At 66.7% G+C, this 57,671-nt stretch carries 44 protein-coding genes (2 of these 44 running past the window's edge); 27 read left to right on the forward strand and 17 right to left on the reverse strand.

The features are described from left to right. The 8 genes from ABE463_RS07400 to ABE463_RS07435 form a co-directional block, all read left to right on the forward strand. Positions 1-875, forward strand: partial view of a M20 family metallopeptidase gene (locus ABE463_RS07400; protein ID WP_259258863.1) — the 3' portion only. It extends 454 nt beyond the left edge of the window; 875 of the gene's 1,329 nt are visible here — the last part of the coding sequence; the start codon falls outside the window, past its left edge; its stop codon occupies positions 873-875. 83 nt (positions 876-958) lie between these two features. Beyond that, a complete protein-coding gene (queF, locus tag ABE463_RS07405; RefSeq protein ID WP_121040568.1) occupies positions 959-1,777 on the forward strand; it encodes an NADPH-dependent 7-cyano-7-deazaguanine reductase QueF in 819 nt (272 codons plus the stop codon). A 94-nt stretch (positions 1,778-1,871) separates the two neighbouring features. After that, positions 1,872-2,165 carry a LysM peptidoglycan-binding domain-containing protein gene (locus ABE463_RS07410; RefSeq protein ID WP_121040566.1) on the forward strand — a complete coding sequence of 98 codons (294 nt, stop codon included), beginning with the start codon at positions 1,872-1,874 and terminating at the stop codon, positions 2,163-2,165. Between the two features lie 40 nt (positions 2,166-2,205). Further along, positions 2,206-2,709: a hypothetical protein gene (locus tag ABE463_RS07415; RefSeq protein ID WP_346467701.1), complete on the forward strand. Its 504-nt coding sequence runs from the start codon at positions 2,206-2,208 to the stop codon at positions 2,707-2,709. A gap of 391 nt (positions 2,710-3,100) precedes the next feature. Further along, positions 3,101-5,326 (forward strand): NADP-dependent isocitrate dehydrogenase, encoded by a 2,226-nt coding sequence (locus ABE463_RS07420; RefSeq protein WP_346467702.1) that lies wholly within the window; start codon positions 3,101-3,103, stop codon positions 5,324-5,326. Positions 5,327-5,509: 183 nt separating this feature from the next. After that, a complete protein-coding gene (aceK, locus tag ABE463_RS07425; protein WP_346467703.1) occupies positions 5,510-7,222 on the forward strand; it encodes a bifunctional isocitrate dehydrogenase kinase/phosphatase in 1,713 nt (570 codons plus the stop codon). 84 nt (positions 7,223-7,306) lie between these two features. After that, positions 7,307-8,155 carry an energy transducer TonB gene (locus ABE463_RS07430; protein WP_346467704.1) on the forward strand — a complete coding sequence of 283 codons (849 nt, stop codon included), beginning with the start codon at positions 7,307-7,309 and terminating at the stop codon, positions 8,153-8,155. A gap of 65 nt (positions 8,156-8,220) precedes the next feature. Then, the gene (locus tag ABE463_RS07435; protein WP_346467705.1) at positions 8,221-9,075 is read left to right on the forward strand and encodes a protein tonB; all 855 of its coding nucleotides are present in this window, start codon (positions 8,221-8,223) and stop codon (positions 9,073-9,075) included. Positions 9,076-9,121: 46 nt separating this feature from the next. Here the strand turns inward: ABE463_RS07435 and ABE463_RS07440 are convergent, their stop codons facing one another. Further along, on the reverse strand, positions 9,122-10,708 hold the full coding sequence (locus ABE463_RS07440; protein WP_346467706.1) for a sensor domain-containing diguanylate cyclase: 1,587 nt from the start codon (positions 10,706-10,708) through the stop codon (positions 9,122-9,124). 292 nt (positions 10,709-11,000) lie between these two features. Between ABE463_RS07440 and ABE463_RS07445 the strand changes: the two genes are divergently transcribed. Next, positions 11,001-11,702 carry a DUF4034 domain-containing protein gene (locus tag ABE463_RS07445; protein WP_346467707.1) on the forward strand — a complete coding sequence of 234 codons (702 nt, stop codon included), beginning with the start codon at positions 11,001-11,003 and terminating at the stop codon, positions 11,700-11,702. Continuing rightward, complete coding sequence (locus ABE463_RS07450; protein WP_346467708.1) at positions 11,695-12,093, forward strand: hypothetical protein; 399 nt, start codon at positions 11,695-11,697, stop codon at positions 12,091-12,093. Before ABE463_RS07445 ends, ABE463_RS07450 begins: the two co-directional genes overlap by 8 nt. A 78-nt stretch (positions 12,094-12,171) precedes the next feature. Here ABE463_RS07450 and rho read toward each other — a convergent pair whose 3' ends face one another. Next, entirely contained in the window at positions 12,172-13,962 is a 1,791-nt protein-coding gene (gene rho / locus ABE463_RS07455) for a transcription termination factor Rho (RefSeq protein ID WP_346467709.1), read from the reverse strand. 222 nt (positions 13,963-14,184) lie between these two features. Next, entirely contained in the window at positions 14,185-14,514 is a 330-nt protein-coding gene (gene trxA / locus ABE463_RS07460; protein ID WP_019183509.1) for a thioredoxin TrxA, read from the reverse strand. A 559-nt stretch (positions 14,515-15,073) separates the two neighbouring features. Between trxA and rhlB the strand changes: the two genes are divergently transcribed. The 5 genes from rhlB (at position 15,074) to ung (ending at position 20,075) form a co-directional block, all read left to right on the forward strand. Then, positions 15,074-16,783, forward strand: coding sequence for an ATP-dependent RNA helicase RhlB (rhlB, locus tag ABE463_RS07465; protein WP_346467710.1), 1,710 nt, complete (start codon positions 15,074-15,076; stop codon positions 16,781-16,783). Between the two features lie 92 nt (positions 16,784-16,875). Next, positions 16,876-17,562 carry a cell division ATP-binding protein FtsE gene (ftsE, locus tag ABE463_RS07470; protein ID WP_019183511.1) on the forward strand — a complete coding sequence of 229 codons (687 nt, stop codon included), beginning with the start codon at positions 16,876-16,878 and terminating at the stop codon, positions 17,560-17,562. Then, entirely contained in the window at positions 17,559-18,509 is a 951-nt protein-coding gene (gene ftsX / locus ABE463_RS07475; RefSeq protein ID WP_123729989.1) for a permease-like cell division protein FtsX, read from the forward strand. Before ftsE ends, ftsX begins: the two co-directional genes overlap by 4 nt. Before the next feature lie 7 nt (positions 18,510-18,516). Continuing rightward, positions 18,517-19,359, forward strand: coding sequence for a response regulator (locus ABE463_RS07480; RefSeq protein WP_123729990.1), 843 nt, complete (start codon positions 18,517-18,519; stop codon positions 19,357-19,359). Continuing rightward, on the forward strand, positions 19,356-20,075 hold the full coding sequence (gene ung, locus ABE463_RS07485) for a uracil-DNA glycosylase (RefSeq protein WP_346467711.1): 720 nt from the start codon (positions 19,356-19,358) through the stop codon (positions 20,073-20,075). Before ABE463_RS07480 ends, ung begins: the two co-directional genes overlap by 4 nt. Positions 20,076-20,092: 17 nt before the next feature. Here the strand turns inward: ung and ABE463_RS07490 are convergent, their stop codons facing one another. After that, on the reverse strand, positions 20,093-20,452 hold the full coding sequence (locus tag ABE463_RS07490) for a helix-turn-helix transcriptional regulator (protein ID WP_346467712.1): 360 nt from the start codon (positions 20,450-20,452) through the stop codon (positions 20,093-20,095). 372 nt (positions 20,453-20,824) lie between these two features. On the opposite strand from ABE463_RS07490, the gene ABE463_RS07495 reads away from it, so the two are divergent. From ABE463_RS07495 to ABE463_RS07520, 6 genes are all read left to right on the forward strand, one after another. After that, positions 20,825-22,948, forward strand: coding sequence for a hypothetical protein (locus tag ABE463_RS07495; protein ID WP_346467713.1), 2,124 nt, complete (start codon positions 20,825-20,827; stop codon positions 22,946-22,948). Positions 22,949-23,061: 113 nt separating this feature from the next. Beyond that, positions 23,062-35,385, forward strand: a complete 12,324-nt coding sequence (locus tag ABE463_RS07500) for an Ig-like domain-containing protein (protein WP_346467714.1) — start codon at positions 23,062-23,064, stop codon at positions 35,383-35,385. A 1-nt stretch (position 35,386) separates the two neighbouring features. Further along, positions 35,387-39,067 (forward strand): TonB-dependent receptor, encoded by a 3,681-nt coding sequence (locus ABE463_RS07505; protein WP_346467715.1) that lies wholly within the window; start codon positions 35,387-35,389, stop codon positions 39,065-39,067. A gap of 402 nt (positions 39,068-39,469) precedes the next feature. Beyond that, on the forward strand, positions 39,470-40,345 hold the full coding sequence (gene rpoH / locus ABE463_RS07510) for an RNA polymerase sigma factor RpoH (RefSeq protein WP_346467716.1): 876 nt from the start codon (positions 39,470-39,472) through the stop codon (positions 40,343-40,345). Positions 40,346-40,500: 155 nt separating this feature from the next. Then, on the forward strand, positions 40,501-40,884 hold the full coding sequence (locus ABE463_RS07515; protein ID WP_346467717.1) for a type II toxin-antitoxin system RelE/ParE family toxin: 384 nt from the start codon (positions 40,501-40,503) through the stop codon (positions 40,882-40,884). After that, the gene (locus ABE463_RS07520) at positions 40,868-41,200 is read left to right on the forward strand and encodes a DNA-binding transcriptional regulator (RefSeq protein WP_123729996.1); all 333 of its coding nucleotides are present in this window, start codon (positions 40,868-40,870) and stop codon (positions 41,198-41,200) included. The genes ABE463_RS07515 and ABE463_RS07520 overlap by 17 nt, the downstream gene beginning before the upstream one ends. Before the next feature lie 64 nt (positions 41,201-41,264). On the opposite strand, the gene purD is transcribed toward ABE463_RS07520, so the two are convergent. The 7 genes from purD to prmA form a co-directional block, all read right to left on the reverse strand. After that, positions 41,265-42,551 (reverse strand): phosphoribosylamine--glycine ligase, encoded by a 1,287-nt coding sequence (gene purD, locus ABE463_RS07525; RefSeq protein WP_346467718.1) that lies wholly within the window; start codon positions 42,549-42,551, stop codon positions 41,265-41,267. Positions 42,552-42,643: 92 nt separating this feature from the next. Continuing rightward, positions 42,644-43,555, reverse strand: coding sequence for a hypothetical protein (locus ABE463_RS07530; RefSeq protein ID WP_346467719.1), 912 nt, complete (start codon positions 43,553-43,555; stop codon positions 42,644-42,646). Beyond that, the gene (locus ABE463_RS07535) at positions 43,552-44,412 is read right to left on the reverse strand and encodes a hypothetical protein (RefSeq protein WP_346467720.1); all 861 of its coding nucleotides are present in this window, start codon (positions 44,410-44,412) and stop codon (positions 43,552-43,554) included. Before ABE463_RS07535 ends, ABE463_RS07530 begins: the two co-directional genes overlap by 4 nt. Positions 44,413-44,429: 17 nt before the next feature. Further along, complete coding sequence (gene purH, locus ABE463_RS07540; protein ID WP_259258885.1) at positions 44,430-46,013, reverse strand: bifunctional phosphoribosylaminoimidazolecarboxamide formyltransferase/IMP cyclohydrolase; 1,584 nt, start codon at positions 46,011-46,013, stop codon at positions 44,430-44,432. A 141-nt stretch (positions 46,014-46,154) separates the two neighbouring features. Beyond that, on the reverse strand, positions 46,155-46,430 hold the full coding sequence (gene fis, locus ABE463_RS07545; protein WP_038685853.1) for a DNA-binding transcriptional regulator Fis: 276 nt from the start codon (positions 46,428-46,430) through the stop codon (positions 46,155-46,157). A gap of 114 nt (positions 46,431-46,544) precedes the next feature. Next, positions 46,545-47,444: a DUF3426 domain-containing protein gene (locus tag ABE463_RS07550; protein ID WP_346467721.1), complete on the reverse strand. Its 900-nt coding sequence runs from the start codon at positions 47,442-47,444 to the stop codon at positions 46,545-46,547. Between the two features lie 30 nt (positions 47,445-47,474). Further along, complete coding sequence (gene prmA, locus ABE463_RS07555) at positions 47,475-48,395, reverse strand: 50S ribosomal protein L11 methyltransferase (RefSeq protein WP_259258887.1); 921 nt, start codon at positions 48,393-48,395, stop codon at positions 47,475-47,477. 186 nt (positions 48,396-48,581) lie between these two features. Between prmA and ABE463_RS07560 the strand changes: the two genes are divergently transcribed. From ABE463_RS07560 to ABE463_RS07570, 3 genes are read left to right on the forward strand one after another with little or no spacing between them, the layout of a single operon-like run. Further along, positions 48,582-49,544 carry a hypothetical protein gene (locus tag ABE463_RS07560; RefSeq protein ID WP_346467722.1) on the forward strand — a complete coding sequence of 321 codons (963 nt, stop codon included), beginning with the start codon at positions 48,582-48,584 and terminating at the stop codon, positions 49,542-49,544. Then, a complete protein-coding gene (locus tag ABE463_RS07565; RefSeq protein ID WP_346467723.1) occupies positions 49,541-49,912 on the forward strand; it encodes a hypothetical protein in 372 nt (123 codons plus the stop codon). Before ABE463_RS07560 ends, ABE463_RS07565 begins: the two co-directional genes overlap by 4 nt. A 19-nt stretch (positions 49,913-49,931) precedes the next feature. Next, positions 49,932-50,633: an alpha/beta hydrolase gene (locus tag ABE463_RS07570; RefSeq protein ID WP_346467724.1), complete on the forward strand. Its 702-nt coding sequence runs from the start codon at positions 49,932-49,934 to the stop codon at positions 50,631-50,633. 82 nt (positions 50,634-50,715) lie between these two features. On the opposite strand, the gene accC is transcribed toward ABE463_RS07570, so the two are convergent. Genes accC through aroQ form a run of 4 tightly spaced genes read right to left on the reverse strand, consistent with a single transcriptional unit; the run spans position 50,716 to position 53,508 of the window. Beyond that, entirely contained in the window at positions 50,716-52,083 is a 1,368-nt protein-coding gene (accC, locus tag ABE463_RS07575) for an acetyl-CoA carboxylase biotin carboxylase subunit (protein WP_346467725.1), read from the reverse strand. Between the two features lie 10 nt (positions 52,084-52,093). Continuing rightward, positions 52,094-52,582 (reverse strand): acetyl-CoA carboxylase biotin carboxyl carrier protein, encoded by a 489-nt coding sequence (gene accB / locus ABE463_RS07580; protein WP_019183531.1) that lies wholly within the window; start codon positions 52,580-52,582, stop codon positions 52,094-52,096. Positions 52,583-52,636: 54 nt separating this feature from the next. Then, positions 52,637-53,059 (reverse strand): lysozyme inhibitor LprI family protein, encoded by a 423-nt coding sequence (locus tag ABE463_RS07585; protein ID WP_346467726.1) that lies wholly within the window; start codon positions 53,057-53,059, stop codon positions 52,637-52,639. Continuing rightward, a complete protein-coding gene (gene aroQ / locus ABE463_RS07590) occupies positions 53,059-53,508 on the reverse strand; it encodes a type II 3-dehydroquinate dehydratase (RefSeq protein WP_346467727.1) in 450 nt (149 codons plus the stop codon). The genes ABE463_RS07585 and aroQ overlap by 1 nt, the downstream gene beginning before the upstream one ends. Before the next feature lie 148 nt (positions 53,509-53,656). On the opposite strand from aroQ, the gene ABE463_RS07595 reads away from it, so the two are divergent. Then, the gene (locus tag ABE463_RS07595) at positions 53,657-53,836 is read left to right on the forward strand and encodes a hypothetical protein (protein WP_346467728.1); all 180 of its coding nucleotides are present in this window, start codon (positions 53,657-53,659) and stop codon (positions 53,834-53,836) included. A 176-nt stretch (positions 53,837-54,012) separates the two neighbouring features. Beyond that, on the forward strand, positions 54,013-55,218 hold the full coding sequence (locus tag ABE463_RS07600; RefSeq protein WP_346467729.1) for an MFS transporter: 1,206 nt from the start codon (positions 54,013-54,015) through the stop codon (positions 55,216-55,218). Here ABE463_RS07600 and ABE463_RS07605 read toward each other — a convergent pair. Continuing rightward, complete coding sequence (locus tag ABE463_RS07605; protein WP_123730014.1) at positions 55,213-56,109, reverse strand: LysR family transcriptional regulator; 897 nt, start codon at positions 56,107-56,109, stop codon at positions 55,213-55,215. The two genes, ABE463_RS07600 and ABE463_RS07605, sit on opposite strands and share 6 nt — an antisense overlap. A 165-nt stretch (positions 56,110-56,274) precedes the next feature. Between ABE463_RS07605 and ABE463_RS07610 the strand changes: the two genes are divergently transcribed. Next, complete coding sequence (locus ABE463_RS07610; RefSeq protein ID WP_346467730.1) at positions 56,275-57,309, forward strand: alpha/beta hydrolase; 1,035 nt, start codon at positions 56,275-56,277, stop codon at positions 57,307-57,309. A 76-nt stretch (positions 57,310-57,385) separates the two neighbouring features. On the opposite strand, the gene ABE463_RS07615 is transcribed toward ABE463_RS07610, so the two are convergent. Next, positions 57,386-57,671: the 3' portion of a nuclear transport factor 2 family protein gene (locus ABE463_RS07615; protein ID WP_346467731.1), read on the reverse strand. The gene runs 161 nt beyond the window's last position; only the last 286 of its 447 coding nucleotides appear in the window; its start codon lies beyond the right edge, outside the window; its stop codon occupies positions 57,386-57,388.

Raw genomic sequence — 57,671 nt, forward strand, 5'->3', positions numbered from 1 at the left:
TGAAGATGCGCGCCAACCTGCCCGGCGAAGTCATGCTGATCTTCCAGCCCGCCGAGGAAGGCGCGCCGCCGCCGGAAGAGGGCGGTGCGGCGCTGATGCTCAAGGAGGGGCTGTTCAAGGACTTCAAGCCCGAAGCCGTGTTCGGCCTGCATGTGTTCTCCAGCGTGCCGGCCGGCCAGATCGCGGTGCGTGGCGGCCCGCTGATGGCCGCCTCGGACCGGTTCGGGATCAAGGTGATCGGTCGCCAGACCCACGGCTCGGCGCCGTGGAACGGGGTGGACCCGATCGTGGCCACCGCCGACCTGGTCGGCACCGCGCAGACCATCGTCAGCCGCCGTGCCAACCTGTCCAAGCAGCCGGCGGTGGTGACTTTCGGCGCGATCAAGGGCGGCATCCGTTACAACATCATTCCCGATGAAGTGGAGATGGTCGGCACCATCCGCACTTTCGATGAGGGCATGCGCCAGCAGATCTTCGCCGACCTGCGCAACGTAGCCGAGCACACCGCAGCCGCGCACGGGGCCAAAGCCGAAACCGAGATCTACGAGTCCGAGGGCAACCCGGCCACGGTCAACGATCCGGCCCTTACCGCGCGGATGCTGCCTAGCCTGCAGGCCGTGGTGGGCGAGGGCAATGTCTACGAGCCGCCGCTGCAGATGGGGGCGGAGGACTTCTCGCTGTACGCCCAGCAGGTGCCGGGCATGTTCTTCTTCGTGGGCTCCACCAGCGAGGGCATCGATCCGGCCACGGCGCCGGCCAACCATTCGCCAAAGTTCCTGCTCGATGAGAAGGCGCTGGATGTAGGCCTGCGCGCGCTCCTGCAGGTGAGCCTGGATTATCTCAACGGGACGCCGGCTGTGCCTGCGGCGGGGTGAAACGACGGTAGGTCCCGGCCGTTGGCCGGGGCCTTTCGTTTTCGCCGCCGGACGCCGCGCGCCTACCGGCGTAAAATGGCGGCATGAATACCCCCCAGGACTCCAGCCTCGGTCGCGAGGTGGCTTACCCGTCGCAGTACGATCCCGGCCTGCTCTTCCCCATCCCGCGCCGTGGCGCCCGCGAGGAGATCGGCCTGGACGAGGCGGCGCTGCCGTTCGTCGGCCATGACCGTTGGCAGGCCTATGAATTGAGCTGGCTGGACGGTCGCGGCAAACCGCGCGTGGCCGTGGCCACGGTCAGCGTGCCGTGCACCTCGCCGAACCTGATCGAATCCAAGTCGTTCAAGCTGTATCTCAACTCGCTCAACAGCACGCGTTTCGAGGATGACGCGGCCGCGCGCCTGTGTATCACCCGCGATCTGTCGGCGTGTGCCGGGGCGGTGGTGACGGTGGTGCTCGGGGTGCCGCCGCTGGTGGAAGAGCCCGAGGGCGAGTCGCTGGACGAGCGCGAGGTGACCATTGAGCGCTACGGCCCGCCGGCCCCGGAGTTCCTGTTCGCCGATGCCGATGAGGTGGTCACCGAAACATTGAGTTCGGCCCTGCTCAAGTCCAACTGCCCGGTCACCGGCCAGCCGGACTGGGCCAGCGTCAGCGTGCGCTACCGCGGCCCGAAGATCGACCGCGACGGCCTGCTGAAATACCTGATCAGCTACCGCGAGCACGCCGAGTTCCACGAGCAGTGCGTGGAGCGGATCTTCAGCGAGATCACCCAGCGCTGCCAGCCGCAGTGGCTGGAAGTGGAAGCGCGTTACACCCGCCGCGGCGGGCTGGACATCAACCCGTGGCGTGCCAGCCCGGGCATCGCCGCCCCGGCGCGCACCGTCCGGGACCTGCGCCAGTAGGGGTTCCGCACGTCTTCACATCCACGCCATGCCCCATTAACAAGGGCTGTGACACCGTGCCTCCCATGTCGTCAATCAAGACGGGAGTGTATGGATGAGTACCGATAAGAAAGTCGACTTTTCCGGTGTCAGCGCCAGCGTTGATACCACCGCGCAAAAGGTCGATCAGGTCGATTTTTCGGGCGTGACCTCCTCGGTGGATACCACTGCGGAAAAGGTCGGGGGCACCTACACGGTGCAGAAGGGCGATTCGCTCTCCAAGATCGCCAAGCAGGAACTGGGTGATGCCAATGCGTGGAAGCGCATCTTCGAGGCCAACCGCGATGTACTGGACGACCCGGACAAGATCCAACCGGGCCAGACCCTGAAACTGCCGCCCAAAGCCTGATCCGCTGTACTGCCCATCATCTACAAAGGAGCAACCTCACATGAAGAAGTCGTCCATCAGTACTGCCGTTCTCGCCGCGCTTCTCGCTACCGTGGCCCTGGCCGGCTGCAAGAAGAAAGAAGACACCGCTGACAACAACGCGCAGCCCGCCGCGATGACGCCGGCCGCCCCGGCCCCGATGACCGAAGCCGCGCCGCAGCCGATGACCGCTGCAGCAGGGGTGAACGTTTCGGCCGTTACCGTTGGCAAGACCGCCGCAGCCGACAAGACCGTTACTTCCGTCGCGCTGTTCGCGCCGAAGGACGACATCATCGTCTCGATCCGCACCGATGGCAGCGCGAACAACGCCAACGTGGCGGCCAAGCTGACCTTCCAGAACGGCCAGGTCGCCGGTGAGCAGAACCAGGTGGTCAACGCCACCGGTGCCGAGACCACCAACATCTCCTTCAAGAATGCCAATGGCTGGCCGGCGGGCAAGTACCGCGCGGAAGTCATGGTAGATGGTAAGGCGGCAGGATCGCCGCAGGAGTTTGAGGTCAAGTAAGCCCAGACGCCGACTCTCTCCCGGCAACAGGCTCACGATGGACGCAGCCGCGAGGCTGCGTCTTTTTTATGGGTGCCCTTCCGAAGCACGCTGCGTCAGGACGGTTGCAACCGATACCATCGCCGCCCCGTTGGGGTGCCAGCGCCGCATCCCAATCCCGACCGGCCGGACCACAGCGTTCCAGTACGTTTGCGTATGGGATGGCTTTGCTCCGGGGGGCTGAAAACGCGACAATGCTGGGGTTTCCCGCCGTGCGCGCCGTTGGTTGGCGCGGTCCCCGGGGAAAGTGCGGGCCAGGCTGTGCGAGGCCCTGCACGCGACACGGTTGCACGCGGCCCGGCATTGCCGTCGGCCATCATTCACGAGATCTGCAAGAGAGCCCTGATCCCCCATGTCGAACACGCCCAAGATTCTCTACACACTCACCGATGAAGCCCCGTTCCTGGCCACGCAGTCGCTGCTGCCGATCGTCGAGGCCTACACCGCCACCGCCGGCATCGCCGTGGAAACCCGTGATATTTCGCTGTCCGGCCGCATCCTGGCCCTGTTCCCGGATTACCTGAAAGACGACCAGAAAGAGGCCGATCACCTGGCCGAACTTGGCCAGCTGGCGACCACCCCGGACGCGAACATCATCAAGCTGCCCAACATCAGCGCCTCGGTGCCGCAGCTGAAGGCCGCGATCAAGGAACTGCAGGACCAGGGCTTCGCACTGCCGAACTACCCGGACGTGCCGACCGACGACGTTTCGCGCGATATCAAGGCGCGCTACGACAAGGTCAAGGGCAGCGCGGTGAACCCGGTGCTGCGCGAAGGCAACTCCGACCGCCGCGCGCCGCTGTCGGTCAAGAACTACGCCCGCAAGCATCCGCATCGCATGGGCAAGTGGTCCAAGGACTGCAAGTCGCATGTCGCGCACATGGACGGCGGTGACTTCTACGGCAGCGAGAAGTCGGCCACGCTGGCCACTGCCGGCAGCCTGAAGATCGAACTGTTCAAAGCCGACGGCAGCAGCGTCGTGCTCAAGGAAAAGACCGCGGTCAAGGCCGGTGAGATCGTCGACGCCGCGGTGATGAGCCGCAATGCGCTGGCCTCGTTCGTGCAGGCGCAGATCGCCGATGCCAAGGCCAAGGGCGTGCTGTTCTCGCTGCACCTCAAGGCCACCATGATGAAGGTGTCCGACCCGATCATGTTCGGCGTGGTCGTCGAAGAGTTCTACAAGGACGTGCTGGCCAAGCACGCCGACGTGCTCAAGCAGGCTGGTTTCGATCCGAACAACGGCATCGGCGATCTGTTCGCGCGCCTGCCGCAGCTGCCCGAAGCGACCCAGGAAGCGATCAAGGCCGACCTGGCCGCCGAGTACGGCAAGCGCCCGGGCCTGGCCATGGTCAATTCGGACAAGGGCATCACCAATCTGCACGTGCCCAGCGACGTGATCGTCGACGCCTCGATGCCGGCGATGATCCGCGACTCCGGTGGCATGTGGAATGCCGACGGCAAGCTGCAGGACACCAAGGCCGTCATTCCCGACCGTTGCTATGCGGGTGTGTACCAGGCCGTAATCGACGATTGCCGCACCCACGGCGCCTTCGACCCGGCCACCATGGGCTCGGTGCCGAACGTCGGCCTGATGGCACAGAAGGCCGAGGAATACGGCTCGCACGACAAGACCTTCCAGATTCCGGCCGACGGCACCGTGCGCGTCACCGATGAGGCGGGCACCGTGGTGTTCGAGCACGCCGTGCAGACCGGCGACATCTGGCGCATGTGCCAGACCAAGGACGCCCCGATCCAGGATTGGGTGAAGCTGGCCGTCAACCGCGCCCGCCTGAGCGGCACCCCGGCGGTGTTCTGGCTGGATACCGCCCGCGCGCACGATGCGCAGGTGATCGCCAAGGTCGAGACCTACCTGAAGGATCACGACACCAATGGCCTGGACATCCGCATCCTGGCCCCGGTGGAAGCGACCGCCTTCTCGCTGGACCGCATCCGCAAGGGTGAGGACACCATCTCGGTGACCGGCAACGTGCTGCGCGACTACCTGACCGACCTGTTCCCGATCATGGAGCTGGGCACCAGCGCCAAGATGCTCTCCATCGTGCCGCTGATGGCCGGTGGTGGCCTGTTCGAGACCGGTGCCGGTGGTTCGGCGCCCAAGCACGTGCAGCAGTTCGTGGAAGAGGATTACCTGCGCTGGGATTCGCTGGGTGAGTTCCTTGCGCTGGCGGCCTCGCTGGAGCACCTGGGCAACCGCTACGACAACGCCGGTGCCACCGTGCTGGCCAAGACCCTGGACCAGGCCAACGGCCAGTTCCTGGACAACGACAAGTCGCCGTCGCGCAAGCTCGGTGGCATCGACAACCGCGGCAGCCACTTCTACATCGCGCTGTACTGGGCCCAGGCCCTGGCCGCGCAGGATGACGATGCCGCGCTGAAGGCCCGCTTCGCTCCGCTGGCCAAGGCACTGGCCGAGAACGAGCAGACCATCGTTGGCGAGCTGGCGGCGGTGCAGGGCAAGCCGGTCGACATCGGCGGTTACTACCGTCCGGACGTGGCCAAGGCCAGCGCCGCGATGCGTCCGAGCACCACCTTCAACAGCGCGCTGTCTGCGCTGTAACGAAGCGGTCCCGCGGCTGCGGTGATCGATGAAGAACCCGCGCTTCGGCGCGGGTTTTTTTGTGGGCGGTGGCTGGGCAAGCGCCCAGTCGCTGCCGTAAGGTGGCGGCAGGTCCTGTGGAAGTGGATGCATGCACGGTCGCTGTTCCTGCCAGAACGTTCCATGCCCCGCCGGCGGTGCCGCATGAGTGCATCGCCGGACGCGCTCGCGCGCCTGATCCGCGATGGTTTCGAGGAGTACCATGCGCGCTTCGCGGCGATCAGCCGGCGTGCGCGGCAGCGTTTCGAACAGCGTGACTGGGCCGGTGCCCGGCAGGATGCGGTGGAGCGCATCGGGCTGTACGACCAGTGCATTGCCGAGACCGTCGATGCGCTACGCCGTATAGCCGGTGAGCGGATTGGCGCGCGCGCGCTGTGGCTGCAGGTGCGCACGGCCTATGCGGCGTTGCTGGCGGGGCTGATCGACGCCGAGCTGTACAAGACGTTTTACAACACGCTGGCGCGGCGGCTGTTCGCCACCCGCGGTGTGGACGGGGCGATCGAGTTCATGGCGATGGATGTTGAACCCTCCGACGCCATTACCCATCCGGTCGCGCGGCACAGCTATACCCTCTCGCCCACGCGCCCTGCGGACGCGTTCATGCGGGTGCTCGGTGACTACCGATTCGACGTGCCGTATGCGCACCAGCTGCGCTGCGCCGCCGCGATCGCCGTGCGCCTGCAGGATGATCTGGCGCACTGGGGCGACTACCCCGTGCGCAGCATTGAACTGCTCGACACCGTGTTCTATCGCGAGCGTCGCGCCTATCTGGTGGGGCGCGTGTTCGGTGAGCATCGCTTCTCGCCCTGCGTGATCGCGCTGGTGCATGACGAGCGTGGCCTGCGCGTAGATGCGGTACTGACCCGGCGCCGCGATGTGGCACATCTTTTTGGTGTCTCGCGCAGCTATTTTCAGGCCGATCTGACCACCGTCGGTGATGCGGTGGTGTTCCTGCGCAGCCTGCTGCCAGGCAAGCCGGTCGATGAAATCTACACCGTGCTCGGGCGTGCCAAGCAGGGCAAGACCGAACGCTATCGCACCTTCTTCCGTCACTTCCAGGAACAGCCGGGCGAGCAGCTCGTGCATGCCGAGGGCACGCCCGGCATGGTCATGGCGGTGTTCACCCTGCCCAGCTATCCGCTGGTGTTCAAGCTGATCCGGGACCGTTTTGCCTGGCCCAAGACCATGACCCGGCACCAGGTTGAAGAGAAGTATGCGTTGGTGTTCAACCTGGACCGTGTCGGCCGGCTGCTCGACGCGCAGCCCTATCGGCACCTGCGCTTCCCGCGGGCGCGCTTCTCCGCAGCGCTGCGCGAGGAACTGTTGACCCAGTGCGCCAGCAGCGTGCATGAAGAGGGCGAGGACTTGGTGATTGCGCTGTGCTACGTGCAACGGCGTTTCCGTCCGCTCAACCTGTACCTGCGGGAGCAGACCGCCGAGGCCCGTCGCGTCGCCGCGCTCGACTATGCGCAGGCGATCACCGACATGGCGCGCAACAACATTTTTCCTGGCGATATGCTGCCGAAGAACTTCGGTGTCTCACGCCACGGGCGTGCAGTGTTCTACGACTACGATGAGCTCTGCCTCGTCACCGAGTGCACCTTCTGCGCCTGGCCAACACCGCGCAACGAGGAAGAAGCGCTGGCCGACGAACCTTGGTTCCAGATCGGTCCACGGGATGTGTTTCCAGAACGGTTCTGGATGTTCATGGGCCTGCCGGCACCCGAGCTGGCGGCGGTGCGCGAGCATTTCGCGCCTCTTTTCAATCCGGTGTGGTGGCAGCAGCTGCAGGCCGGCTTCGCCGCGGGTGAGTATCCGGATACGCCTCCCTATTCAGCCAGTAACAGACTTGCCTGATAGGCCTCGGCCGGAACCTGGGCTAGGCTTGTATGCATTCACAAGGAGACGGTGGAAATGCATTCATTCCGAGGGATTGCGTTGATGCTTGTACTGGGGGGCGTGGGCGCATCGACGGTGTTCGATGTCGCCGCGCAGACCAGGCGCGAAGTGCGCGAGCAGGCTGAAGCAAGCATGGTGCTGACCGGTGAGATCGATATCGGTACCGACGGCCGGGTCGAGGCGTTCCGCCTGGACAAGCGCGCGCAGGTCGACGAGTCCATCGTCACGTTCGTCGAAAGTGCCGTGAAGACGTGGCGTTTCGCCCCGGTGCTGGTGAACGGCCAGGCCGTCAGGGCGCGCACGCCGGCCACCATCCGCCTGGGGGCGAAGAACAACCCCGATGGCACCGGCCTGATCACGCTGCTGGCAGCGAATTTCGAGAAATACGACGAAACCTCGACTGATAATGTCACCAAGGTGAAGATGTCGCCGCCGGTGTATCCGGAGGATGTCTTCAATGCACGCGGGCGGGGCGATGTGCTGCTCCTGGTGCAGGTCGGGCGCGATGGAAAGGTGCAGGACGTAGCCACCGAGCAGGTCAATCTGCGGGTGATCGCCAACGAGGCGACCATGCGGAAGATGCGCGACAAGCTGGCCCGCGTGTCGATGGGCGCCGCACGTAAGTGGACCTTCAAGGCGCCCTCTACCGGCGATGAGAAGGATGAGGCCAGCTGGACCGTCCGGGTCCCCGTGCGTTTCTCGTTCGGCGACGAGGTTGAGCGCTACGGCCGCTGGGACGCCTACATCCCCGGCCCGCGCCAGCAGGCACCGTGGCGCAGGGACAAGGCATTGAGCGCCGATGCCAATACCGACCTGCTGCCTGCCGGCGGCGTGTTCATGGCGGATGCCGCCAGCAAGGGACCGAAACTGCTGACCCCGTTGGGCGGTTGATTATCATCACGACATCCATCGCATTCGTCATCGGCAAGGATGGAACGTAGAAGGAGCAACACAGGATGGACGCAATCAAGGGATTTGCTCTGGCATTGATGCTGGCGGCAACACCGGTGCAGGCTGCCAAGCTGCCGGCCGATGTGCCGGTGGAAATGGGGATGCGCGTGGAGGGCGCGCTGGCCATTGGCAGCGACGGGCGTATCACTGCGCTGGAGATCGACAAGCAGGACGCGCTTCCCGATGCTGTAGCCGCGCTGGTGCGCAACACGGTGCAGCAGTGGCAGTTCGAGCCGAGTGTGCGTGACGGCGTGCCGGTGCCGATGGACACGCGGATGACCGTGCGCGTGGTGGCGCGGCCGGGGGCCAACGAGACGTTCAACGTGCGTCTGGTCAGCGCGCACTTCGAGCCCGCCAAGAGTGATGCCGAACGTGCAGCGGACATCCGGGGGCGGACGTTGCCGCCACGGTATCCGGCCGAGGTATTCCGCAATGGCGGGCAGGGCACGGTGTATCTGGCGCTGAAGGTCGACGAAGAGGGCCGGGTGATCGACCGGATCGCCGAGCAGGTCAACCTGCGCAGCGCCGGCACGCCGCGGCAGATGGACGCCTTCCGCAGTGGCCTGGCCAAAGCGTCGCTGGAGGCCGCACGCAAGTGGCGCTTCCCGCAGAGCGCCGGTGATGCCGCCCTCGGTCAGCCTTACCGCACGCTGCGTGTGCCGGTGACCTTCGCCATCGACCAGACGCCTGCCGATGATCTGGGGCACTGGCGCGCTTACATCCCCGGTCCGCGCAGCCGGATTCCGTGGATCACCCGCGCCGACAGTGCCGGCTTCTCGCCGGATCTGCTGACCGATGGCACGGCGACCTTGGCCGGCGATCCGGAGGCACCGCGCCTGCTCACGCCGCTCGGCGGCTGAGTGCGCCACCGGGACTCGCGGGCCTACGGTGCCCGCGATCCCGTCTTTACCCGATGCCGGGACTTTCTGGCTGCGGGTAGATCACCGTGCGGTTGCGGCCCTGTTCCTTGGCCATGTACAGCGCCTTGTCGGCCAGGCGCAGGGCCTGCTGCGGGTCGTCGTGGTAGGTGGGGTAATGCGCCACCCCCAGCGATACGGTCACCGTGCCGACCTGATCGAACACTTCGGCGGCCACCTGCAGGCGAAGGCGCTCGGCCACCCGGGCGGCGGCGGCAGCATCGCTGCCCGGCAGCAGGATCAGGAATTCTTCACCACCGTTGCGGCACAGCAGGTCGGTGTCGCGCGAACCGTCGCGCATCAACTGTGCGATGCGCAGGATCACCGCATCGCCGATCGCGTGGCCGAAGCGGTCGTTGATGGCCTTGAAGCGGTCGATATCCAGCGCGATGATCCCGAACGGTTGACCACGGGCCTGCCAGTCTTCCAGCCCTTGCTGGAGGCCGCGTCGGTTCTGCAGGCCGGTGAGCGGGTCGGTCATGCTGGCGCGGTTGAGCTTGCCGATGCGGTCCTGCAGGAGGTTGAAGCTGTAGAGCAGGGCGGTCTTGAGCTGGGCGACTTCGTAATACCACGCACGGATGCCGGTAACGTGGCGGATCGCGATGCCGGTGTCGCGGTTCTGCACGTTGCGGGCAAGCTGCCACAGCGGCAGTGAGATGCGCCGCGCGCACCACCAGGTGATCAGCAGTGACAGGATGCCCAGCGGAATCGCGTTCCAGATCACTGACGACATCAGTTTGGACAGCGAGGCCAGTGTGGCCGCGGTGGGGCGCTGCGCCACCACGCCCCAACCCACGCTCGGCACCGGCGCGTAACCGGCCAGCATGCGCACGCCGTGGCTGTTGAGCACCTGTTGCGCGCCGGAATGCCCTTGAGTGACCGCTTGTACGGCCGGGTTCTCCAGCGCGAACTGGCCGATCCGGTCCTGTTCGATGTGATACAGGATGCGGCCATGGCGATCGACCACGTACAGGTACGAGCCGTCGCGGTAGTAATGCTTGCCCAGCAGCGATTGCAGGATGCTGCGCTGGCGCAGGTAGATCGTCCCGCTGACGTAACCTTGATACTCGCCCTGCGCATTGAAGATCGGATGCGAGATCGCGACCAGCAGCCGGCCGGTCGCCGATTGGTAGGGGTCACTGATGAACGGCACGCGGCGTGCCAGTGCATCGCGATTGCCCACGCTCTTGAGCAACACGCCCTGCAGCGCCAGGCTCTGCGGTGAGGTGGCCAGCACGGTACCGCCGGCATCGACGATCAGCACGGAATTGAAGCTGTTGGTCTGCAGCTGCAGGCGTGCGGCTTCGGCTTCCAATTGCGTGCGGTCATGGCGGCGCTGGCCGAGCAGGGTGGCGCTGTAGGCCACCTGCTGCTGGGCCGAGAGCACGAAGTTCTGGGTCGATTCGGCCAGCTTGCTGGCATACACGCGGTTGGCTTCCAGCGTGTTGCCGATCAACTGTTCGCGCTGCACGCGATAGCTGGCATGCAGGGTATTGGCCAGCGCGATGAGGGCACTGAGCAGGGCCAGGGCAAGGATCAGCGTGCCGAGGTTGAGGCGGGCGGACAACGGGCGCATGGGATCACGGGCAGAAGGGTGCAGCGCCAGCCAGAGGCGGATGGAACGGCAGCAGCGAAGCAGTCAGGAGCGCACGACATCGGGTCGAACCGGTGCGCATTCTGCGTCCGCTGCCCATTTACCCCGCCCCCGGGCGGTCAACAACTCTTGCGGCGGCGATTATTGCGGATATCGACCTCCAGCGACAGTTCGACGTTGCAACGATCGACATGCGTTGCCGGGCAAGGTCCCGCCAACGTCCGGCGGGACCTTGCAACTTCTTGCATGGGAGTGGGGGTATTGAGATGGAATCATGGCGCCTGATCAGCAACCCCATAGGTATCCCTTGCTCCGTACGCTCAGAATCCTGCCATGCGCCACGATCCGCCCCTGCTTCATTGCGCCCCATCTGGGCCGGATAACGGCTCAACTCCATCGCGCCGAGTTCGCCCAGGTCGATATGGCGATGGCGGCGCTCCCGGCTGAGCACCTGAGTGCGCTGCTGGCCGCGATTTCTGAGCTGCGTCGTGCGCCCCGATGGGTGACGCAATGGATCAAGGCATCACCAACGTCCTGCCACGCACGCCTGCTGTTGGCGAAGATCGAGATCATGCGTGCGTGGAGCATCCGGGGCGAGAGCGCCCTTCGCTACATTCCCATCAGGCGACGAGTAGAGTTTTCGCAGGTGATGGCATGTGGCTATCAGCACCTTGTGGACCTTGCCGATGAGGACGCGTCCCAGGCGATGGCCTTTGCAGAGTTGATTCACTGCAACGTAGTCGTTGGCCTGGGCGGTGCCAAGCGTGACGAGTGGCTGGATCATGTGATGGACGTCGCGCCGTTTCACCTGCCGACGCTGGCCGAGTATTCCCGGGGCACGCAAGCGAGATGGGGTGGAAGCGAAGAGGAGATGTTCGGATTCAGCAGTTGGGTCACGGAGAATGCGCCTGTGGGGCATCTCGCTCACTCGCTGGCCGCTGGCGCGGTCATCGAAAAGGGCGTTTTCGGTGTCTGACGAAGAGGTCGACATTCTCTGGCTGGCGCGCGATGTGGGTGATGAGGCGCTTGCGGAATGGACAAGACGGTCGCTGTACAAATGGCTGGAGGCGACGCCTTCAACGTTGCAGGATCGCTTGGCAGCCACGCAGCAGGAACGGGAGGATGGCTACGGTATCGTGTGCACCGAGCGGTTCGCGCTCGCGTCTTACTTGTCCGGCGCCAAACATGAGGCCCGATTGCTGCTGACGGCGTTGCGGGGACGCCTCCGTCCCTATCCGTGGTCGCAGTTCGCACCCTATGTTCCGCTCAGCGGCCGATGGCTTGCCCGCAATCACAGGGTAGAGCGGCTTACCCATGACCGCGTCTGCCGGGATAGTGGTCTGGATCCGCGGAGCATCGTGCGCTAGCGGGTTGGAGGGGGGGAGGCAAAACAAAAAACGCCGGTCGATGACCGGCGTTTTTTTACTTCATCGACACGGCGCCAATCAGCGCTTCATCGAACCGAAGAACTCGTCGTTGGACTTGGTGTTCTTCATCTTGTCGAGCAGGAATTCCATCGCAGCCATTTCATCCATCGGATGCAGCAGCTTGCGCAGGATCCAGATCTTCTGCAGCAGTTCCGGTTCGATCAGCAGATCTTCGCGGCGGGTACCGGAGCGGTTGATGTCGATCGCCGGGAACACGCGCTTTTCGGAGATACGGCGGCTCAGGTGCACTTCGCTGTTGCCGGTGCCCTTGAACTCTTCGTAGATCACTTCGTCCATCTTGCTGCCGGTATCGACCAGCGCGGTAGCGATGATGGTCAGGCTGCCGCCTTCCTCCACGTTACGCGCGGCGCCGAAGAAGCGCTTCGGGCGGTGCAGGGCGTTGGCATCCACACCACCGGTCAGCACCTTGCCAGAGCTCGGCACGACGTTGTTGTACGCACGCGCCAGGCGGGTGATCGAGTCGAGCAGGATTACCACGTCCTTCTTGTGCTCGACCAGGCGCTTGGCACGCTCGATCACCATTTCGGCGACCTGCACGTGACGGGCGGCCGGCTCGTCGAAGGTGGAGCTGATGACTTCGCCGCGCACGGTGCGCTGCATTTCCGTCACTTCTTCCGGGCGCTCATCGATCAGCAGCACGATCAGGTGCACGTCCGGATGATTGGTGGTGATCGCCGTGGCCACCTGCTGCATCATCATCGTCTTACCGGCCTTGGGCTGGGAGACGATCAGCGAACGCTGACCCTTGCCCTGCGGTGCCATCAGATCGAGGATGCGGCCGGTGATGTCTTCGGACGAGCCGTTGCCGCGTTCCAGGGTGAAGCGCTTGCGCGGGAACAGCGGGGTCAGGTTCTCGAACAGCACCTTGTTCTTGGACGCTTCCAGCGGCTCACCGTTGATGGTGTCCACGATCGACAGCGCGAAGTAGCGCTCGCCGTCCTTCGGGAAGCGGATGCGGCCGGACAGGTGATCGCCGGTGCGCAGGTTGAAGCGGCGGATCTGGCTGGGCGAAATGTAGGTATCGTCCGGGCCGGCCAGGTAGCTGGCTTCGGCTGCGCGCAGGAAGCCGAAGCCGTCGGGCAGGATTTCCAGCACGCCATCGGCGGCGACGCCGTCGCCATGACGGGTCAGCACCTTGAGCAGGGCGAAGATCACGTCCTGCTTGCGGGCGCGGGCCACGCCTTCGGAGATCTGCAGCTGCTCGGCGATTTCCAGCAGCTTCTGTGCCGGCATGCGCTTGAGGTCACTCAGCGAATAGACCGGGAAGCCTTCGGGCACGTTGGCCTGCTGGCTGCGCACGAACGGCTGCTGTTCGCCGTTGTCCTGCGGCATGCCGTCGTCGTTGTAGCGATCGCCACCGCGGTTGCGGTCGCGGCGATTGCGGAAACGGTCGCGGCGATTGCCTTGGCCCTGGCCTTGGCCTTGATTCTGACCTTGACCCTGACCTTGGCCCTGCTGGTACGGGTTCTGCCCGCCCTGCGGGTTCTGGTTGCGGCCATTCTGGTTGCGCTGGCCACCGTCGCCGGTGTCCTGCTGACCACCGCCCTGCGAGGGCGATGCGTCGCCACCGGCAGAAGCTGCCGGCGCCGATGCCTGCGGGGCCGCCGAAGGAGCGGCAGCCGGCGCCGGCGCGTCAGACGCGGCAGCCAGAGGCAGAGCGGGTTGTGAAGGGGGGGAACCGGCTTCGGCAGCGGTGTTGGCGGCGGCCTTGGCGACGCGCGGCTTGCGCACGCGCTTCTCGGCGGGCGCGTCGGCGCTCCCGGGTTCGGAAGTAGTGATATCGGACAAGTGCTGGATTCCTCGCTAGAAGGTGCGAGCGCCCGGCAGGGCGGCGAACGTTGGGAAAGGATCTGGAAGGAAACTGCGTCCAGAAGATGCGGCGCGCGAATGCGGCCGGATATGCCGACACTAACACCGGCTCGCGGCGGCGCGCAAGCCGGGTGGGGCAGGGTCATTCATGCGGGCGACGGGCCCGCGTGGCAGCCGGACGGTGCCGGCTGCCTGCTGCGATCAGGCCAGGGCCTTGTCGAGCATGCCGGCCAGCTGGGCCTTGCCGACGGCACCGATCTGCTGGGCCTGGACTTCGCCGTCCTTGAAGACCAGCAGCATCGGGATCGAGCGCACGTGGTACTTGGCGGCCAGGGCGCGGTTCTGGTCCACGTTGACCTTGGCGATCTTGGCGCGGCCGTTGTAGGCATCGGCCAGCTCGTCCAGTGCCGGGGCGATCATCTTGCAGGGACCACACCATTCGGCCCAGAAATCGACCAGCACCGGTTCCTTGGAATTCAGCACTGCGCTATCAAAGTCGGCGTCGCCGACATGTACAACCTTGTCGCTCATCTTGGTTTCTCGTCTGGTAATGCACCCGGCAGGGCCGGAGGAAGTTGAACCTGGGCAACGCCAAGCGGGCGTGACCCTCGTCTGGTGCCTCGTGGCCGCGGGCGGCCAGCGGTGCGTACGGCGGATGCCTGGACGCTCACGGGGCGAAGTGTACCGCTATCGTCGTGACCGGACAGACGCTGGTTGGAAAGAAGCATCCCGTGATCGCCCCCTGTGCAGGGCAGGGCGGTCACGTCAGATATGCGGTAGGCGGGGGCTCGCTTCCAGCCCTCGGCGGTGGCCTGTTCAACCGGCGGCAGGGCCTGTGAACGCGGGGTCTACGGCGCTTCCCGGCCGCCTAGCGTGCGGGAAGGGGCCCTGATGACGGGTATTCTCACGGGTGGGTGCGACCGTCCACCCCGGTTTGCCGCCGACATTGCGCTAAACTGGGGCATTGCGCGGCGCCCTGGACCCGAGTCCGGCCCCGCCAATCCCGGCGCAGGGGCCGTTTGCGACGGTGCCCCCCAAGATGATGCAAGCCACCCGCACCTCTGCCGGCTGGCCTTACCAAGACGGACTCATGAGCGACAAACCGCTGACCGATTTGACCTTCTCCTCCTTCGAGCTGCATCCGGCCCTGCAGGCCGGCCTTGAAGGAGCCGGATTCACTCGTTGCACGCCCATCCAGGCGCTGACCCTGCCGGTCGCGCTGCCCGGCGGCGACGTCGCCGGCCAGGCCCAGACCGGCACCGGCAAGACCCTGGCCTTCCTGGTCGCGGTGGTGAACCGCCTGCTGACCCGCCCGGCACTGGCCGATCGCAAGCCGGAAGACCCGCGCGCGCTGATCCTGGCCCCGACCCGCGAGCTGGCCATCCAGATCCACAAGGATGCCGTGAAGTTCGGCTCCGACCTCGGCCTGCGCTTCGCGCTGGTCTACGGTGGCGTGGACTACGACAAGCAGCGCGAGATCCTGCAGCAGGGCGTGGACGTGATCATCGCCACCCCGGGCCGCCTGATCGACTACGTCAAGCAGCACAAGGTGGTCTCGCTGCACGCCTGTGAAATCTGCGTGCTCGACGAAGCCGACCGCATGTTCGACCTGGGCTTCATCAAGGACATCCGTTTCCTGCTGCGCCGCATGCCCGAGCGCAGCACGCGCCAGACGCTGCTGTTCAGTGCCACGCTCAGCCATCGCGTGCTGGAGTTGGCCTATGAGCACATGAACGAGCCGCAGAAGCTGGTGGTGGAGAGCGAATCGATCACCGCCGCCCGCGTGCGCCAGCGCATCTATTTCCCGGCCGACGAAGAGAAGATCCCGCTGCTGCTGGGCCTGCTCTCGCGCAGCGAAGGCGCCCGCACCATGGTGTTCGTCAACACCAAGGTGTTCGTCGAGCGCGTGGCGCGTTCGCTGGAAAAGGCCGGCTACCGCGTCGGCGTGCTGTCCGGCGATGTGCCGCAGAAGAAGCGTGAGAGCCTGCTCAACCGCTTCCAGAAGGGCCAGCTGGAAATCCTGGTGGCCACCGATGTCGCCGCCCGCGGCCTGCACATCGACGGCATCAAGTACGTCTACAACTACGATCTGCCGTTCGATGCGGAAGACTACGTGCACCGTATCGGCCGCACCGCGCGTCTGGGCGAAGAAGGCGATGCGATCAGCTTTGCCTGCGAGCGCTACGCGATGGGCCTGCCGGACATCGAGGCCTACATCGAGCAGAAGATCCCGGTCGAGCCGGTCACCAGCGAAATCCTGACCCCGATCCCGCGCGCGCCGCGTGCACCGTCGCCGGAAGGCGAGGGTGATGCCGAGGGCGACGAGAACGAAAGCGTCGGCCAGATCTTCCGCGAAGCACGCGAAGCGCGTGCCGCCGAAGAGCAGCGTCGTGGCGGTGGCAGCAGCCGTGGCGGCAAGCCGGCCGGTGGTCGTGGCGAGCGCCGCGCACCGGGCGAGCGCAGTGCCGATGGCAAGCCGCGTCGCGAGCGCAAGCCGCGCGTGGAAGGCGAGCAGCCGGTCGCTGCCGTCGAGGCCGAGGTCAAGCCGCAGCTGGCCCCGACCGCCGCGCCGTCTGCCGATGGCAGCCCGGCGGTGGAAGGTGAGCGCGCGCCGCGCAAGCGTCGTCGTCGTCGCCACGGCCGCCCGGTCGAAGGTGCCGAAGGCGCGGCAGCCATCGGCCCGGTGACCCCGGTGCAGGTGACCGCCAAGCCGATGCGCGGCACGCCCGCCGCCGATCCCAGCGCGTCGTTCCTGACCCGCCTGGGCCGCAAGATCCGCCGGATGCTGTCCGGCAGCTGATCGGCATTGCCGATCAACGGGTAGCACCCGACCGTTGGTCGGGTGCTCATCCCCACCTCCACGCCGCCACCCTCGTCCTGCATAATCAGGGGATGAGCGTCCTGCGTTTTGACAATGTCAGCAAACAATATGCCGGCGGCCACCAGGCACTGGTGGACGTCAGCTTCGATGTCGCCCCCGGGGAAATGCTGTTCGTCACCGGTCATTCCGGTGCGGGCAAGAGCACCCTGCTCAAGTTGATCCATCTGGACGAGCGGCCCAGCCGCGGTGCGGTGATCTTCGATGAGCGCAACCTGTTGAAGGTGCGCGGCGGCAGCATTCCGCGGCATCGACGCGAAGTCGGTGCGGTCTACCAGGACCACCGCCTGCTGATGGACCGCAGCATCGCCGAGAACGTCGCACTGCCGTTGATCCTGCGCGGCACCCGCCGCAACGAGATCGGCAAGCGCGTTCGCTCGGTGCTCGAACGCATGGGCCTGGGCCACCGCGAAAAAGCCCTGCCTTCCCAGCTGTCGGCCGGTGAACAGCAGCGTGTCGGCATCGCTCGTGCGATTGTCGGCGAGCCCAAGCTGCTGGTCGCCGATGAGCCGACCGGCAATCTTGATCCCACGCTGGCGGCGGAAATCATGGCGCTGTTTGCCGAACTGCCTGACCGCGGCACCAGCGTGCTGGTGGTCAGCCACGATCTCGCGCTGCTGCGGCGGATGCGCAAGCGCGTGCTGATCCTGGACCACGGCCGCCTGGTCGATGACATCTCGCCGCAGGACCTGGCCGAATGAATACCCCGGTGACCAAAGAAACCGCCGCGCCCTCGCGCTTCGGCGTGTGGCTGCACCACCACGGCCACAGCGTGGTCTTCAGCCTCGGCCGTGCGTGGCGCAAGCCGTGGGCGACCCTGCTCACGGTGATGGTGATGGCGCTCGCGCTGGCCCTGCCGCTGGGCCTGTCGATCGCGCTGGACAACCTCAAGCACTTCGCCGGCAGCGTGCAGCAGTCGCGCGACATCAACCTGTTCCTCAAGACCGATGCCGGTACCGATGCGGCCCGCCAGGTCGCCGAGACCCTGCGCGGCCGCGCCGATGTAGCCAACGTCACCGTGCAGACCCCGGAGCAGGGCCTGGCCGAGCTGCGCGAAAGCGCCGGGCTGGGTGAGGCGATCGATGCGCTGCATGACAATCCACTGCCGACCCTGCTGATCGTGACCCCGGGCGAGGGCGCCGATGACGCGCGCCTGGCGCAGTCGCTGGAAGGCCTGCCGCAGGCCGACCTGGTCCAGCACGATGCGCTGTGGCGCAAGCGCCTGGATGGCTGGCTGGGCTTTGGTACGCGCCTGGTTCAGGTGCTGTCGGTCCTGCTCGGCCTCGGCGCCGCACTGGTGGTCGGTAATACCGTGCGCCTGGACATCCAGGCCCGCCGCGATGAGATCGGTGTGCTGCAGCTGCTCGGGGCCAGCGATGGGTTCATCCGCCGCCCGTTCCTGTATCTGGGCGCGTGGTATGGCCTGGGTGCCGGTGCTGTCGCGCTGGCGCTGATCGGCGCGGCCGGGCTGGCGTTGCGCCCGCCGCTGGCGGCGCTCTCGCAGAGTTACGGCAGCCCGTTCGTGCTGCATGGTCTGGATCTGCTGCATTCGTCGTTCGTGCTGCTCGGCACCGTCGTGCTGGGCTGGCTGGGCGCCTGGCTGGTGACAGGGCATTTCCTGCGCCAGACCCGTCCGACCGAAACCTGAGGCCCGCATGCGCCCGCAAGTCCTGAAGCACCTCGCCGACGATGCGCCGCGCGTGATGGTCGTCGATGGTTCCAAGCTGGTCCGCAAGTTGATTGCCGATGTGCTGCAACGCGAACTGCCGGCGGTGGAGGTGGTGGGCTGCGCGAGCATCGCCGAGGCGCGTGCGGCACTCGACGCCGGGCCGGTCAGTCTGGTCACCACCTCGCTCACCCTGAGCGACGGCGACGGGCTGGACCTGGCGCGCATCGTGCGCGACGCGGCGGGCCAGGCCTACGTGCCGGTCATCGTGGTGTCCGGCGACGCGCAGCAGCATCTGGAGCAGCGCCGCTTCACCGAGTACGTCACCGACTACTTCGACAAGGCGCTCGGCCACGAAGCGCTGGCCACCTTCATCCGCGGCTATGTCCAGCCGGAGACGATTCCGGGCGCGACGATCCTGTATGTCGAAGACAGCCGCGTGGTGGCCGAGGCGACCAAGCGCATGCTCGAACGGCAGGGCTTGAACGTACTGCACGTACTGACGGCCGAAGACGCCTTCGCGCTGCTCACCGCCGAGTCGCTCGGCCGCAGCAGCCACCGCATCGATCTGGTGCTCACCGATGTCACGCTCAAGGGCGAACTCAGTGGCCGCGATGTGGTGCAGCGCGTGCGCGTGGACTTCGGCTACGGCAAGCGCCGCCTGCCGGTGTTGGTCATGACCGGCGACGGTAACCCGCACAATCAATCCGGGCTGCTCCAGGCCGGTGCCAATGATCTGGTGCAGAAGCCGATCGAAGAGCGGCTGCTCATCACCAAGGTGCTGTTCCAGCTGCGCCTGTCCCGCCTCAACGACAAACCAGTATTGCGATGAATGACGATGTAGTACCCAGCATCCAGCTCGAACCGAGCTGGAAGACGCGTATCGGTGATTACCTGCTGCGCCCGGAGATGCGTGACCTCTCCGCGTTCCTGCGCCAGCGCAAAGCGGCCGGTGCGCAGGTGTTTCCGCCGGGCCCGCAGATCTTCGCCGCGTTCGATGCCACGCCCTTCGACCAGGTCAAGGTAGTCATCCTCGGTCAGGATCCCTATCACGGGTATGGCCAGGCCCATGGCCTGAGTTTCTCGGTGATGCCGGGCGTGCCGGTGCCGCCGTCGCTGCTGAACATCTACAAAGAGATCGAGGCCGATCTGGGCATTCCGCGCCCCGACCACGGGTGCCTGCTGCCGTGGGCACGTCGCGGCGTGCTGTTGCTCAATGCGGTGCTGACCGTGGAAGCGGGCAGCGCCGGTGCCCACCAGCGGCGCGGCTGGGAGGGCTTCACCGACCACGTGGTGGATACCCTCAACCGCGAGCGCGAGGGCCTGGTGTTCCTGCTGTGGGGCAGCTACGCCCAGCAGAAGGGCAAGGTCATCGATACCGGCCGGCATCGCGTGCTCAAGGCGCCGCATCCGTCACCGTTGTCGGCGCATCGCGGCTTCCTGGGCTGTCGGCATTTCTCGATGACCAACGACTACCTTCAACGCCGCGGCCACGGCCGCATCGACTGGTCGCTGCCGCCGCGCGCTGCGCTGGAACTGTCGGCCTGACACACCAAGGTCGTGGCTTACACGACCAGCATCTCGATGATGGATTGCGCGACCTGCCGCTTGCGCGGTGGCAGGCGCCGCAGCAGCGACAGCACGTTGCCCTCCAGATCATCACGCACGTAGTCCTGGGTGGGCGTGCTCACGGTGAGTTCTTCGCCGCTGGCCTTGCACACGCCACGGCCCGTGGCCAACCACTCAAAACGGACGCGCGTGCTCAGGGCGATGTGTACCAGGTGCGACACGCTCGGGTGCGTACCGCCACGACGTTCCCATTGCGCGACCGCACTGCGTTTGACGCCGGTTTCCACGGCCAACTGTGTTTGTGACATCCCTGCACTGGTGCGTGCTGCGCGAATTCGATCCGACATCGCCAACATGGCCTTCCCCTTTCTCGTTCCTTGATCGGTGGATGGTTATCGATACTTGCCGGGCAGTGATTCTTTTCCTGCTCTGTACAGAATCACTTGCCGTCACTGTCGCACTAGGCGCTCCACCGAGAAACCGCGAGCCGACAGTGAAACTTCCCCCTGCATTGAATGTGGCCGGTTTGACGGTTTCCATCCGTGCACGTAGTTAATCCCTCAAGCCGGCCATGACGCGCCGGGATATCCAAAACATCGGAAGCAGGCCGATGCCCTATCGATCATGGTCGGTACCCACCGCCCGGTGACAGGCGGCTTCGGCCAGGACGCAGGGGATGGCCGATGGATAAAGTCTCTGGTGTGAAGCTGGCGTTAGGGCGATTCAGTTTGATTGCCAAAACCCTGTTATTTGTGACGCTGATCGCATTAAGTGGCGGTATTTCTTCAGCCAATGCCCAGTCGGCGTGCACTGCGGGTGCGTGCGTCAGCGCGGGCCCGCGGCTGGCCTCGATCGATTCCACCCAGAGCCCGGTGCTCAATCTGCTGTTCGGCGCCCTGCTGCCCGGTACCAGCCTCAATCTGAGCGTGGTCGACTGGAACAACCTGGCCGGCGCCAACGTGAATCTCAATGCGTTGCTGACCCAGCTCAACGGCGGCGTGGTGGTCAGTGATCCCAGCCAGGTGCTCAACACCAACATCACCTTGGGCCAACTCCGCGCTGCGATGGTGCAGGTGCTGCAGGCCGATGGGCAGACGGCAGCGGCCAACGTCCTCAACGCACTGCCGTTGGGCGTGGCCGGTACCACGGGCAGCATCCGCCTGGCCGACATCCTGCAGATCGCACTGCCCACTGGTTCGCTGGCGACCGTGCGGCTCAATGTGCTCGATCTGCTCACCGGCGGTGTGCAGCTTTACAACTTCCGCAACGTGCTCACCACGCCCACACCGATCACCGTCAACACCGCTGCACTTGGTCTCAATGGCGTGGCCAATGTGCGCTTGTGGGCGCAGGTGATCGAGCCGCCCGTCTACACCTGTGGCGCAGCCGGTGCGGCGTTCCACAGCGCTGCGATCCGGATCAAGCTCGATCTGGATCTCGTGCAGGGATTGAATACCGGCACGCTGTCAGCGGCCCTGAGCGGTCTGAATCTGCTCGGCGTCACCCTGTCCAACACCAGTGTCAGCGCCGATGTGCTGCACCTGCAGGTGTATGCCGACGTCGCCCGGGCAGAAGGCACGATCTCGGCGATCAACCTGGTCGGCAACGCAGTCACCCTGCAGGCCCGCCCCGGCCTGGTGAATCTGTATGTCGGCCAGATCAGCGATGCTACGTTCTTCAATCGCAGCACCGTGCTGACCGATAGCGCGCTGAGTGCTGCCACGCTCACCTCGCTGAGCGTTCGCGTGCGGGTGTCGGCCAACATTCTCGGCCTGCAGACGCCGATTGCCGATATCAACGTTCCGCTGACGGTGAGCATCCGCAGTTTCGCCACGGCCACCCCCGGGCTGCAGAGCGCCAGCTTCACCGGCCCGTATCCACAGACCCGCACGCTGAGTGCCGGTACGGTCAGTGCGGCGACCATGGTGTCCACCCTGGTCAACTCGCTCAGCATCCAGGTCACCAGCGGCAATCCAACGGTCACGCTGCTGGGGGGGATCGCGCTGCCGTTGCCGGTGGCGGACCTGGTCAACGGCATCGTCAACACCCTGCTCACGCCGATCCGGACGCAGGTGAATGGGCTGGTCACGCCCGTACTGACGGCGCTGCTGGGTGGGCTGGTCGACAACGTGCTGGGCCTGCTCGGCATCCGCATCGGCCAGGCGGTCTTCACCGTGGAAGGCATCACCCAGGCCTGTGCGGCGACCCTGCAGTTGGTCAAGGACCTGCAGCCGACCAGCGATACCGGCCGTTTCAATCTGTCCATCACCTACAACGGCAGCACCGTCGGATCGGCCAGCAACGTGGGCAACAACGGTGCCACTGCAGCGGTGATCACCGTGCCCGGTGGCAGCTACGCGCTGGCTGAAGCCGCCGCGGCCGGCACCACGCTCACGCGCTACGCGAGCACGTGGCAGTGCACCGACCAGGACAACACCGTGGTGTCCTCCGGCAGCGGTGGCAGCTTCACGCTGCAGGCGCCGGCGATGACCGCCACGGCGGTGACCCTGGTCTGCCGGATCACCAATCGAACGCGACAGGCCGATCTGTCGATCACCAAGACCGACGGCAGCGGCAGCTACACGCCGGGCGGCACCGCGACTTACACGCTGCTGGTCCGCAATGACGGCCCGGACGCGGTGACCAATGCCGTGGTCACTGACAGCTTGCCCAACGGCACCACGCTGCGTGGCGCCTGGACCTGCAGTGCCACCAGTGGCAGTGCCTGCGCGGCGGCCAGCGGTGGTGCCGTTGGCGGCACTGCAGTGAACGTCGGGGTGAATCTCATCAACGGGGGGCAGGCCACGATCAGCGTGCCGGTCAGCTTCAGCAGTAGTCCCGGCGCGTACTAGCGTCCGGAGCAGCACCGCGGGCAGCGCAGGCAGTCGCCCTGCGTCGGGATGGACAGGACCACCACAGCCGAACGGACCGACCAGGGCCGTTGGCCGCTTTCGAGGATGAACGCATGGCAGCTAACGGCACGCATCGCAGGGCAGGCAAGGCGTCGGCCAGCATCGCGCATGCGGTGGCCCTGCTGGTGCTGCTGCTGCCGCCGCCGCTGCTGGCGCAGAGTTACCCAAATCCGCTCAACAACACCGCCACGGTCACGGCGCCGACCGACGTGGCCGATCCGATGCCCGGCAACAACAGTGCTACCGATACCAATGCGTTGGCACTGCAGGCACAGCTCAGTGTGACCAAGACGCTGCTCAGCGCCACGCCGGTGGCCGCGGGTGGTGCGGTTCAGTACCGCATCCAGGTCGGCAACGCGGGCCCGTCGGTGGCCTCGGCCGTGGCCGTGGTCGACAACGTCTCGCCGTCGCTGACCAACGTGACCTGGAGCTGCCAGGGCAGCACCGGCGCGTCCGCGTGCGCGCAGGCCAGCGGCACCGGCAATGCCATCAATGTGCAGGTCAACGTCGCCGTGGGCGACAGCGTGGTGCTGCTGGTCAACGGGACTGCACCCACCAGCACCCCGGCCACGGTACCGGCCAACACGGTCTCTCTGCTGCTGCCCGCCGGCACGACCGATCCGACCCTGGGGGACAACAGTGCCACCACACCGGCGATTCCGGTGCAGGCCAATGCACTGGTAGCCACCAACGATACCTTCGCCGCCGCGATCTCCTCGGCGACCGGTGGCAGCACGCCCACGGTGCTGACCAACGACACCCTCAACGGCGCGCCGGTCAATGGCGCCAATCTGATCATTGCGCTGCAAAGCGCACCCGCCGGTTTCACCATCAACAGCGCTGGCGTGATCACGGTGCCTGCCGGTGCGGCCGCAGGCGCGACCACGTTGACCTACCAGATCTGCGAAAACGCCTCGCCGACCAACTGCGCCACCGCCACGGCCAGCCTGATCATCAGCCCGACCGCGGTGAACGACAGCTTCAACGCCATCGGTGGCGCGGCGTCGATCAACGGCAACGTGGCCAGCAACGACAATGCGCCGGCCGGTGCAACCTTCAGCGCCATCGGCACGACGCCGGCCGGCCTCACCGTCAACAGCAACGGTGCCTTCGTGTATGCACCGGCCGGTGGCATCGCGGCGCCCACCTCGTTCCAGTACCAGGTCTGCCTGCCCGCGCCGAATGGCGCCGTGTGCGCCACCGCGACCGCCTCGATCGTGGTCAATGCCAATGCTCTGGTGGCCGCTGACGACACCTTTACCACGCCCCTGCCGTCCGGTGCAGGCGGGCTCACCCCGAGCGTGCTGACCAATGACACCTTCAACGGTGGCGCGGTGCCGCAGGCCCAGGTAACGATGAGCCTGGTGGGTGCGCCGGCCGGGTTTGCCATCACCGGCACCGGGGCCATCCAGGTGCCCGCTACTGCGGCAGCCGGCCCGCTGGCCCTGACCTACCGCTTCTGCGAAAACACACTGCCGGCCAACTGTGCAACGGCCACGGCCAACCTGGTGGTCAGCCCCGACGCGGTCAACGACACGGTGACCACGCCCGGTGGCGGACAACCGGCCACCGGCACCCTGGCCGGCAACGACAACATCGCCAGCGGGTCGGCCTACACGCTGGGCACCGCGCCCACCCGTGGCACCGCGGTGGTCAATGCCGATGGCACCTTCAGTTACACGCCGACCAACGCCAACACCGGACCGGATTCCTTCACCTACCAGGTGTGCTTGCCGGCGCCGAACATCGGCGTGTGCGATACCGCGACGGTCAGCGTGAACGTGCAGGCCAACCAGATCGCTGCGGTCAATGACGTGTTCGCCACGCCGTTGCAGCCGGGGACCACCACCACGATCAGCCTGCTTGGCAACGACTCCCTCAACGGTGCGCCAGTGGTGCCCGCCGCGGTCACCCTGACTCTTACCGGCGCGCCGGCCAACTACGCCGTCAACACGGCAGGGCAGGTATCGGTTCCGATGGGTGCGGCGGCCGGCGCGGTGAGCTTCAGCTACCAGGTCTGCGAACTGGCCGCGCCGACCAACTGTGCCACTGCCAATGTGCAGTTGGTGATCGCACCCGATGCGGTCGACGACGCGTTTTCGGCCACGGCGGGCATCGCGCTGACCGGCAATGTGGCCGGCAACGACAACGTGGGCGTGGGTGCGCAGTTCAGCCTGCTGGCCGTGGCCGCGCACGGCACGGTGACGCTCAATGCAGATGGCAGCTTCAGCTACACCGCGCAGTCGGCCTATACCGGGCCGGACACCTTCCGTTACCAGGCGTGCCTGCCCGCACCGAATGCCGGTGTCTGCGATGCGGCCACCGTGACCATCAACGTCAGTCCCGGTGCGATCGCCGCGAATAACGATGATTTCAGTGGCACGCCGTTGACCGGTGCTGGCGGCCTGACCGCCAGCGTGCTGGGCAATGACACGTTCAATGGCGTGGCGATCCTGCCGGCCCAGGCCGCGCTGTCGCTGATCAACGCGCCGGCCGGGTATACGCTCGATACCAATGGTCAGTTGCAGGTGCCTGCCGGCGCGCCCGCCGGCCCGGTCAGCCTGACCTATCAGCTCTGCCAGGCCGGGACGAGCAACTGCGACGACGCGTCCATCGCGGTGGTGATCGCGCCCGATGCCGTAGCCGACGCCTACACCACACAGGTCGCCACGCCGCTCAGCGGCAACGTGGCAGTGAACGACAACGTCGCCATCGGCACCACCTATGCGGTATCCGGTGCGAGCCCGGCCGGGCTGGTGTTCAACGGCGATGGAAGCTTCATCTACACCCCGCCGGCCCAGTACACCGGCACCACCACCTTCACTTACCAGGCCTGCCTGGCGGCACCGTTGGCGGGCGTGTGCGATACCGCCACGGTCACCCTCAACGTCAACGCCGGCACGCTGGTCGCCAACGACGATGATTTCCGCAGCGCGATCCTCAATCCCGCCACCGGCGGCACCACGAACAGCGTGCTGGGCAACGACACCATCAACGGTGCGATTCCGCCGGCACCGGCACAGGTGATCCTGAGTCTGATCGGTGCGCCGGCCGGTTACGTGATCAACAGCAACGGCACCCTTTCGATTCCCGGCGGCGCTGCCGCCGGCGCGGTGAACGTCAGCTACCAGCTGTGCGAAGCGGCATTGCCCAGCAATTGCGATACCGGTGCGGTGCAGCTGCTGCTGGCGCCGGTGGCGGTCAACGACACCTTCAGTACACAGGTCGGCGTGGCGCTGAGTGCCAGCGTGGCCGGTAATGACAACGTCCCGGCGAACGCCGGCTTCAGCCTCAGCGGCACGGCACCGGCAGGGCTGGTGTTCAACCCCGATGGCAGCTTCACCTACACCCCGCCGGTGGCAACCCAGGGCGCGGTGACGTTCGCCTACCTGACGTGCCTGCCTGCACCGGATACTGCCGTGTGCTCGGGTGGGACTGCGACGATCAATGTCAACGCCGGTACGCTGGTGGCCAACGACGATGATTTCCGCGCAACGCCGATCGATCCCGCCACGGGTAGCAGCACCGGATCGGTGCTGGGCAATGATGGCCTCAACGGTACGGTACCGCCGGCCTCGGCCGATGTGCTGCTCAGCCTGGTCGGTGCGCCGGCGGGGTACACGCTGTTGGCCGACGGCACACTGACGATCGGCAGTGGCGTGCCGGCCGGTGCGGTGACGCTCACCTATCAGCTGTGCGAAGCAGCGCTGCCCAGCAACTGCGACTCGGCGCAGATCAGCCTGGTGGTGTCCCCGCTCGCCGCCGCCGATGTCTTCTCCACCCCGGTGGGACAGTTGCTGGCAGGCACCGTCGGCAGCAACGACAACGTGCCCCCCGGCGCAGTATTCCGACTCACCGGCACCGTGCCGGACGGACTGCAGTTCGGGACGGACGGCACCTTCCTCTACACCCCGCCGGTGGGCGTCACCGGGCCGGTCGCGTTCACCTACACGGTCTGTCTGCCGGCACCGGACAGCGCGCAGTGCAGCAACGCCAGTGCCACCATCAACGTCAACGCCGGCACCCTGGTCGCGTTGGACGACGACTTCAGCGCCACCCCGCTGGCCCCCGGCAGCGGCAGCGCGACGAGCGTGCTGCTCAACGACAGCCTCAATGGCACCACGCCGCCGACGGCGGGCAGCGTGCTGCTCAGCCTGGTCGGTGCGCCGGCCGGTTACACCCTCGATGCCAACGGCCTGCTGCAGGTGCCCGTCGGCGCCACCGGCGGCGCCACGGTGCTGACCTATCAGGTGTGCGAGGCGGTGCTCCCCGGCAACTGCGCGAGCGCGACCATCCGCCTGGTGGTAACCCCGTCGGCCACCAATGACACGTTCTCCACGGCGGCCGAGCAGGCGCTCAACGGCAACGTGGGTGACAACGACAACGTGCCGGCGGGCGCGGTGTTCAGCGTCACCGGCACGGTGCCGACCGGACTGTCGTTCACCCCCTCGGGCAGCTTCAGCTACGTGCCCCCGGTCGGCGTCGCCACGCCGGTGAACTTCGACTACCAGGTGTGTCTACCGGCGCCGAACGCGGCCCTGTGTGCCACTGCCAGCGCCAGCATCGCCATCACCGTGGGCACCCTGGCCGCCAACGACGACGATTTCAGCGCCACGCCGATCAATCCGGTCACCGGTGGCAGCACCCCCTCGGTGCTGGCCAACGACGCGCTCAACGGTGCGACTCCGCCGGCCGTGGCCGATGTGCAGGTCGCGCTGGTGGGTGCGCCGGCCGGGCTGGCGATCACCGCAGAGGGGGCGGTGACGGTGGCGCCGGGAACGCCTGCGGGCGTGAAAAGCCTGACGTATCAGCTGTGCGAAGCGGCGGCACCGGCCAACTGCGCCATCGCCTCGGTACGCCTGGTGGTCGCGCCATCGGCAGTGGACGATGCGCTGTCCACCCCCGCCGGGCAGGTACTGAATGGCTCGGTGGCCAGCAACGACAATGCGCCGGCAGGGGCACAGTTCACGGTGCTCAACATCTCGCCGGACAACCTGGTGCTGGCGGCCGACGGTACCTTCAGCTACGCGCCGTCGGCCGGTTTCACCGGGGCCATCACCTTCGACTATCGCGTCTGCCTGCCCGCGCCGGATGCCGCGGCATGCGCCACCGCGACCGCGACGATCAACGTCAACAGCGGCACCCTGGTGGCGATCGACGACAGCTTCACCACTCCGCTCGCGCCGGGTGCCGCGTCGCCGTCCGTGTTGACCAACGACACCCTCAATGCCGCCACGCCGCTGCCCGCCGAGGTGGTGCTGTCGCTGATCGGCGCACCGACCGGTTTTGCGATCGCCGCCGATGGCACGGTCACCGTGGCCGCGGGTGCGCCGGCCGGTGTCACTACGCTGACCTACCAGATCTGCGAAGCGGCCGCGTCGACCAACTGCGCCACCGCCAACATCGCGCTGGTGGTCGCCCCGGCGCCGGCCAACGATGCCTTCACCGTGCAGGCCGGGCAGACGCTCAGCGCCAACGTGGCGGGCAACGACAACATGCCGATCGGTACGCTCTACACGCTGCAGGGCACGCCGCCGGCAGGCGTGACGTTCGCCGCCGATGGCAGCTTCACCTATGCGCCGCCGGCCGGCACCACCAGCCCGGCCAGCTTCGTCTACCAGGCCTGCCTGCCCGCGCCGAACAGCGCCGTATGCGGCACGGCCACAACCACCTTGAACATCAACAACGGACTGCTGGTGCCCGCCGACGACAATTTCGGTGCGATCGCGCCGGGTGCCAGCACGCTGAGCGTGCTGATCAATGACGCGCTTAATGGGGTGACCCCCCCGGCCGCCGCCAGCGTGACGCTGTCGCTGGTCGGCGCGCCCACCGGGTTCACACTCGATCCCGACGGCACACTGGCGGTGACCGCGAACGCGCCCACCGGCGCCATCGCGCTGCTCTACCAGATCTGCGAAGTGGCGGCCGCCAACAACTGCGCCACCGCCAACATCGCCGTGGTGGTGCGTCCGGTGCCGCTCGATGACCTGATCGCGGTGCAGTCCGGCCAGCCCAGCACCGGCAACGTGTCGGGCAACGACAACATGCCGGCCGGTTCCAGCTGGAGCGTAGCATCGCCGCCGCAGGGCCTGGTATTCAACAGCAACGGCAGCTTCACCTACACCTCGCCGGCCGGCACCATCGGCCCGGTCACCTTCGACTACCAGGCCTGCCTGCCGGCACCTGACGCAGCCGTATGCGGTACCGCCACGGCGACCTTGAACATCAGCGTCAATGCGGTGGTGGCCAACGACGATACCTTCGCCGCTCCGGTCAGTGTCGGCTCCGCCACGCCCAGCGTGTTGACCAACGATTCGCTCAACGGTGTCACCCCGCCGGCGTCTGCCACCGTGCAGCTGCTGCTGGTCGGTGCGCCGGCCGGCTTTGTGATCAACAACGACGGCACCGTGCAGGTACCGGCCGGCGTCATCGCCGGCGCCACGGTACTGACCTACCAGGTGTGCGAGGCCGCCTCGCCGACCAACTGCGACACCGCCGCGATCCGCTTCGTGATCACGCCGATGCCGCAGAACGACGCCTTCGCCGTGCAGGCAGGCGACACGATCACCAGCGGCAGCGTTGCCACCAATGACAGCATGCCGGCCGGCTCGAGCTGGGCCGTGCAGGGCACGCCGCCGAACGGGCTGGTGTTCAACATCGACGGCAGCTTCAGTTACACCCCACCGGTGGGGACCGCCGGCGCGGTCACCTTCACCTACCAGGCCTGCCTGCCCGCACCCAATGGCGGGGTATGCGGTCTCGCCACGGCGACCGTGAACGTCAATCTGGGCACGCTGGTCGCTGGCGACGACAGCTTCGTCGGCATTGCGCCGGGGGCAGCCACGCCAACCGTGTTGGCCAACGATGCGCTCAACACCGTGAGCCCGCCCGCACCGGGCAGCGTGCAGCTGAGCCTGGTGGGTGCACCTGCCGGGTACGGCATCGCCACCGACGGCACGATCACCGTACCGGTGGGCGTCACCTCCGGCCCGGCCACGCTGACCTACCAGATCTGCGAAACCGCTGCGCCGTCCAACTGTGATACCGCCACGGTCTCGCTGGTGATCGCACCTGCGCCGCAGGACGATGCCTACGCGGTGCAGGTCGGCGGCACGATCAGCAACGGCAATGTCGGCGCCAATGACAGTCTGCCCACCGGGTCCACGTGGGCGGTGCAGGGCACCGCACCCGCCGGCTTGACCTTCAATGCGGACGGCACGTTCACCTATACGCCGCCGCTCGGCACCGCCAGCCCGGTGACGTTCACCTACCAGGCGTGCCTGCCCGCGCCGGATGCCGCGCTGTGCAACACCGCCACCGTCACGCTCAACGTCAACACCGGCACCTTGGTCGCCGTCGACGACACCCTCGGCGGGATCGTCGCCGGCGGCACGTCCAGTACCAGCGTGCTGGCCAACGATGCCCTCAATGCGGTCAGCCCGCCCGCTCCGGGCGACGTACAGCTGAGCCTGGTGGGCGCACCGGCCGGCTTTGCCATCACCACGGCAGGCACCATCAGCGTGGCGACCGGCGTGGTATCGGGCAGCACCACGCTGACCTACCAGATCTGCGAAGCAGCGGCGCCGAGCAACTGCGACACCGCCACCGTCACCGTCATCGTGACCCCGACGCCGCAGGACGATGCGTTCACCGTGCAGGCCGGGCAGTCGCTGAGCAACAGCGTGGCCAGCAATGACAGCATGCCGGCCGGCGCGACGTTCGTGGTGCAGGGCCCGCTGCCTGCCGGCCTGGTCTTCACTCCGGACGGTTCGTTCACCTACACACCGGCGGCCGGCACGCCGAGTCCGGTCACCTTCACCTACCAGGCTTGCCTGCCGGCTCCGACGTCGCTGTGTGCCACGGCCACTGTCACCCTCAACATCGCCAACGGCACGCTGCTCGCCGGCAACGACACGCTGAGTGGCGTGGCGCCGGGCACCACCTCGGCGGCGAGCGTGCTGGCCAACGACAGCCTCAACGGTGTCTCCCCGCCGGCGGCAGCCAGCGTGGTGCTGAGCCTGGTCGGCGCGCCTGCCGGTTTCGCGATCACACCCAGCGGCACGATCAGCGTTGCGACCGGCACCATGGCCGGCCCGACCACGCTGACCTATCAGATCTGCGAAGCCGCCGCGCCGGGCAACTGCGCCACTGCCACGGTGACGGTGATCGTCAGCCCGGCACCGCAGAACGATGCTTTCTCCGTGCAGGCCGGGCAGTCGCTGAGCAACAGTGTGGCGACCAACGACAGCTTGCCGCCGGGGTCCAACTGGGCCGTCCAGGGCATGCCGCCGGCAGGGCTCGCGTTCAACCAGGATGGCAGCTTCACCTATACGCCACCGATGGGCACGCCAAGCCCGGTGACCTTCATCTACCGTGCGTGCCTGCCGGCGCCCAACAACAGCCTGTGCAGCACGGCCACGGTCACCCTCAACGTCAACAACGGCACACTCACCGCAGGCGATGACACGCTCACCGGCGTCGTGCCGGGGGCGACCACGGTCGGCAGCGTGCTGGCCAACGACAGCCTCAACGGCGTCTCGCCACCGTTGCCGGCCGATGTGGTGTTGAGCCTGGTCGGCGCGCCTGGCGGCTTCACCCTCAATCCCGATGGCACGATCAGTGTCGGTACTGGCGTGATGTCCGGGTCTACCAGCATCACCTATCAGATCTGCGAAGCGGCCGCGCCAGCCAACTGCGCTACCGCCAGTGTCACGGTGGTGGTCACGCCGGCACCGCAGAACGATGCATTCGCCGTGCAGGCCGGGCAGACGCTGAGCAATACGGTCGCGGTCAATGACGGCACACCGCCTGGCGCGTTGTTCAGCCTGCAGGGCACGCCGCCGGCGGGCCTGGTCTTCGCGCCCGATGGCACGTTCACCTATACCCCGGCCACCGGTCTGATCGGTCCGGTCAGCGTCACCTACCAGGTGTGCCTGCCCGCACCGAACGGCAGCCTGTGCGGCACTGCGATCGTCACTTTCAACGTCAACAACGGTCTGCTGGTGGCCGGCGATGACACGCTCACCGGCGTGGTGCCGGGGAGCACGTCCAGCGGCAGCGTGCTGAGCAACGACAGTCTCAACGGTGTTTCACCGCCCGCACCGGCGGACGTGGTGCTGAGTCTGGTCGGTGCACCGGCCGGCTTCGGCATCACCGCGGCGGGTACCATCACGGTGGCCAGTGGCACCACGTCCGGCGTCACCACGATCACGTATCAGATCTGCGAAGCAGCGGCCCCGGCCAACTGCGATACCGCCAGCGTGACCGTCGTGGTCAGCCCCGCCCCGCAGAACGACGCGTTCTCGGTCCAGGTCGGGCAGACGCTCAGCAACACCGTGGCCGGCAACGACGCCATGCCGCCGGGTGCTGTCCATACGGTGCAGGGCGCGTCGCCGGCGGGCCTGACCCTGGTCGCCAATGGTGGCTTCACCTATACGCCTCCGGCGGGCACGGTCAGCCCGGTCAGCTTCAGCTACCAGACCTGCCTGCCGGCGCCGTATGCCACGCTCTGCGGCATCGCCTCGGTCACCCTCAACATCAACAACGGCACCCTGGTGGCCGGTGATGACGTGCTCACCAATGTTGTCCCGGGCACCTCGTCATCGCTCAGCGTGCTCGACAACGATCAGCTCAACGGTGTCAGCCCACCGCCGGGCAGCGCGGTGCAGCTCAGCCTGATCGGTGCACCGGCCGGCTTCAGCATCAATCCGGATGGCACGATCGCGGTGGCCGTTGGCGCCCTCTCCGGTGCCAGCACGATCACCTACCAGATCTGCGAGGCCGCCGCGCCGACGAACTGCACGACCGCCACCGTCATCGTGGCCGTTACACCGGTCCCGCAGAACGACAGCTTCACCGTGCCTGCCGGTGTGCCGCTCTCGGGCAATGTCAGCCTCAATGACAACGTCGCGCCTGGTGCGGTCCATACCCTGACCAGCGGTGCCCTGCCGGGCCTGGTGTTCAACGCCGATGGCACGTTCACCTACACCGCGCCGGCAGGCGTCACCGGTCCACAGAGCTTCACCTACCGCGTCTGCCTGCCCGCGCCGTACAGCGCGCAGTGTGGCGATGCCACCGTGACGCTCACCCTGACCGCCTCGGTCAACGTGGTGCTGGCGGTCAACGATGACTTCACCGGCACCCCGGTGGACCCGGCCGTGGGCGGCACCATCGCCCGCTCGGTGCTGGAGAACGACAGCTTCAACAACGTCTCCCCGCCGCCGGTCGGCAGTGTGGTCGCGAGCCTGACCGGCAGCACGCCCGGTTACACGATGAACAACCAGGGCCAGATCATGGTCGCGGCCGGTGTGCAGCCCGGCCAGGTGCAGCTGGCGTACCAGCTGTGCGAGAACGGCGTGCCGACCAACTGCACCACCGCGATCGCCACCGTCCGGATACAGGGGCCCGTCGGTGCCCTGCTGGCGGTGGACGACAGCGGCGGTCCGGTCGGTCCGACCGGCAGCGTGCGGCTGCTCAACGTGTTCACCAATGACACGTTCAACTCCGCATCGCTGGATCCCACCCAGGTGAGTTTCGCGCCGGTGGCCACCAACGCACTGAGCTTCAGCGCCGACGGCTGGGTGGATGTCGCCGCCGCGCTGGCCCCGGGCAGCTACAGCACGACCTATACGATCTGCCTGCTCAACCAGCCCACCGTCTGCGACACCGGCAACGTGACCGTCACCGTCATCGCGGGTGAACCGGGCGTGGATGCCACGGATGACCGTGTGGAGATACCGCAGGACGGCGTGATCGAAATCGACGTGCTCGGCAACGACCGCGTCAACGGCACGCCGATCGATCCGGGCACGGTCAGCGTGACCATCACCGCAGCGCCGCCCTACGGCACCGCGACGGTGATGCCGCGTGCCCGCATCCGATTTGCTGCGCTGGCCAATTTCTCCGGCGAACAGAGTTTCGATTACCAGGTCTGCGACGTGGCCGATCCGGCGATGTGTGCCGGTGCGACGGTCACGGTCATGGTCGACCCGAACGTACTCACCCTGGCCGATGACGCCATGACCGCTGAAACCGCAGGGCCGCAGGTGATCGATGTGCTGGCCAATGACAGCGCCCGCACTGCGCCGCTGGATCCGGCCTCGCTGCAGGTCGCGGTGGCGCCGGCGCACGGCACCGTGGAATGCGGCAACGGCCTGTGCACCTACACGCCGGCGGCCAACTTCGCCGGCACCGACAGCTTCCGCTACCGGGTCTGCGATGTATCCATCCCGACCCCGATGTGCGCCGAGGCAAATGTCGCGGTGACGGTGGCCGGCCAGCAGGCCGTGCTGCGCCTGACCAAGGTAGCCGCCAAGCGCAGCGCGCAGATCGGTGACCTGGTGCGCTACACCGTCACCATCGACAACGTCGGCGAGGTGGATGCCAACGGCGCCACGCTGCTGGATACGCTGCCGCCGGGCTTCACCTTCGTGCGCGGTGGCTTCGCGGTGATCGATGCCGACAACGACGCGCGCACCAGTGGCGTGCAGCCGCTGCGCATCGATGGCATCGATGTGGCGGCGGGTGAGCGGGCGACGGTGGTGTACTACCTGCGTGTCGGTGCGGGTACTGGTACGGGCGTGCATACCAACCGCATCACCGCCATCGACGGCGAGAACCGCACGATCGGCAACGTCGCCTCGGCCGAGGTGGAGATCACCACCGATCCGCTGCTCGATGAGAGCCTGATCGTGGGCAGCGTGTTCGACGACCGCAACGACAACGGCATCCAGGATGACGGTGAGCGCGGCATTCCCGGCGTGCGCATCGCAGCGGTGGAAGGCCTGCTGATGGAAACCGACGCCTTCGGCCGCTACCACCTGGTCGGGATCCCTGGTGGCGAGGCACGCGGGCGCAACTTCATCCTCAAGGTGGATCCGTCCACGCTGCCGGCCGGTGCGCGCTTCACCACGCCCAATCCGCTGGTCCGCCGCATCACGCCTGGGCTGCCGGCGCGCTTCGACTTCGGCGTGCGGATGCCCGAGGGTGCACTGAGTACGACCGCATCGAATCCGACCGCGCCGACTGCCGCTGCGGCATCGCGCCCCGCGCGGATCGAACTCGGCGAGGCATTGTTCGCCCCCGGCACGGCACGGCTGGACGCTGACCGCGCGCCGGTGATCACAACGGCCGCTCAAGCACTGGTGTCGCGCGGTGGCGGGCGCCTGCAGCTCAGCGCCGCCGCCGGGCAGGTGCCGCTCGCCCTGCAGCGCGCGCAGGTGCTGCGTGAGGCATTACGACCGCAGCTGCCGGACCCGGTTGCCGCGGCAACCACGATCGAAGTGCTGGGCACCGACGGGCGCGTACTGCATCGCCTGCGCCTGGACGATCCCCCCGAGCCTGACAGTCCCGGTCGCACGATCGGGGAGGGGCGCTGACATGGATATGACCCTCATTCCCAGCCTGATCTCCCGCCGCCTCATCGTCGGCCTGGTCAGCGCGCTGCTGCCGGCACTGCCGGCCGCCGCCCAGCCGGTCACACCGGCGCCGTCCCCCGCGCCGATCCGCTGCGAGGCCGACAGCTGCCGCAACGATGACGGGCTGCTGCTGCGCATCCTCGATGACAGCGAGCCGGCGCTGCCGCTACCCGGCCGCGCGGATCTTCCCACGGCCGGCGCGGTGCCCGCATCGCCGGCAGTCACCCCGGATGTCGCCGCGCGTGGGGGCCAGTTCATGGCCGAGCTGCCCAACGGCGGCGTGGTGTGGGCCACCGAAGACCCGACCATGGTACCGCCCAGCCTGAGCGTGCAGGCGGCCGCCACGGTGCCGTTCGAGAACGGCCGGGTGATCCGCCCGCTGCGCTTCCACAGCTACAACAACTACGCCTCGTTCATCCAGACACTGGAGGTGACGTTGTATCGCGGCACCGACACGGATCTGGTCACGCCGCTGGCCCGCATCGAGCTGCCGGCCGACTATGTCGGCGACGCGGAGTGGAGTGGTGAGTTGCTGCCGCAGGTCAAGCTGCGTACCGGCGATGAGCTGATCTACGTGGCGCGCGCCTATGGCGCCGGTGGTGCGTTCGATGAAACCCGCCTCCAGCGCATCCAACTGGTGACCCCGGCCGATTTCGACCGTGGCCTGCAGATCACCCGCGAGAGCGTGCAGAAGACACTTGGCCAGGCGTTGGATGGCGACAGCGCGCAGGACCTGCAGCTCAGCAACAGCATCTATGGGCAGAGCATGCTCCGCCTGCAGAACATCCCCATCCACGGGTCGCGCGTGCGCCTGTATGGCCGCAATCTGGAGCCCAACAGCCGCGTGCGCATCGACGGCCAGGACTTCCCGGTCGATCTGGAGCAGAAGTTCGCCGCCGAGTTCCTCGAGCCGGTGGGTGAGCATCGTTACGACGTCAGTGTCGAATCACGCGATGCGCCTTCCGCCCAGCGTCAGCTGGAGGTGGATGTCACCGGCCGCTACCTGTTCCTGGTCGCCATCGCCGATGTCACCGTCTCCAAGAACAGCGCCAGCGGCAATCTGCAGCCGCTCGCTGCAGATGATCGCGACGATGACAGCTTCCTCAGTGAGGGCCGGCTGGCGTTCTACCTGAAGGGCAAATTGCGTGGCAAATACCTGGTCACTGCACAGGCCGACACCCAGGACCGCGAGCTGAAGTATCTGTTCCGCGATTTCACCCAGGCCGACGCGCAGGACGTGTTCCGCCGCCTGGATCCGGACCTGTATTACCCGGTGTATGGCGACGACTCCACCACGTATCGCGACGTGGATACGCAGGGGCGGTTGTACCTGCGCGTGGACTGGGACCAGAGCCAGGCCGTGTGGGGCAACTACGCCACCGGCATCACCGGCACCGAGTACGGCCAGTACGTGCGCTCGCTCTACGGCGGTGCGTTGAACTGGCGGTCGCTGGAGGCCACGCCGCTGGGCGAGGCGCGTTCGCAGGTGAAGGTGTTCGGCTCCGAGGCGCAGTCCGCCCCGGGCCACAGTGAGTTCCTCGGCACCGGCGGCAGCCTGTACTACCTGCGGCATACCGACGTGCTGCCCGGCTCGGAACAGGTGGTGCTGGAAGTGCGCGACCGCACTACCGGCCGCACCGAAACCCGGGCCACCCTGCAGGAAGGCGTCGACTACGAGATCGACACGCTGCAGGGCCGGCTGATCCTGACCCGACCGCTGGCGCAGCTGACCCGCGAGAACGTGCGCAGTATCACCCGCGACATGCCGCTCGATGGCTACGACCAGCTGCTGCTGGTGGACTACGAATACGTGCCGCTGGGTTTCAGCAGCGATGACGTGACCTACGGTGCGCGCGGCCGGCAGTGGATCGGCGATCACGTGGCGATCGGCGGCACCTGGATCGACGAAAACCGCAGCGGTGAGAACTACAGCCTCAAGGGCGCCGACCTCACCCTGCAGGCCGGGCGTGGCACCTATCTGAAGATGGAGCAGACCCGCACGGAAGCCACCGCCGCCCCGGTGTTCTATTCGGACAACGGCGGCCTGAGCTTCATCCGCCGCAACCCGTACGAAGGCCGGCGCTCGGGCACTGCCAGCGCCGTGGAAGCGCGTGCCAACCTGCGTGAGCTGGGCTGGACCACGCAGGACTGGAGCCTGGGCGCATGGTGGCGCGACGTGGACGCCGGCTTCTCGGTCGCGCGCCAGGACACCGGCCTGCCGATCCAGGAATACGGTGCGGAGTTCCTTGGTTATCTCAACGACGATTTCAGTCTGTATGGCCGACACACCCGCACCGAACAGGGCGAACTTGCCCTGGAGCAGAGCCAGCTGACCGCCGAATGGCGGCTGGGCAACGACGGCCAGCTGACCGGTGAACTGCGCCGCGTGCGCGAGGAGCAGGAACTGCAGAGCGTGGATGCGCTGCTCGCTGCGATCGGCTACCGCCAGCGCTTCGGCGCTTCCTGGGAGGTGTACGGCACCGGCCAGGTCACGCTGGACGATGATGGCGGTGCCTACGAGAAAAATGACCTGCTGACCCTCGGCGCGCGGTACCTGTTCGGCGATCGCAGCAGTGTCGGTGCGGAAGTGAGTGGTGGCAGCCGCGGTCATGGTGCCAAGGTCGACGGTGAGTACCGCATGGCACCGGATCACAGCCTCTACGGCAGTTACAGCTACAGCACCGACCGCACCGGCACCGATCCGCTGTTCGATACCGGCCTGCAGAGTGGCTGGACGCTGGGCCAGCGCTGGCGGCTGAGCAACCAGGTCAACGTCTACAACGAGAGCCAGTATCTGAAGGATCGCCGCCAGGACAGCGCCGGCCTCGTGCATACCTTCGGCATGGATTTCTATCCCGCGCAGGGTTGGAACCTGGGCTTCACGATCATGGACGGCGAGCTGGATTCCACCGTGGGCCGCGTCGACCGCCGTGCCTACAGCGTGAGCGGCGGGCGCACCGATGCGGTGGCGCAGTGGAACAGCAAGCTGGAGTACCGCCGCGACAGTGGCGCCGAACAGCGCGAGCAGTGGGTGACCACCAACCGCCTGCTGTACAAGCTCAACGAAGACTGGCGTTTCGCGTTGCGCGCCAACTACGCCGATACCGAAGACCGCATCGACCGCCTGGCCGACGCCAAGCTGGTGGAGACCAACATGGGCTTCGCCTGGCGCCCGCACGACAACACGCGCTGGGCGGGCTTTGGCAAGTTCACCTACCTCTACGACGTGGCCTCGCTCGGGCAGGAGGGCGGCAACCTGTACGACCAGCGTTCGCAGATCCTTTCGCTCGAAGGGATCCGCCAGCTGGGCGCGCGCTGGGAAGTGGCCGGCAAGCTGGCCTCGCGCTGGGGTGACTACCGCACCGGGCGCGGTGAGGGGGTCTGGTTGGACAGCCGTGCCGACTTCGCTGCCTTGCAGCTGCGCTATCGCCTGTTCGCGCAGTGGGAAGGCCTGGCCGAGCACCGGTGGTTGAAGGTGCGCGACGGCGGCGGGCGCAAAGGTTGGCTGGTGGGCGTGGACCGCCGGGTGGGGGAGAACTTCAAGGTCGGGGTGGGCTACAACTTCACCGAGTTCAGCGATGACATGACCGAGCTGAAGTACGACCAGAAGGGGGTCTTCTTGAACATGGCGGGGTATTACTAGGCGTCGGTGGGTTCGGGCCTGGCACGCATGGCGTGGAATGGGCTCCGGTGAGTTCGGGCTGCCACGCATGGCGTGGCACTACCGGGGATCGCGGTGTTGGCGGTCGGCTTCGGTGGGGCATGAGGGTAGAGCCAGGCCATGCCTGGCTGAACTGCCGACAACCTTTCCGGGCTGAATGGGCGCTTCCGGCAGCCTGTTCAGCCAGAAAACACGCGCCAGCGCCCAATTCATCCGTCTATCCTGTTGATTTCATGGGGTTTGATGGTTTGTTTCCAGCCTCTCGCCACTGTCATCATTTCGCGGTACGTTAGGGGTGTCTTCGGTGCCAGCGTCCCATGAACAGAACGCTGGAACTTCTTTCCGCTTTAGCAGTCCAATTCCGGGACTGCTAAGATGAGTGCTATGAGCCAGAACACCTCTACTGCCCTTGTGGCAAACAATCTCCCGATTCCCAGTGCGCTCGGTTCGCTGGACGCCTACATCGGTGCCGTGCACCAGATCCCGGTGCTGTCGGTCGATGACGAGCAGGATCTGGCCCGCCGCTTCCGCGACGACCTGGATCTGGACGCCGCGCGCGAGCTGGTCCATTCCCACCTGCGCTTCGTGGTGCATGTCGCCCGCGGCTACAACGGCTACGGCCTGGCGCTGGGCGACCTGATCCAGGAAGGCAACATCGGCCTGATGAAGGCGGTGAAGCGCTTCGACCCGGACATGGGCGTTCGCCTGGTGTCGTTCGCGGTGCACTGGATCCGTGCGGAAATGCACGAGTTCATCCTCAAGAACTGGCGCATCGTCAAGGTCGCCACGACCAAGGCGCAGCGCAAGCTGTTCTTCAACCTGCGCAAGTCCAAGACCCGTCTGGGCTGGATGAACGCGGCCGAAGTCAGCGCGGTGGCCAAGGACCTGAACGTGTCCGAGCGCGAAGTGCTCGAGATGGAGTCGCGCCTGTCGGGTCGCGATATCGGTTTCGATCTCTCCAGCGATGACGATGACGATCATGCGCCGCCGTCGCCGGCTGCCTACCTGCGGGCCAACGAAGAAGATCCTTCGATGGCGTATGAGCGGATGGACAGCGAAGACAATCAGCTGCAGCTGCTGCGCGAAGGCATGGCCGAATTGGATGCGCGTTCGCGCGACATCATCCGCCGTCGCTGGTTGGACGCGGACAGCAAGGTGACGCTGCAGGAGCTGGCCGATGAGTACGGCGTGTCCGCCGAACGCATCCGCCAGGTCGAGGCGAACGCCCTGAAGAAGATGAAGGCGTTGTTTACTGCGTGATGCAGTGAGGCGCTGGAAGGATGATGAGGCCCGGCACTGCCGGGCCTTTTCTTTTCCGGCAGGGCTACACCGGTGTCTGTCCGCTGATCTTTCCGACAGCGAGGCACGCCACCTGCTGATGTTCACGCCGTACCACTCAGTGGCACGGTATGATCATGCAACGTGTCTTCCGAACCCGGGGTTTCAACCGCAGCCTGCGAAGGTCCGCGCTCGGCGACGAAGCCCTGTGCCGCGCGGTGGAAGAGATGCGGCGAGGCCTGGTGGATGCTGACCTCGGCGGTGGCATCTTCAAGAAGCGGGTTAGGTTGCCCGGCCGCGGGAAGCGCGGGAGTGTCCGGAACATCATCGCTGCCCCGCGGGGCAGCAGTTGGTTCTTCCTTTTCGGCTATGAGAAGAACGAGCGCGCGACAATCAGCGGTACGGAACGGGATGCGCTCCAGTTGTATGCCTCGGAATTTCTGGGAATGAGCTCGACACAATTGGATCGCGCCGTGAAGTGCGGCGACCTGCAGGAGATATGTCATGACAAAGACACTTGAGCCGCGGCGCCCGAAGAGCCGGCTTCTGGAGGCCGTGCACGATGCTGCGGTCCACCTGCATGCGCATGGCGTCATCGATAAGCGTCGATTGATCTGCTACGACGCCCTGTGCCTGGAGCCGGTGCCCACGTACAGCAGCGCCCAGATCCGTGCACTTCGCACATCGCTTGCGCTCAGCCAGCCGGTATTCGCTGGCGTGCTGAACACCAGTGTTTCAACAGTGCGCAGTTGGGAGCAGGGCGACAAGAAGCCCAGTGGGCCATCGCTGAAACTGTTGAACCTGATCGACCGGAAAGGGCTCGACGCCGTTCTCTAGAACAAAGGCCCGGCAATGCCGGGCCTTTGCGCTGCACGGCAGCCGTTGCTGCCCGTGACCCGCCTCAGCCCTGTTCGCGCGCAATCGCCCGCCAGCCGATATCGCGGCGGTGGAACTCATGGGCCCAATGGATCGCACCGACGCCGGCGTAGGCGTTGCGCTGTGCCTCGCCCACCGTGCCGCCCAATGCCGCCACACACAGTACGCGGCCGCCGGCGCTGAGCACCTGGCCCTGCGCGTCCAGCGTGGTGCCGGCATGGAACACCTTGGCCGTCGCGGCGACCGCCTCCAAGCCGTGGATCACGTCGCCGGTGATCGGGGTTTCCGGATAGGGCGAGGCGGCCATCACCACGCCGATGGACGGGCGCGGATCCCACAGTGCCTCCACGGTGTCCAGGCGCTCATCGATCGCCGCCTCGACCAGATCCACCAGGTCCGACTGCAGGCGCAGCATCACCGGCTGGGTCTCCGGGTCGCCAAAGCGCACGTTGAACTCGATCACCTTCGGCGCGCCGCTGGCATCGATCATCAGGCCCGCATAGAGGAAGCCGGTGAACGGAATGCCGTCGGCGATCATGCCCTGCACGGTCGGGTTGACCACCTCGCGCATCACGCGCGCATGCACTTCATCGGTCACCACCGGGGCCGGCGAGTACGCGCCCATGCCGCCGGTGTTCGGCCCGGTGTCGCCGTCGCCGACGCGCTTGTGGTCCTGCGAGGTCGCCATCGGCAGTGCCGTCTTACCGTCTACCATCGAGATGAAGCTGGCTTCTTCGCCGTCCAGGAATTCTTCGATCACCACGCGTGCGCCAGCATCGCCGAACGCATTGCCGGAGAGCATGTCGCGCACCGCGTCCTCGGCCTCGGCCAAGGTCATCGCCACGATCACGCCCTTGCCGGCGGCCAGACCATCGGCCTTGACCACGATCGGTGCGCCTTTCTCACGCAGGTAGGCCAGCGCCGGTTCGATGTCGGTATGCACGGCATAGAACGCGGTCGGGATCTTGTGGCGGGCCAGGAAGTCCTTCGCGTATGCCTTGCTGCCTTCCAGCTGCGCGGCGGCGGCGGTGGGCCCGAAGATGCGGTGCCCGGCGGCGCGGAAGCGATCAACCACACCGGCCACCAGCGGCACTTCCGGGCCGACCACGGTCAGGCCGATGCCTTCGCTGCCGACCAGTGCCAGCAGGCCGTCCAGATCGGTGACCTTGACGTCCACGTTGCGGCACTTGGGCTCGGTGGCGGTGCCTGCATTGCCGGGGGCGACGATGACCTCACGGACCTTCGCGGACTGGGCCAGCTTCCAGGCCAGGGCGTGTTCGCGGCCGCCAGCGCCGATGACCAGGATCTTCAATGCAGTTCTCGCGTAAGAGGGCAGGAACGTGATTTTACGCGGTGCGGGCGGCGGGTGCATTCGGGCGGTCGGTTGCCGTGGCAACCACGGCCTCAGCTGTCGGCGCAGCCGTCGCGCAGGAGGTCATCCGGCACCGGATACGCGCGCTGCCGGGCATCGAAGATGAGGTGGTAGAACTCGGTCGCCGGGCCCGTGCAGTCGTGGCCGCTGGCACGCACCGTCAGCGGCCAGTAGCCATCCACGGCGTTGCTGTCGCCCACCGTCGTGCTGAAGTCGACCGCGAACACGCCCGCGCCGCAGTCGGCCGGATTGCCATCACAGCCGTGCAGGGCGAGATTGTCGAGGTGGTCGCGGTACTGGGCGACATCGCGCAGGCGATGGTTGTGCTCGGCGATGTAACTGCGCCAGACGCGCCGATGGCCGCGCCGGTGTTGCTCATGGGTGATGAGGAAGGCATGGCGTTGCGGGCCGAGCTGCGCGATCTGGACCGTGCCCGGTGCGCCGTGACGCCCGTAGGGGCCCTGCAGGCGCTGGGCCATCACCAGCAGCGGATCTTTGGCCGGCAGTGGGGCGAACATGCCGCCGCGGTTGGCCTCTTCGTCGTCCTTGCCCACGCGCAGCACATACAGATCGACCCGGCCCGGCTCGACCGTGGCTGCGTCGTCCAGGGTCTGGCACACCGCCAGCAGGGTCTGCTCATGACCGTCGGCCGTGACCGTGTCACGCGCGCACACGCTGCGGGTGACCGGGCGTAGTGCCTCGACCTCGGTGTCCTCCCACGCATCCTTCCACGGCGCATCCAGGACGGCCTTGTCGCCATAGCGCGTGCGAAGGAAGGCCAGCAGGCGCTGGGTGTGATCGCCCCTGACCCGGACGATGTCTTCCGGCTGCGGCGTGGTGATGAGCACACGCTGTGGTTTGGCGGGTTCGGAAGACGCAGGTGTGCGCTCGCAGCCGGCCAGCAGCGCGAGCGCCACACCTGCCAGTGCCCACGAACGGATCACTCGCACCCTTCGCGCTGGAGCGCTTCGGGGAAGGCATACGTCCACGACTTCGGGTCCAGGGTGAAGCGATGTTCGCGCTGCACCGGCTGCCCGCCACACCCCAGGCCGGTCTCTTCGATCACCAGCGGCCACTGTCGCGCCGCCGGATCGCGGCTGTCGAAGGACAAGGTGAAATCGAGATTGAACAGCCGCGCCTGGCACTCCGGTTCCGCATCGGCATCGTCGCAGTCGTAGGCCGCGTTGTTGTCGATATGGCTGCGCATCCCGCCGGCCTCCACCAGCCCATTCGGGCCAGGCAGCACCAGCGTCTGCGTGATCAGCGAATAGCCCTGGCCGAACCAGCCATGCTCGATGCGGAAACCGTAGAAGTCGCTGCCGGCGCGGAGAATCTGCACCGTGCCGGGTTCACCCTGGCTGCCGAAGTTCTGCCCGGTCAGCTCGGCGGCCACGGTAAAGCGGTCCGCCTCGGGGCGCAGCACGAAGAAGTCGATCGCGCCCGGGTCCGGGTGGGCATTCTCGAGGGGTGAGCCGCAGACAGTCAACAGCTGCTGCCAACTGTCGCCGGTCACCACCGGTTGCTCGGCACACACATGCCAATCGGTGAGGCGGGTGTCGCCGTCCTGGGTCCAGCTGCCACGCCATTTTCCTGAGAGCCTGGCGGCCTTGCCGTAGCGCTCGGTCAGGAAGGCCAGCAGGCGCTCCGTGCGGCTGACGTGGGCGAGCGGGGCGGCCTTCGCCGCAGCCGCATCGGGCACTGCCGGGGGCGGTGCCGGTTCACTGGCCGGCGTACAGCCGGTCAACCCTGCAGCGGTGGCGATCACCACTGCTGCGAGGCGGGTGCGCTGCCGTGGAGACATCCGTGTCGATCCGGGCATCAGTGGCGGAAGTGACGCACGCCGGTGAACACCATCGCCAGGCCATGCTCGTCGGCCGCGGCGATCACTTCGTTGTCGCGCATCGAGCCACCCGGCTGGATCACCGCCTTGATGCCGGCCGCAGCAGCGGCATCGATGCCGTCGCGGAACGGGAAGAACGCATCGGAGGCCATCACCGAGCCTTCCACCACCAGGTTCGCATCGGCGGCCTTGATGCCCGCGATGCGCGCCGAGTAGACGCGGCTCATCTGGCCGGCGCCGACACCGATGGTGCGGTTGTCCTTGGCGTAGACGATGGCGTTGGATTTGACGAACTTGGCCACCTTCCAGGCGAACAGCAGATCGGCGAACTGCTTGTCGGTCGGCGCCAGCTTGCTCACCACGGTCAGTTCGTCGCGGCTCATGCCGCGGTTGTCGGCGCTCTGCATCAGCAGGCCCGAACCGATCCGCTTGGTGTCGTAGTTGTTGCGGCCCTGCCCGTGCGGAATGCGCAGCACGCGCACATTGGCCTTCTTCGTGGCGTATTCCAAGGCGGCCGGCTCATAATCCGGGGCGATCAGCACTTCAACGAACTGACGGTCCAGGATCACCTGCGTGGTGGCCAGGTCCAGCGGCTGGTTGAAGGCGATGATGCCGCCGAAGGCGCTGGTCGGGTCGGTCGCGTAGGCCAGCTCGTAGGCATCGCCGTTGCCGGCGCCCACGGCCACGCCGCACGGGTTGGCGTGCTTGACGATCACGCAGGCCGGCACGTCGAACTGACGCACGCATTCCCACGCGGCATCGGCATCGGCCAGATTGTTGTAGCTCAGTTCCTTGCCCTGCAGCTGCTGGAACGTGGCCAGCGTGCCCGGCACCGGGTACAGGTCGCGATAGAACGCGCCGCTCTGGTGCGGGTTCTCGCCGTAGCGCAGATCCATCACCTTCACGAAGTTCGAATTCATCTGCGCCGGGAACTCCGCACGCACCGGCACGGCGGTGTCAGTGGTGGTCACGGCGGAGAGGTAATTGCTGATCGCCGCGTCGTACTGTGCCACGCGGTTGAACGCGGCCACCGAGAAGGCGAAGCGCTTGGCGGCCGAGAGCTTGCCGTCGTTGGCATCCAGCTCGGCCAGCAGCTCGGCGTACTGCGACGGGTCGGTCGCCACGGCCACGCGGGCGAAGTTCTTCGCCGCCGAGCGCAGCATCGCCGGGCCACCGATGTCGATGTTCTCCACGGCATCTTCAAGCGCGCAGTCCGCCTTGGCAGTGACCGACTCGAACGGATACAGGTTCAGCACCAGCAGGTCGATCGCGCCGATGCCGTGGTCGGCCATCACCGCGTCATCCAGTCCGGCACGGCCGAGCAGGCCGCCGTGCACCATCGGGTGCAGGGTCTTGACCCGGCCGTCCATCATTTCCGGGAAGCCGGTGACGTCGGCCACGTCCTTCACTGCCAGGCCGGCCTCGCGGATCGCCTTGGCGGTACCGCCGGTGGAGAGCAGCTCCACGTTGCGCGCCGCCAGGGCGCGGGCCAGGTCGATCAGACCGGTTTTGTCGGAAACGGACAGCAGGGCCCGGCGCACGGGCAGCAGATCGGAACTCATGGGGGCAGGAGATCGAAGCGGAGCGGGGGCATAGTGTAGGCCAGTGGCGCTGGCATGGCCCCAGAAACGACGAAGGCCGGTACCGAGGGCTGCTCGATCCGGCCTTCTCCCGCCAGGCACGACGCGCGTGCCCCGCTGGCATCAGGTCGCGATGCCGTATTCCTTGAGCTTCTTGCGCAGGGTGGCGCGGTGGATGCCCAGCATCGCCGCGGCGCGGCTCTGGTTGCCTTCGCAGTGGTTGAGCACTTCCACGAACAGCGGAATCTCCATCTCGCGCAGCACGATCTCGTAGACATCGTCCGCATCGCAGCCATCCAGGTCCCGCAGATAGCGCCGGACCGACTGGGCCACGTGTTCGCGCAGGGGTGGCTTGGGCGCGCCACGACTGTTGTCAGGACGAGAAAGGACAGCGTTCAAGGAGTTTCCCGGTGCAAGAGCCAGGGCGGACAACAGCCCACGGCGGAATGGTGATGGGGCCAGTCTAGCGCGTGCGTCGGCTGCCTGCCACGCTCCGGCGGCGCCGACGGCGCCTCAGAGGAACTCAAAGGTGAATGCGACGGTAGAGGCCGCGGGCTCGCGCACGCGGAAGGCGATCTGCGCGCTTTGCCCCGGTTCCAGCGTAGCGGCCGGGTCCGTGGCGCGGTCCAGATAGTCGGCCGGGCCGAACACATTGGTGCCGATCACGCGGCCATCGGCATCGGACAGCGACAGCCGCAGCGACGGCCAGGCCTGTGCCCAGCGGGCATCGTTGCGGATGCTCGCCTGCACCTGCAGCGCGCCGGCCTGGCCCGGAACCGGGCGCACATCGCGGCTGAGCATGCTGAAGGCCGCCGGCTCACGCCAGGCCGGCAATGAACAGCGCAGCACGCTGCACAGCCCGGCGATCCACGGGCGGGTGCCGGCATCGGCAGCAAGCCGATCGCGGTCGGCGACGGCGATCTGGACCAGCAGCACGGCGGCCAGCCCGGCGACCATGCCCCACTGCCAGCGCGGCGTGCGCAGGCGCGCACCGGGCAGGCGCAGGAAACTCGGCGTAGTGATGGCGTCGGCTGGCGGCATGGCCGCGGTGGCGCTGCTGCGCGCGTCCTCAGTGAGGGCGTCGGCATCCTCCGGCGGCGCTATCGATGGCGCTGCCGTGTCAGCAGGCGACGTGGCCGCTGACCCGGCGTCGGCCACGGGCGCGCGTTCGGATGGAGGTGGCAGGTCGAGTTCGAACGCCTGCGCCGGGCGCTGCGGCGCGTGCACCGGCTGTGCATCGATCACCTGTTCCACCGCCAACGGCGCGATGCCATCGTCCACGGGCGACGTCGGCAACGCCGACGCCTCGTCGTGGGACAACGAAGACGGCTCAGCCGGATCGGCCGGCGCCTCCGGCGACGGACGCAGGAACGTGGCGATCGGGCGTCGCGGCGGCATCGGAGGCTCGGACATGGGCACGGGACCGGGCAGGAGACGGGCTATTCAAGCACGGCGGACGCCGGTGATGCGCATCCAATCGCCGTCCTGCGCCACCGCCAGCTGCTCGAAGGCCGGGGCATAGCGCTCCAGCAGTTCGTCTTCCTGCCCATGCAGGATGCCCGACAGCGCGATGCGACCGCCCGGTGCCACGCGCGCGGCCAGCACGTCGGCCAGTGCATCCAGCGCCGAGGCGAGGATGTTGGCCACCACCACCGGATACGTCGCCTGCGGCTCGTCGTCCGGCAGATAGACCTGCACACGGTCCTGCAGCCCATTGCGCTCGGCGTTGTCACCGGTGGCGAGCACCGCCTGCGGGTCGTTGTCCACGCCGACCGCGCGCGCGGCACCCAGCTTCAGCGCCGCCAGGGCGAGGATGCCCGAGCCGCAGCCGAAATCGAGCACGGTGTTGCCGGCCAGCGCACCCTCGGCGGCGAGGCCGTCCAGCCAGCGCAGGCACAGGGCCGTGGTCGGATGGGTGCCCGAACCGAACGCCAGACCCGGATCCAGACGGACCACGGCGGCATCCTCGGCCTGCGCGGCCTCTGGAAGTTCATGGTTCCACGGCACGATCCACGTGCGCTCACCGAAGGCCATCGGCTGGAACTGGTCGATCCAGGCGCGTTCCCAGTCTTCGTCGGCCACGGCGCGGAAGCTGGCATTGGCCCAGTCCAGGCCGGGATCGAAGGCATCCAGCGCGGCCAGCAGGGCCAGCGCATTGGTGTCGCCCGGGAACAGCGCGGTCAGCACCAGATCGTTCCACAGCGGGGTCTCGCCCACGCCCGGTTCCAGGATCGCGCGCTCGTTGCTGGTGTCGGCATCGGCATCGAGCAGGGTCACCGCCAGCGCGCCCACGTCGTCCAGCGCATTCTCATAGCGCGGCTGGGTGGCTTCGGTGCAGTGCAGGGTGAGTTCCAGGAAGGGCATGGGGGCAGGGACCGGCGGAAAACCGTGCATGTTAGACCAGTGCGGGCCGATGGTCCCGGCGCCGCTCAGGTGCGGGCGTCTCGCTGGCCGGTAAGACCGGCCGGACAGCCGGTTCAGACACTGCTGCGGCCGCTTGCTAAACTTGGATTTCTGCTGTCCATCGCCGACAGCCTGTGACTTATGCCCATGGCGCTCGTGCCGACCCTGAAAACCTGGTTGCTGGTCGTACCGGCCCTGGCGTTGCTGGGGGTGGTGGGCTACCGCGCGGGCGATCGGGTATTGCATGCCGATCAGGCCGCTGCGCACATGGATGAGCCGCAGGCCGGCAACGCGCCGACGGCGGTCCCGACCGAAGCGCGGCAACTGGCCCGCCGGCTGCTCGGCAGCGAGCGCGGCACCGCTGTGGCATCGGGCCTGCCGCTGGACCTGCGCGCCGATATCGAAGGCGATACCGATCTGTTCGCCTATGCACAGCGCCTGCAGCTGCAGGCCGCCAACGGCAACGCCGAGGCCGGGTGGATGATCAGCCGCGTCTACGACTACTGCGCCATGTACGCGATGGACCCGGGTGGCTACCAGCTCGACAACACGCTGTTGACCGGGCTGGGCATGAGCGCGTCGGCACCGATGGTCGCCGCGCGCGAACGCGTCTCGCGCCGTTGCGCGGGTTTTGTCAGCAGCGACAACCTGGGCCGGCCGTTGATCCTGGCGCAGCGGCTGGAATCGGCCAAGGCCGGCAACCTCGCCGCCGAGGCCTCGCTGTTCGCCGAAGGTCATCCGCTGGAAAACGCACCGGACTATCGTCGCGGGCTGGTCGAGCGGGTGATGGACTCGCGGGATCCGGAAGCCTTCATGGCGCTGGCACCGGGCATGGGCCAGCGCGCCAGCGGTGACAACGCGATGAGTGGCCTGGTGGCTGGCGATCAGTTCAGCGAACTGGCGTGGCGGCTGGCAGCGTGCGAGCTGGGCATGGCCTGCGGGCCGGACAGCGTGCTGATGAACAATTTCTGCGCGAACGGAGGGATCTGTTCGCAGGACGGTGGGCAGGACTTTGCCACTTTTGTGTATGACGCCGCGGTATCGCGGCAAGGTGCGGGGAAAATGAACGTGTTGGTCGAAGAGCTGGTCAAGCAGAGGAATGGGCGATGAATTACCGTCGAATTCTGCACGGTGCCAAATTCTGGTTCTGGGTGGCGTTGTTCGTGGCGTACTCGGCCGGAGCGGTGGGTCTGGTGATGATCGACACCTACGACGATCGTTACCGAAGCCTGTCCAAAGTGCAGCTGACCTCGGTCAAGGCCGATGCCGAAGTGCGTCGTGCCGGTGCCAGCCAGGTCGCTGCGGTGTACCGCGCGCAGAGTGGCATGCCGTTCGCTTCGCTGCCCAGCGGCAGTACCTTCCAGGTGGTGTGGCCCGATGGCTCCACCGAAACGATGGTGATCGTGGATCCGACCTCGTCGCTGGGCGTGGAGCCGGTGAAGAACTCGCAGGTCACTGCGGCTGATACCGCCAAGTGACCTTCCGGCAGGGGCGGCCATGTCCGACCTGCCTGTGCTGATCGTGCTGCCGGGCATGGATGCCACCGGCACGCTGCATGACGGTTTCATCGATGCGATGGCGGCGAGAGGCATGGCGACGTCGGTCATTGCCTATCCGCACGACCGTCCGTTGGATTATCGCCAACTGCTTCCCTTCGTGCAGGCCGCGCTGCCGCGCGATGTGCCGTTCGTCCTGTTGGGGGAGTCGTTCTCCGGCCCTCTGGCGTTGGCGGTGGCGGCCCGCGCACCCCGCGGCCTGCAAGGGCTGATCCTCACCACCACGTTTGCCCGCGCGCACTGGCCGGTAGGGCGTGCGCTGCGTCCGCTGCTGCGTTGGCTCCCGATGCGGGGCATGCCGTCGCCGGCGTTGTCATGGTGGCTGCTCGGCCGTTGGGCGACGCCGGCGATGCGCGATGCGTTGCAGAAGGCGCTGGCCCAGGTGGGCGTGAAGGTCTTGCGGGCGCGCCTGCGTGCCGTGCTGGAGGTGGACATGCGTGCGTCCGCGCCCGATGTCGCGGTACCGGTGTTGTGTCTGTACGCCTCGGATGACCGCTTGCTGCCTGCGCGCGCGCAGCGCGAGTGGTCAGCACTGCTGCCGCACGCGCAGCAGCACAGCGTGGTCGGCCCGCACCTGCTGTTGCAGGCCAACCCGCAGGCTGCCGCCGACCTCGTCCGGCGGTTCGCCGGTGGGCTCGGCTGAAGCGGCAGCGCGCCGCGGGCAAACAAAAAGGCGGGGAGATCCCCGCCTTTCTGCTGTCCGGCATACCGCGCAGAGCAAGCGATCAGGTCAACGCGATCGACTTGTTCTTGCGTTCGGCCAAGCGCTTTTCCAGGTAGTGGATGTTCTGCCCACCGGCCTGGAAGCCCTTGTCGCGCATGATGCGCTGCTGCAACGCGACGTTGGTCTTGATGCCGTCCACGACCAGCTCGCTCAGCGCCACGCGCATGCGTGCGATCGCCGTCTCGCGATCCGGGCCGTGCACAATCAGCTTGCCGATCATCGAGTCATAGTTCGGCGGCACGCGGTAACCACTGTAGATGTGGGTATCCACACGCACACCGGGGCCACCCGGCGGATGGAACGCGGTGATCTGGCCCGGGCTCGGCACGAAGGTCTCGGCGTCTTCGGCGTTGATGCGGCACTCGATCGCATGACCGGTCAGCACCACGTCGCTCTGCTTGATCGACAGCTTCTGGCCGGCGGCGATGCGCAGCTGCTCGCAGACCAGGTCGATGCCGGTCACCATCTCCGTCACCGGATGCTCCACCTGCACGCGGGTGTTCATTTCGATGAAGTAGAAACGGCCGCCTTCGAACAGGAACTCGAAGGTACCCGCGCCGCGGTAGCCGATGCGGATGCAGGCTTCCACGCAGACCTTGCCGATCTCTTCGCGCAGCTCGGCGGTGATGCCCGGTGCCGGCGCTTCTTCCACCACCTTCTGGTGGCGGCGCTGCATGGAGCAGTCGCGTTCACCGAGGTGGATGGCATTGCCCTGGCCATCGGCGAGGACCTGGATCTCCACGTGACGCGGATTCTCCAGGAACTTCTCCATGTAGACCTGATCGTTGCTAAAAGCGGCCTTGGCTTCGGACTTGGTGGTCTCGATCGCCGCCTTCAACGAGGCTTCGGCGTGCACCACGCGCATGCCACGGCCGCCACCGCCACCGGAGGCCTTGATGATGACCGGGTAGCCGATCTCACGGGCGATCTTGGTGTTGGCCACGATGTCGTCGGTCAGCGGGCCGCCCGAGCCGGGCACGCACGGCACGCCGGCGGCCTTCATCGCGCGGATCGCTTCCACCTTGTCGCCCATCAGCCGGATGGTGTCGGCTTTGGGGCCGATGAAGATGAAACCGGATTCTTCCACGCGCTCGGCGAAGTCGGCGTTCTCCGACAGGAAGCCGTAGCCCGGGTGGATGGCCTGGGCGTCGGTGACTTCCGCCGCTGCGATCAGGGCCGGGATGTTGAGGTAGCTCTCCGAGGACGGTGCCGGACCGATGCAGACCGACTCGTCGGCCATGGCCACGTGCTTGAGGTTGCGGTCGACCGTGGAATGCACAGCCACCGTGCGGATGCCAAGGGTATGGCACGCGCGCAGGATGCGCAGCGCGATCTCCCCTCGGTTGGCAATAACGACTTTGTCGAGCATGGACTAATCCTTAGCCGATCACGAACAGCGGCTGGTCGAATTCGACCGGCTGGCCGTTTTCGCCCAGGATGGCGACGATGGTGCCGGAGACATCGGCTTCGATCGGGTTGAACATCTTCATCGCTTCGATGATCGCCAGCGTTTCACCGGCCTTGACGGCCTGGCCGACCGACACGAAGGCCGGCTTGTCCGGCGAGGACGAGGCATAGAAGGTGCCGACCATCGGCGCGCGCAGCACGTGGCCATCGGGCAGGGCGTTGCCGGCCTTGGCGGTGCCACCGGTGGAGGCTTCGGTCGGCGACTGCATCGGCATTGCCGGGGCAGCGGCCTGGGCCGGTGCCGGCGCCATCATCATCTGCGGCTGGGCCTGGACCATGCCGTAGCCGGAGACGGGCGCGCGCGACAGACGCACGGACTCTTCGCCTTCCTTGATTTCGATTTCGGCGAGGTTCGACTCTTCCAGCAGGTCGATCAGTTTCTTGATTTTGCGGAGATCCATAGGGGCCTCTTTAGCTCGTGGTGTCAGTGTGGTGGGAAGCGCGATGCGCTCGGGTCAAAGCAATTCGTAGAAATCGCGCAGCTGCCGCGTACGGTCGCGCGCGAGGGTGGTGAGGCAGTGCATCTGCGCGCCATTGCGCGAGGTGCCATCGGCGTTGAAGGCGTAGACCGCATCGCAATCGTGATCGCGCAGCTGCATCCATGCCCTCTGGGCCAGGATCAGCTGCTTTTCGGCATCGGCGCAGTGCGTGCAGGCGCCTTCGGCCGCCTGGCTGCGCAACTGCTGGCGCGCCTGGGCGTACACCGCGTTCAATTCGGTATCGGCCTCGCTGGCCACATCCGAGGCGCACAGGTCCGATTCCATTGTGCCGCTCGGCTGCGCGCAGTCGATGCCTTCCGCGCTGCGATCAGCGGCGATGGCGGCGCCGCACAGGCAGCCCCACAGCGCGACGCTGGCGAGGACACGCGGCAGCGTCATCACGCGGAGGTGGCCGCCAGCCGGGTCAGCGCCGCATCCATCGCATAGCGATAGCTGTCCGCCCCGAACCCACAGATCACCCCGACCGCCTTGTCGCTGAAATAGCTGTGCTGGCGGAAGGGCTCGCGCGCATGCGGATTGGAGAGGTGGATCTCGATGAACGGCACGTCCACCGCGGCCAGCGCATCGCGCAGGGCCACCGAAGTGTGGGTGAAGGCCGCCGGGTTGATCAGGATGAAGGCCGTGCCGTCAACGCGGGCGGCCTGCACCCGATCCACCAGCACGTGCTCGGCATTGGACTGCAGGCTCTCCAGGGCATGGCCGGCGGCCTGCGCCTGGGCCAGCAGGGCCTGGTCGATCTGCGCCAGCGTGGTGTGCCCATAGACCCCCGGCTCGCGCGTGCCGAGCAGGTTGAGGTTGGGGCCATGCAGGACCAGCAGTTTCGCCATGGGTGCCGAACAACAGGAAAGGGCGGAGTCTGGCGGAACTGGTGGATCGTGTCCAGTTCGACGAAGTTACGCGTGTTTCAAGTGATTGTTTGAAAACTGAGCGGGACCGTTGCGGTAGAGGGATGTTGGCGGATGCGCAGGCGGCGGCGTGGCGATTGAAGCCGTGGCCCACGTTCATCGCATGGTAGGAAATGCCGCCGACGCGCTGGCAGACAAGCGGCTGGAACGGGCGATGCACGCGTGGCGCCAGAACTCGCCGGCGTTCGCGCTGCTGGTCGAAGCGCTTCGATGGCGCGGTGATGACGCACTGCTGAGAAAACCTCAGTAGTCCATGAACCCGGGGGCGGCTTATCAGTCCCCGCTGCGTGGGCCACCATGGCGCCCACTGAAAGCACGTCCGGGTTCTGTCGCGCATCGTCCGCGCTGCCCAACGCCACGTCCCTGTCTCGTCCCTGCGCACTGTGCAGGGCGGCAACGCCATTCCTGTTCCAGAGAGTGCTCCCCATGCCCCCTGTCGCCACCTCCCTCCCCGCGCAGAGCGACGCGCATCGCGCTGCCGCCGCGCCGGCGCACTGGGCCGGCATCTTCGCCATGACCCTGTGCGTGTTCTGCCTGGTCGCCTCGGAATTCATGCCGGTCAGTCTGTTGACGCCCATCGCCACCTCGCTCGGTGTTACCGAAGGATGGGCCGGCTATGGGATCGCCATCTCCGGTGCCTTCGCCGTCATCACCAGCCTGTGCATTGCCCGCATCGCAGGTGACCTCGACCGCAAGACACTGCTTCTGCTGCTCACCGTGCTGATGGGCATCTCCGGTGTCATCGTCAGCCTCGCCCCCAGCTATCCGGTCTACATGATCGGGCGCGCGCTGATCGGTGTGGTCATCGGCGGCTTCTGGTCGATGTCGGCCGCGATCGCGATACGGGTGGTGCCGGCCGCGAGCGTGCCCAAGGCACTCGCCGTCTTCAATGGCGGCAATGCGCTGGCGACGGTCGTGGCAGCCCCGTTGGGCAGCTACCTCGGCGGCATCATCGGCTGGCGCGGCGCCTTTCTGTGCCTGTTGCCGATCGCCGTGATCGCACTGGTGTGGCAATGGATCAGTCTTCCTGCACTGAAGCCGGCGCCTCGGCAGGCGACCGGCAGCATCTTCGCTGTTCTCCGGCGCCCGCTCGTGCTGCGCGGGATGGCCGCCGTCGGGGTGTTCTTCAGCGGTCAGTTCATGCTGTTCACCTACCTGCGCCCGTTCCTTGAAACGGTGACCCAGGTCAGCGTGGGAACGCTGTCGATGCTGCTGCTCGCGCTGGGGGTGGCCGGTTTCATCGGCACCGTGCTCATCGGGAGCTGCATCAGGAAGAACGTGTACCTGCCGCTGATGATCATCCCATTGGTCATGGCGGCCATCGCGGTGGGGCTCACCGTTTTCGGTCACTCCAGCCGCATGGCCTTCGTGCTTCTCGCTGCCTGGGGCCTGGTGGCCACTGCTGCACCGGTCGCCTGGTGGGCATGGCTGGCCCGGTCCATGCCGGATGATGCCGAGGCCGGTGGCGGGCTGATGGTGGCGGTCGTGCAGCTCTCCATCGCGCTGGGTTCCACGGTGGGCGGGCTGCTTTTCGACGGCAGTGGCTACCGCGCGACCTTCATCGTCAGCGCGGCGGTGCTGCTTGTCGGTTCGCTGTTGGCTGCACTTGCCGCGCGCACCCGCACGTCATAGTGCTGGATGGCGCAGCGCGTTGATGAGGGCGGCAAACGCAGGCGATCCCTGCCGGCGGTTGGGGTAGTAGAGGTGGTAGCCGGAAAACAGCGGACACCACTCGTCCAGCACCTGCACCAGCTGGCCGCTGGCGAGGTAGGGCGCGGCAAGATCCTCGGTCACATACGCCAGTCCAATGCCATCCACGGCGGCATTGATGACATGGAACATGCTGTTGAACACCAGCTGCCCCTCTCCCTTGACGCTGAATTCCTTGCCGTCCTTTTCGAACTCCCATGCATAGATGCTGCCTGCGGGCCGGTGACGGATGTTGACGCAGGGCAACCCCGTGATCTCGTACGGCGTACGGGGTTTGGGATGGCGCTGGAAGTACGCAGGCGAGCCCACCACCACCAGCCGCCAGTCCGGACCAATGCGGACGGCGATCATGTCGTTGCTCAGTGCCTCGCCCAGGCGGATGCCCGCGTCGAAGCGTTCCTCGACCACGTTGGTGAATCCGTAGTCCACGTAGAACTCCAGCGTGATGTCCGGGTACGCGGCCAGGAACGTCGCCAGCCTGGGCCGGATCACCATCTCGATGGCATCGTCGCTGCAGGTGATGCGAAGGGTGCCGGCAGGGCGGTCACGGAGATCGCCGAGCGCATCCACACTCTCGCCGATGGCGTCGAAATGCGGGCCTATCGAGCGCATCAGCCGCTCGCCCGCTTCGGTGGGCGCGACATTGCGCGTGGTCCGGGCCAGCAGCCGGACGCCCAGGCGCGCTTCGAGCTGTTTCAGGGTGTGGCTCAGCGCCGATGCGGAGACCCCGAGCCGTGCCGCAGCCTTGGTGAAGCTCTGCTCCCTGGCGACGGCCAGGAACGCCTGCAGATCGTTGGTTTTCAGGACAGCCATTGCTGATTCCGCATCAGGAGTCGGGCGCGATGCCCACAGTATCACCGCGATTTGTGAGCAGAGCTCAGTACGCCTTCCGCATTCCTACGGCTAATCACGGTGGTTGCGGAGGGCTACCGTGGGTCCGGCCTACCAACGCCCCGCATTTCTCACTGAGTACCTCTCATGAAACGACTTGCCCTGCTGCTGGCGCTGGCCGCCAGTTCCTTCACGACCCTGGGAGCCACCATGCCAACCGGTGCAGACAATTTCTACAAAAGTGACACGGTCACCATTGAACGGGTGACCTTCAAGAACCAGTACCACATGGAGGTGGTGGGGAATCTGGTGCGGCCCAAGGCGGCATCGAACGCCACCGCGTCGGCCGCGGTGATCGTCGGCCACCCGATGGGGGCGGTCAAAGAGCAGAGCTCCATGCTGTATGCGCAGAAGCTGGCCGAGCAGGGCTTCGTGACCCTGGCGATCGATCTGCCCTTCTGGGGAGAGAGCGACGGCGAGCCGCGCAATCTGGTCGCCCCGGAGATGTACAGCGAAGCCTTCAGTGCCGCAGTGGATTACCTGGGGACCCGCGACTTCATCGACCGCACGCGGATCGGTGTGCTCGGCGTCTGTGGCAGCGGCAGTTTCGCCATCAGCGCGGCCAAGATGGATCCCAGGCTGCGCGCCATTGCCACGGTCAGCATGTATGACATGGGCGACGTGACGCGCAATGGTCTGGGCCAGTCGGTGTCGCTGGAACAGCGCAAGGCGATGTTGGCCAAGGCGGCCGAGCAGCGCTACACCGAGTTCACCACCGGCAAGGGAATCTTCCTCGACTATCTTCCCACCCAGCTGCCCGCCGATGCCGATCCCGTGACCCGCGAGTTCTGGGCGTTCTACCGTACCCCGCGTGGTATCGCCATTCCCAAGGGGCGCACGCTGGAGACCACCCAGAACCGCATGCTGACCAGCGAAGTCCGCTTCGTGAACTTCTACCCATTCAATGACATCGAAACGATCTCGCCACGCCCGATGCTGTTCATCGCCGGCAGCGAGGCCCACTCGCTGGAGTTCAGCCAGAAGGCCTACGCGCTGGCCGGGCAGCCCAAAGAGCTGTATCTCGTCCCGGGTGCAGGACATGTGGATCTTTATGACCGTGTTGATCGGATTCCGTTCGACAAACTCACCCGCTTCTTCGCAGCCAACCTGAGCGCCGACTGAGCCCAGGCAGGATGCAGGCGCGCATCGCTTCCGGGTAGCTCCCGGAAGCGATGGCGTCCCGTCTGCCAGGTTCGGCTCAGGGCTTGATCTGGCCGGTCCAGGACTTGCTCATGATCTTCCACTGGCCATCGGTCTTGAGCAGGACCACGTAGTCCACGCCGTCCCAGCCGGGGTAGTCCAGCATCACGCGGACGGCCGCCAGGTTGGTGGCGATGTCCACGATTTCATAGCGGCGCTTGCGCTGGGCCTCGTTGGCCGCCGGCTTGCCGTTGAAGCCCTCGGCGAACTGTTCCCCGGTCCGCATCTGCAGCGCGCTGCCACGGGCTTCGGAGTAACCGATCATCACGCCGTCTGCGCGGAAG

The sequence above is a fragment of the Stenotrophomonas sp. TWI819 genome, from assembly GCF_039673075.1.
Lineage (GTDB): Bacteria > Pseudomonadota > Gammaproteobacteria > Xanthomonadales > Xanthomonadaceae > Stenotrophomonas > Stenotrophomonas rhizophila_B.

Bases quoted from the DNA above. Each gene is read 5' to 3' on its own strand.
- trxA (WP_019183509.1), bottom strand. From the start codon at position 14,514: ATGAGCGACAAGGTTGTACATGTCGGCGACGCCGACTTTGATAGCGCA.
- ftsE (WP_019183511.1), top strand. From the start codon at position 16,876: ATGAGCGTCCTGCGTTTTGACAATGTCAGCAAACAATATGCCGGCGGC.
- ABE463_RS07600 (WP_346467729.1), top strand. From the start codon at position 54,013: ATGCCCCCTGTCGCCACCTCCCTCCCCGCGCAGAGCGACGCGCATCGC.
- ABE463_RS07430 (WP_346467704.1), top strand. From the start codon at position 7,307: ATGCTTGTACTGGGGGGCGTGGGCGCATCGACGGTGTTCGATGTCGCC.
- ABE463_RS07570 (WP_346467724.1), top strand. From the start codon at position 49,932: ATGTCCGACCTGCCTGTGCTGATCGTGCTGCCGGGCATGGATGCCACC.
- aceK (WP_346467703.1), top strand. From the start codon at position 5,510: ATGAGTGCATCGCCGGACGCGCTCGCGCGCCTGATCCGCGATGGTTTC.
- ABE463_RS07420 (WP_346467702.1), top strand. From the start codon at position 3,101: ATGTCGAACACGCCCAAGATTCTCTACACACTCACCGATGAAGCCCCG.
- prmA (WP_259258887.1), bottom strand. From the start codon at position 48,395: ATGCCCTTCCTGGAACTCACCCTGCACTGCACCGAAGCCACCCAGCCG.
- ftsX (WP_123729989.1), top strand. From the start codon at position 17,559: ATGAATACCCCGGTGACCAAAGAAACCGCCGCGCCCTCGCGCTTCGGC.
- ABE463_RS07535 (WP_346467720.1), bottom strand. From the start codon at position 44,412: ATGTCTCCACGGCAGCGCACCCGCCTCGCAGCAGTGGTGATCGCCACC.
- ABE463_RS07605 (WP_123730014.1), bottom strand. From the start codon at position 56,109: ATGGCTGTCCTGAAAACCAACGATCTGCAGGCGTTCCTGGCCGTCGCC.
- ABE463_RS07480 (WP_123729990.1), top strand. From the start codon at position 18,517: ATGCGCCCGCAAGTCCTGAAGCACCTCGCCGACGATGCGCCGCGCGTG.
- ABE463_RS07520 (WP_123729996.1), top strand. From the start codon at position 40,868: ATGACAAAGACACTTGAGCCGCGGCGCCCGAAGAGCCGGCTTCTGGAG.
- ABE463_RS07585 (WP_346467726.1), bottom strand. From the start codon at position 53,059: ATGACGCTGCCGCGTGTCCTCGCCAGCGTCGCGCTGTGGGGCTGCCTG.
- purH (WP_259258885.1), bottom strand. From the start codon at position 46,013: ATGAGTTCCGATCTGCTGCCCGTGCGCCGGGCCCTGCTGTCCGTTTCC.
- ABE463_RS07505 (WP_346467715.1), top strand. From the start codon at position 35,387: ATGGATATGACCCTCATTCCCAGCCTGATCTCCCGCCGCCTCATCGTC.
- ABE463_RS07560 (WP_346467722.1), top strand. From the start codon at position 48,582: ATGGCGCTCGTGCCGACCCTGAAAACCTGGTTGCTGGTCGTACCGGCC.
- rhlB (WP_346467710.1), top strand. From the start codon at position 15,074: ATGAGCGACAAACCGCTGACCGATTTGACCTTCTCCTCCTTCGAGCTG.
- ABE463_RS07445 (WP_346467707.1), top strand. From the start codon at position 11,001: ATGGCGCCTGATCAGCAACCCCATAGGTATCCCTTGCTCCGTACGCTC.
- aroQ (WP_346467727.1), bottom strand. From the start codon at position 53,508: ATGGCGAAACTGCTGGTCCTGCATGGCCCCAACCTCAACCTGCTCGGC.
- ABE463_RS07500 (WP_346467714.1), top strand. From the start codon at position 23,062: ATGGCAGCTAACGGCACGCATCGCAGGGCAGGCAAGGCGTCGGCCAGC.
- ABE463_RS07565 (WP_346467723.1), top strand. From the start codon at position 49,541: ATGAATTACCGTCGAATTCTGCACGGTGCCAAATTCTGGTTCTGGGTG.
- accC (WP_346467725.1), bottom strand. From the start codon at position 52,083: ATGCTCGACAAAGTCGTTATTGCCAACCGAGGGGAGATCGCGCTGCGC.
- ABE463_RS07490 (WP_346467712.1), bottom strand. From the start codon at position 20,452: ATGTTGGCGATGTCGGATCGAATTCGCGCAGCACGCACCAGTGCAGGG.
- ung (WP_346467711.1), top strand. From the start codon at position 19,356: ATGAATGACGATGTAGTACCCAGCATCCAGCTCGAACCGAGCTGGAAG.
- queF (WP_121040568.1), top strand. From the start codon at position 959: ATGAATACCCCCCAGGACTCCAGCCTCGGTCGCGAGGTGGCTTACCCG.
- ABE463_RS07415 (WP_346467701.1), top strand. From the start codon at position 2,206: ATGAAGAAGTCGTCCATCAGTACTGCCGTTCTCGCCGCGCTTCTCGCT.
- ABE463_RS07435 (WP_346467705.1), top strand. From the start codon at position 8,221: ATGGACGCAATCAAGGGATTTGCTCTGGCATTGATGCTGGCGGCAACA.
- rpoH (WP_346467716.1), top strand. From the start codon at position 39,470: ATGAGCCAGAACACCTCTACTGCCCTTGTGGCAAACAATCTCCCGATT.
- ABE463_RS07515 (WP_346467717.1), top strand. From the start codon at position 40,501: ATGCAACGTGTCTTCCGAACCCGGGGTTTCAACCGCAGCCTGCGAAGG.
- ABE463_RS07440 (WP_346467706.1), bottom strand. From the start codon at position 10,708: ATGCGCCCGTTGTCCGCCCGCCTCAACCTCGGCACGCTGATCCTTGCC.
- ABE463_RS07610 (WP_346467730.1), top strand. From the start codon at position 56,275: ATGAAACGACTTGCCCTGCTGCTGGCGCTGGCCGCCAGTTCCTTCACG.
- ABE463_RS07550 (WP_346467721.1), bottom strand. From the start codon at position 47,444: ATGTCCGAGCCTCCGATGCCGCCGCGACGCCCGATCGCCACGTTCCTG.
- accB (WP_019183531.1), bottom strand. From the start codon at position 52,582: ATGGATCTCCGCAAAATCAAGAAACTGATCGACCTGCTGGAAGAGTCG.
- ABE463_RS07410 (WP_121040566.1), top strand. From the start codon at position 1,872: ATGAGTACCGATAAGAAAGTCGACTTTTCCGGTGTCAGCGCCAGCGTT.